This is a genomic window from Gordonia sp. KTR9 (genome assembly GCF_000143885.2).
GTDB lineage: Bacteria > Actinomycetota > Actinomycetes > Mycobacteriales > Mycobacteriaceae > Gordonia.
The window spans coordinates 3448920-3506590 of the sequence record NC_018581.1 but is presented as its reverse complement, the minus strand read 5'-3'; the positions used below and the strand labels follow the sequence as shown (position 1 = coordinate 3506590).

Here is a 57671-nt window from a genome sequence, read left to right as displayed (position 1 = left end):
AGCAGGCGCTTGGAGTCGCGGGCGATGACCTTGTCGAGGATGTCGCCGGCCAGAACCGCCCGTACCTCGGACAGCATGTTCGCGTGGGTGAGCTCGCAGCCCTTCGGGCGTCCGGTGGTGCCCGAGGTGTAGATCAGGGTCGCCGGGTCGGCGGCCTTGACGGTGGCCCGGCGGGCTGCGACCTCGTCGTCGTGGACGTCGGCGCCCGCCGCGACGAGCTCGTCGACGGCCCCCGGCGCGCCGGTGCGGTCGATCTGGAAGACGGTGACCGGCGCGGTGAGGGAATCGATGGACTCGAACTCGGCGCGATGTCCGTCGTCCTCGAGGACGATCGCCACGGCACCGGAATCCTGCATGATCCACTCGATCTGACCCGCGGAGGAGGAGTCGTAGATCGGAACAGTGATCGCGCCGGCCGACCAGATCGCGAAGTCGAACAGGTTCCACTCGAGGCGGGTGCGCGACAGCAGCGCCACCCGGTCGCCGGGATTGACGCCGGATGCGATCAGCCCCTTGGCGATCGCGGAGATCCGGGAGGCGGCGTCGGCGGCAGTCACCGGTTCCCACCGGTCGCCCTGCTTGTGGCGGAACACGATGTGCTGCGGTGACCGCTCCGCCAGGCCGAAGATGATGTTCGTGCAGTTCTCGTCGTCGGCGATCGAGAACTTCGCGGGCACGCTGTACTCACCCATCGTGGTTACCCTCCAGTAGACATCAGTGACCGAATCGTATCCCCGCTGCTGAACGGGACTGATCGCGACGTCGGTTTCGGGTGCACTACCCTGCGTCGACGCGAGTATGTGAAGCTAGTGGGCGTGACGAGCATCCAGGTGGCCGACGAGGTCTTCGTCGCCGCGGCACCGCCGTCGGCAGCCGCCGTGATCGGCGACCCCGCCAACTGGCGCAAATGGTGGCCGGACCTCCGTCTGGCGGTCACCGAGGACCGGGGCGAGCAGGGCGTGCGCTGGCGGGTCGAGGGTCCGGTGTCGGGGACGATGGAGATCTGGAACGAGGCGGTCCTCGACGGCTTCGTCCTTCATTATTTTCTCCACGCCGAGCCCACCGGCCCGCTGCCCGAGGACGCGCGAGCCCGGGCCGACGTGCTGGCCGAGGTGAACAAGCAGCGTCGGGTGACGGGCAAGGACGTCTCCTTCGAGGTCAAGAGACTGCTGGAGGACGGCCGTGTCATCGGTGGGCCGGCGGCCGGGCACGAGGCCGCCGCACCAGGACGAGACGCGTCCGCGGCCGGGACACGGTGATGGCCGACCACACCGAACGCGACATCGTCATCGGCGCCGACGCCGACGCCATCCTCGCCGTCATCGCCGACTTCGAGCACTATCCCGAGTGGGTGACCGCGGCTCGCGAGGTCGAGGTGCTGCGCACCGATGAGTCCGGCCGCGCCACCGAGGTCCGGTTCATGCTCGACGCCGGAGTCCTGCAGGACACGTATGTGCTTGCCTACGAATGGGATCCGAACACCACAGCGGTCTCGTGGCGCCTGGTGTCGAGTGATCTGCAGAAGGATCAGCGCGGGCGTTACGTACTCACTCAACAGGTTCCGGGATCGACGAAGGTGACCTATGAACTCATGGTCGACCTGCAGGTGCCGATGATCGGACAGCTGAAACGGCGCGCCGAGAAGGCCATCACCGATGCTGCGCTGAACGACCTCAAGAAGAGGGTCGAAGGCTGATCGATCTCACACCCATCCACGTGGTGCTCGGTCCGGGGGGCTCTGGTGTCTCCGCGATCGCAGCCGCCGGCGCGACCCAGCGCCCCGTCGCGAACCGGGCGGCGCGACCCTCGCCCCGATCGGGCCTCGCCGCCGCCGAATCCGACACCCTCCTCATCACCGTCGACCGCTGGTCGCCGGTGCACGAGTGGGCACGGGTGTATCGCCGGCCCGGGGAGCCCGTCGTGGTCTCCAAGTACCTCCACCTGCTGAGCCTGGACCGGCTGGACCTCACCGAACGCACGTGGTCGGCTTTCGTCGACGTCCTCGAGCACACGGTGAGCCGCAGCAAGACGATGTTGCCCGGGGTCGGCGCGCTGGCCGGGATCGACGCCGCCGAGCTCACCTCGCTGCCGGGGATCGACGACTTCCTCCTGCTGCGGCGTATCCGGGACGAGGCGGTCAGCGGCCGGTGGCAGCGGATCGTCGTCGACTGTTCCGGGTGTGGTGACCCACTGCAATTCCTGCGCGGCGGAGCGGTTCTCAGCCAAGCGCTGAATCGGTTCTGGCCGCGGCACCGCCGTCTCGCGATGGCCGCCGAACGTCCGGTGGTCGCCCAGCTGACGGCCGCCGTCGACGCCATCGACCGCGATTGCCTCGACATCGCCGAACTGTTCGCCGACCCCCACGCGGTGGCGGTGCACCTCGTGCTCGCCGCCGACGACCGGAGCCGGCGACTGACCGGTCATCACCTCGCCGCCGCCGACCTCATGGGGCTGCCCCTGGCCTCGGTCCAGGTCAACGGTGGCGTCGGCGCCGAGCCCGTGGCCGAGATCGCCGAGATGGTGCAGGCCGAACTCGCGGCTGCCGACGGCTCCCCATCCGTCCGCGTCCAGGTCGTCGAGAAGTCGGCCGACACGATCGATCGCATGGCCCGGCTCCGCAAGCTCGCGGTGTCGCTGCCGGCGCCGCACGGCATGCCGCGGGGGTCGGCCGCGGCCGAGGTCGAGGCGGGGCAGGGACGCGTGGGCGGCGGACCGGCCGGCCCGGTGTATCGGCTGTCGTGGCCGCAGCGCCTACCCGATCCGGATTCGCTGGCCCTCGGGCGCAGCGGAGACGACCTGCTGGTGACGATCGCGGGTTTCCGCCACCCGGTGCGCCTGCCGTCGGTGCTGCGGCGATGCACGGTGGTCGACGCCGACTGGGACGGAACGAACCTGGGCATCGGGTTCGTCCCCGATCCGTCGGTCTGGCCCCGGCCCCAGAACTGATCCGGTCACTCTCGGCGCGGAACGGCGATGGTGGAATGGATCCGCCCGAGCGGGGTACGTTCGCCAGACCGCACCGAGTGACCCGGCACGGTACGGTGCCGGTGATCCGGACGACAGACATGCGGGTGGGTGTACCCGCGGGGCCAGGAGAAGGGGAGAGTTCGCGATGGGCACGGACGACGAGACGTTCCGCCAGGCCGGTGAGGGGTCTGCGCACGAGCGTCGAGACGAATCCGCCGACCCGGTGCGTGACCTGCTGCTCGGACTGGCCACCCAGATCGACCACCTGGCCGCGCTCTTCGCGCCTGCCCCGCAGACGGCCGCCCCCGGCGGTGGGACTGCGGCCGGGACCCGGCCCGGTTTCGCGGCCTTCGCCGACGGTGGCCCGCTCGGACACGCTCTCGCCGAGGCATCGGGGGAGATCACCTCGCTGCTCGCGGAGATCGGCGACCTCGTCGCCCGGCTGATCGCGGCGGTGATCGCCGTGCTCGAGGCCGTCGCCGAGGCGCTGCGATCCTCACCCACCGCGTCGGCGGCGCCACGCCAGTACGAGCCGATCGCGGTGCGATTCAACGCCCCGGCAGGTCGCGACGCCGCGGCGCCGCATCCTGGTGACACACCGCGACGGGCCACGCCGCCCCCCGAACCCGGTCCCGGGCAGGAGAACTGATGGGCGATCTGACGATCGGCATCGACATCGGCGGCACCAGCGTGCGCGCGTCGGTGGTCGACGACCGCGGGACGATGCTCGACACGCTCCGTGCGCAGACCCCGCCCACCGCGGCCGCGCTCGAACACTGCCTGGACCGGCTCGTCGGCGAGCTGACCTCCCGGTGGGACGCGAAGGCCGTCGGGCTCGCGATCGCCGGTTTCCTCACCACCGACCGCCGGATCGTCCGGTTCGCGCCGCACCTGCCCTGGCGTGAGGCGCCGGTGGCCGAGGAGATGACCCGGCGCGTGGGCATCCCGGTCTACGCCGAACACGACGCCAATGCCGCCGCGGTGGCCGAATGGCGATTCGGCGCGGCTGCGCGCGGTCACAACACCGTCGTCCTTGCGATCGGTACCGGAATCGGTGCGGGATTCGTCATCGACGGGGAGATCTACCGCGGAAGTTACGGGGTGGCACCGGAACTCGGACATCTGACGATCGTCCCGGACGGGCGTGCCTGCGCCTGCGGCAAACGCGGCTGCTGGGAGCGGTACTGCAGCGGGACCGCATTGGTGGACACCGTCGTGGAGTTGCTGGCCGACGGCGACTGGGGACGCAGTCAACTCGCGGCGGACGTCGCGGCCGATCCCGGGTCGCTGACCGGCCGGCGGGTCGCCCGGGCCGCCGCCGACGGGGACGCGGTGGCGCTGGCGGCGTTCGGACGGTTCGCGACGTCGCTGGGCCAGGGGCTCGCGATGATCGCCGACATCTTCGACCCCGACCTCATCGTGCTGGCCGGCGGTGTCGGCGCGGCGTCGGGTCTGTTCCTCGACGAGGCCCGGGAACACTACGCCCGGCAGGTCACCGGCGCCGGGCACCGCCAGCTCGCTCGCATCCGCGGTACCCAACTCGGCGAGACGGCCGGCGTCGTCGGCGCGGCAGAGGTTGCGCGCCAGGCGATCCGGGCGACCGCCCGCTCCCTCGCCGAACCCGGCCCCGAGTCGCGTCCGGTCTCCGGGCTCTGAGCTTGCCGGCGAGGCCACGGCCGGTCCCGGCCGGGCGGTAGAGTTCGACGCGGGTAAGGTCTTGGCGTCGGGCCACCCGTCGGTTCCGCGGTCTCCGCGGGTCGATCGGCCGGCGGATGGTCATCGGGTCGGTGTGCGCGGCGAGGAGAATCTCATGTGGTACTGGGCGTTCAAGTACATCTTCATCGGCCCGGTCCTGCGGGTCCTCGGCCGGCCGTCCATCGAAGGGCACGAGAACATCCCGACCGACGGTCCGGCGATCCTGGCCAGCAATCACCTCGCGGTGATGGACAGCTTCTTCCTCCCGCTGATGGTCAACCGACGGATCTACTTCCTCGCGAAGAGCGAGTACTTCACCGGCACCGGACTCAAGGGGAGATTCCAGCGCTGGTTCTTCACCGCCGTCGGACAGATTCCGATCGACCGATCCGGAGCGCAGGCGGCTGAGGGCGCACTCACCGCGGCACGCCGCCAGCTCGACAAGGGCAAGCTGATGGGGATGTATCCCGAGGGCACCCGATCGCCCGACGGACGCCTCTACAAGGGAAAGACCGGGCTCGCCCGGCTGGCCATGGACACCGGGGTTCCGGTCATTCCCGTCGCGATGATCGACACCCACAAGTTCAACCCGCCCGGCAGTGTCCTCCCGCGACCCACCCGGGTGGCGGTCCGCATCGGCAAGCCCCTGGACTTCTCGAGGTACGAGGGCATGGAGGGCAACCGCTTCATCGAACGAGCGGTCACCGACGAGATCATGTACGAGCTGATGCAGCTGTCGGGTCAGCAGTATGTCGACGTCTACGCCGCGAGCCTCAAGAACCAGGCACCGCCGGTCGATCCGCCGGCGGCCGACGCCGCCGCCTGAGGCGCACCCGACGCCGGGCCGCCGCGGATCAGCCGGTGTCGCCCACGGGGGTGCCGTCGAGGACGGCGCACAACTCCGGAATCCAGTCGCGATCGGCCGGGACGATCTCGGCGACGTCGAAGAGTCGTAGTTCGTCGGCGGAGAACCACCGCACGTCGAGGTGTTCGAGCGCCGTCGGCGTCCCCGAACGCAGCCGTGCCACATAGGCGTGCAGGGTCAGGTCACCGGGCAGCGCCACAGGGGAGCCCACCCCCTCCGCCGGTTCGACCTCGGCGCCGAGTTCCTCGCGGATCTCCCGGACCAGCGCCGCCGCATGCGTTTCCCCCGACTCCACGCGGCCGCCGGGTAGTTCCCAGCGACCGGCGAGTTCGGCCGGGCGCGACCGCTGCGCGAGGAGCAACCGGCCGTCGACGATGATCGCCGCGGCGACCACGTCGAGCGGTCGGGTGCCCGCGGTGTCGTCGCGCGCGGCGCGAGTCGCGATCATCCAGGCGAAGGTGACGAAGGTGGCGACCGGCCACGCGGCCCCGAAGATCGCCTCGAGTGCGGCCGGGGGATGAGGACCGTACTCGATGGTGACGCGCAGCAGCCACGGGATGCCGAGTCCGGCGACCGCCACCCACATCGCGAGCACGACCCGCGCACCCCGACGCCGCGATCCGGCGCCGTGGACGAGCCAGATCGCCAGCGGGATGACCCACACCCAGTGATGCACCCACGAGATCGGCGACATCAGCAGCCCGAAGAACTGCACGACGAGCAGGATGCCCAGCGCGTCGGACACCGACCGCCAGGCGAACACGGCCACCACGAGCGCGATCAGGACGCCGACCATCCAGATCCAGCCCGTCCCCACGTCGAAGCCGACGAAGCGGGACAGGGTGCCGCGCAGGCTCTGGTTGATCACCGCCTCGACCGGACCGATGCGCTCGGCGTCGCCGAAGAGGGTTCCGTAATAGGTGCGGGTGATGTCCGGGAAGAGCAGCAGGCACCCGAGGACCGTGAACACGAACGCGCCCGCGGCGGCCACCGCACCCAGGGGCTTGCGGGCGGCCAGATACCAGAGACCGGTGATCGCCGGGGTCAGCTTGATGCCCGCCATCAGACCGATGAGCGCGCCGCCGGCCAGCACCCCGCGATCGCTGCGCGCCCACGACACCGCCAGCAGGGTGCCCAGCATCAGGAAGACGTTGATCTGGCCGTAGTCCAGGGTGACCCGCACCGGCTCGCACCAGATCGCGGGCGCGGTCCACAACGCGGCCATGGCGTAGACGTCGGTGGTCGATCCGCACAGGCGCAACGCGAGCACGATGCAGGCGTACAACGCGCCGAAGGTCGCGAGCTGCCAGCCGATCGCCACCAGGTCCCACGGCACGAGTGACAGCGGGTACAGCACGACGGCCGCGAACGGGGGATAGGTGAAGGGCAGCGCGAAGTCGGTCTCACCGGCGTAGGTGAAGACATAGAGCGACCCGTCGGCGAGACCCGCCGAACCGTCGCGGTAAACGTGCAGGTCCACGAAGTTCCTGCCGTTCACGGTCAGCGTGTCCCAGACGAGCCGCGCGATGATCGACGCCGCCAGGAGAGCGGTCGCCAGCACAGACCTGGAGCGCACGAAATACCAGGGTAGACAGCCGGAGGGCGGTATGGCGAAACGGTGCGCGGTGCGCGGGTCGGCGCGAGGGTGTGTGAATCTTGACCCATGCGCTTCTTCTACGACTCGGAGTTCATCGAGGACGGCACCACCATCGAGCTGGTCTCGATCGGGGTCGTCGGTGAGGACGGTCGCGAGTTCTATGCGGTGTCGACCGAATTCGACCCCGGCCGCGCCGGGGACTGGGTGCGGGCCAACGTGTTGCCGAAGCTGCCGTCGCCGTCGTCGTCCGCGTGGCGGGACCGGCGCCGGATCCGTGAGGATCTGCTCGAGTTCCTCACCGCCGACGGCACCGACATCGAGCTGTGGGCCTGGGTGGGCGCCTACGACCACGTCGTGCTCTGCCAGTTGTGGGGTCCGATGACCGCGCTACCGCGTGAGATCCCGCGGTTCACCCGCGAACTTCGCCAGCACTGGGAGGCAGCGGGCCGGCCGCCGCTTCCGCCCACGCCGTCGGACGCACACGACGCGCTGAGCGACGCCCGGCACAACCTGCGCCGCTGGGAGGCGATCGAGAAAACCCGCGTCTGACCCGCGAACGGGTCGTGCGCCCCGCCTCCATTACCCTGGACGGGTGGTGAACTGGACCGTAGACGTGCCGATCGACGAGCTCCCCGAGCTTCCTCCGCTCCCGGGTGATCTCCAATCGCGTTTCGACGACGCGCTCAGCCGCCCGGCGGTGCAACAGCCGAGCTGGCCGGCCGACGAGGCGCGCAAGATGCGAACCGTGCTCGAGTCGGTTCCGCCGATCTGCATGCCCGCCGAGGTCCAGACACTCGCCGCGCAGCTGGCCGACGTCGCCGAGGGGCGTGCGTTCCTCCTCCAGGGCGGTGACTGCGCGGAGACCTTCGCCGACAACACCGAGCCGCACATCAAGGGCAACATCCGGACGCTGCTCCAGATGGCCGTCGTGCTCACCTACGGCGCCAGCATGCCGGTGGTGAAGGTCGCGCGGATCGCGGGCCAGTACGCCAAGCCGCGATCGTCCGACACCGACGCGCTGGGTCTGCCCTCCTACCGCGGGGACATGGTCAACGGATTCCCGGCCGACGCGGCGGTACGCGCGCACGATCCGTCGCGACTGGTGCGTGCCTATGCGAACGCGGCCGCCGCGATGAACCTGGTCCGCGCCCTGACCCAGGCCGAGGCGGATCTGAGCCGGGTCCACGACTGGAATCGTGAATTCGTCCGCACGTCGCCGGCCGGCGCGCGCTACGAGGCGCTCGCGTCCGAGATCGACCGCGGTCTGCGGTTCATGGACGCGTGCGGCGTCACCGACTCGAACCTGAACTCCGCCTCCATCTTCGCCTCGCACGAGGCACTCGTCCTCGACTACGAGCGCGCCATGCTGCGTCTGGCCGACGACCCCGACGGTCCGGGCAAGGTGCTCTACGATCTGTCGGCCCACTTCCTGTGGATCGGTGAGCGGACCCGTCAGCTCGACGGTGCGCACATCGCGTTCGCCGAGCTCGTCAGCAACCCGATCGGGGTGAAGATCGGGCCGACGACGACCCCCGAGCAAGCCGTCGAGTACGTCGAACGTCTCGATCCCCACAACGTGCCGGGTCGACTCACGCTCGTCGCGCGGATGGGCAACGGCAAGGTCCGGGACGTGCTGCCGGCGATCGTCGGCGCCGTCGAGGCGACCGGGCACAAGGTCATCTGGCAGTGCGATCCGATGCACGGCAACACGCACGAGGCGTCGACCGGGTTCAAGACCCGGCACTTCGACCGCATCGTCGACGAGGTGCAGGGCTTCTTCGAGGTCCATCGCGCGCTGGGCAGCCATCCCGGCGGCGTCCACGTCGAACTGACCGGCGAGGACGTCACCGAGTGTCTCGGTGGCGCACAGGAGATCTCGGATCTCGACCTCGGCGGCCGCTACGAGACCGCCTGCGATCCCCGGCTGAACACCCAGCAGTCGCTCGAACTGGCCTTCCTCGTCGCGGAGATGCTGCGCGGCTGAACCTCGCTTCGGTCCGGGCCCGCGACCGGCGGGTCAGGCGGCGTAGAGCAGTGGGTCAGCCGATGGCCAGGAACGTGCTGCCGACCCAGAATCCGACGGCGCCGAGCCCGGCGGTCAGCAGCAGCACGACGACGATCCACAGCACCGCTCCCAGGCGGCTGCCGCCGACGAGTTCGGGCTCCACGACCTCGGGCCGGCTGCGGCGACTCACCGGACGAGACGGCGGTGCGAGGTCGTCGCGGTCCGCCGCCGGTTGCTCGACCGGGGTGTCGGCGGTCGCCGGCCGCACCGGCTCGGACGCCGGGGTGTGCGGACCGGGTACCGACTGCACCCGTGTGCCGTGCCCGGCGGGATCGTGGCCTCGGTAGCGGGACATCGTCTGTCGTTCGGCCGACCGGCGCGGGGCCGGCACCGTGAACGGCGGGAGATCGAGTTCGTCGGCGACCGTGAGCAGCGCCCGCTGCATGTCGAAGCCGTCCACGTACCGGTCGGCGGGGTTGCGTTCGGTTGCGCGCAGCACGATCTCGTCGAACTCCTCGGGCACCCCGGCGATCACGTCACCGGGCGCCGGGACGTCGAAACTGAGGCGCTGGTAGGCGAGTGCGAGCGGCGAGTCGCCGGAGAAAGGTGTTCTGCCCGTGAGGAGTTCGAACATCATCACGCCCATGGAGTAGACGTCGCTGCGGGCATCGGCGTGGGTGGACTCGACCTGTTCGGGGGAGAGGTAGGCGGCGGTCCCGAGGATCACGCTCGCCGAGGTGACCCCCGCCTCGGCGACCGCCCGCACCAGTCCGAAGTCGGCGACCTTGACCTCGCCCTCGTCGGAGATGAGCACATTCTCCGGTTTCACGTCGCGATGGACCAGGCCCGCGGCGTGTGCGGTGCCGAGCCCGCCCAGTACCGGCGCGGCCACCGCGACGACGGCATGGGGCGGCATCGGGCCGCGTTCACGCAACAGTTCTCGCAGACTGCCCCCGTCGACCAGTTCCATCACCAGGAACGCGATGCCGTTGTCGATGCCCTGGTCGTACACGGCGACGAGCCCCGGATGCTTCAGACCGGCGACCGCGCGTGCCTCGAACTCGAAGCGGCGCAAGAACTGTGGGTCGCCGGAGTACCGGGAGTCCATCACCTTCACCGCCACGTCGCGTCCCAGCCGCAGGTCGACCGCGAGATAGACCGCCGACATGCCGCCGCGCGCGATGGGCGCGTCGATCCGGTACCGGTCCTCAAGGACCGCCCCCAGCATGGCGTCGACGGGAGAGTTCACGGTGTACGAATCTACCTGCCGCCCGGGACGGTCGGGGGCAGGCAACGCGGTGCACGTCACGCCGCAGGTTTCACCCGACCCCGATGACCCGCTAGGCTTTCGGCGTGGGTTCCCTACCTCTCTCGCCCGACAAGCTGCCCGCCGATCTCGAGGTGCTGTCGGTCGACGACGTCGCCGACCGGCTACACGTGTCGACAAACCGGGTCCGGACACTCATCCGCGATCACCACCTGCTCGCCGTGTCCCGCAACGGTCATCCGGTGATCCCGGCGGTGTTCTTCGACGACGACGGGGTCGTCAAGCACTTCTACGGTCTGGTCGAGGTGCTCCTCGACGGCGGATTCACCCGCGACGAGGCGATGTCGTGGCTGTTCACCGAGCACGACGACCTCGGCCTCCATCCCGCCGCGGCGCTGCACACCCACTCCGCGCGTGAGGTCATCCGGAGGGCCCAGGCTCAGGCCTTCTGACCTGTCCCGTCCCGCACCGTGTGCCCGTTCGCGCCCGATGCGTCCGGCGGCCCACCGCTCACCCCGGCCCATCGCCCGAACCGGCTCAGCCGCAACGGGTCCCGATGGGACAGCGACCAGGCCGCGAGTCCCGCGAGTGCTGCTGCCAGCGCCACCTCGACCGGCTTGTAGAAGACGATCGCGTCGTCGGGCTGGAAGACGATCAGCAGGAACGTCGAAGCTCCTACGACCGTCGCCCGCACCCACACGGGCAGGTCGAAGGCCACCACGATCACCAGCACCCACGTGTAATACCAGGGCAGAGTCGACGGTTCGAGCAGCAGTACGGCCAGCATCGCCCAGGCCATTCCGGCCACCGCATCGCGGACGTCGTGCCGGTGCCGCCACCACACCGCGACGAGTGTCACCGCGAGGACGACCGAACCGATCGCCCGCGTGACCTCGAGGACCGGTTGCAGGTTGAGCGCGACGAACGGTGCGGCGACCAGGGTCACGAGATGGGCGGCGAGGGTCGGGATGGTGAACCAGTTGATGATGACGTCGGCCCACCCCAGGCCGGTGAGCCAGCCGAGTCCCAGACCGATCGCCAGGGTCCACACCCCGAACACCGCCACCGCGATCCCGACGATCGACACGAACACCGTCACGACGTCGCGGGGCGTCACGGGCCGACGAGAGCGGATGTGCGACAGCCAGATCCACAGGACGAACGGCAACGCGATCCCGGCGGTGATCTTGATCGACACGGCGAGCGCCAGGACCGACGTGCCCAGCACGTGCCGGCCGTCGACCACAAGGACGATCCCGGTGACGAGGACGCCCATCATCAGCAGCTCGACGTGCGGCCCGGCCACGAGGTGGATCAGCACCATCGGGTTGAACAGCACCAGCCAGAGTCCGGCCTGGGGGGAGGCCCCGAACCGTTCGGCCAGTCGCGGGATCGCCCACAGCGACAAGAAGAGTCCGGGCAGCAGCACGAGCCGGATGGCCAGGACGCCCAGGATCACGTGATCGCCGGTGATCTCGGTGACCACGCGCAGCATCCCCATGAAGAACGGGCCGTACGGGGCGGTCGTCGTGGCCCAGACCTGCGCCATACTGTCCACGAGTGGACCGGGAACATGAGCGGGACCGTCGGCGTAGGGGTCGAAACCGGCACCGAACACGGCGCCCTGCGCCAGATAGGCGTAGACGTCGCGGGAGTACACCGGCACCGCCACGAGCAGCGGGGCGGCCCACACCAGCACCCACCGGCGCAGCACCCGGGTCGTCGGCACGGCGTCCGTCGTGTCTGCGACGGGGTCCGGATCGGCGGCGCGCTTCGCTTCGATGATCCGACGACCCATCCGGACCCAGCCGAACACCATCAGGAACACGCCCAGCCAGAACAGGGTGCCGAAGACGTTCTTTCCGTGTCCGTAGGTGATCCAGCTCAGGCCCAGGTCGGAGAGGAGGGCGGAGTTGCGCGGCGGGTCGCCGACGCCGAAGCTGCCGAGACAGACGAGCACAGACCCGATCGCACCGAGGACGAGATCGCCCCGGCCGGCGCCACCGGCGGCGGCGCGCGTCACGGGAGCGTTCACGCCTCGCGGTGCGCGACGCGATGCGCGACCGCGATCAGCTCGGCCCTGATGTCCTCGCCGATGTCGGCGGCGTCGAGGGCGGTCAACGCCGACCGCAACAGCTCGTCGATCGAGTTCTCCACCTCGTCCACCGCGCCGACCTCGACGAAAATGGCTCGCGCGGAGTCCAATTCGTCGGCCTCCAGGGAGCGCCCGAGATAGGAACGCAGGCGGGCGCCGAGGTCGGGGTCGGCTGCATCGGCTCGCTGCAGTGCGGTCGCCAGCAGCGCCGTGCGCTTGCCGGAGACCAGGTCGTCGCCGGACGGTTTCCCGGTCCGATCCGGATCGCCGAAGACGCCGAGCAGATCGTCGCGGAGCTGAAACGCGACCCCGAGATCGTGCCCGATCGAACGCAGGCTCGACACGAGCTGTTCGGACGCACCCGCCATCCGTGCACCCAGTTCGAGTGGTCGCGCGACGGTGTAGGCAGCCGTCTTGAACTCCATCACCCGGTACGCGGCCTCGGTCGAGTCGTCGCCGCCGGCCTCGTTCACGATGTCGAGGAACTGGCCGCCGAGCACCTCGGTCCGCATCGCCGCCCACGTCGCGCCTACGTCGACGGGCAACCGACGATGGACGCCGGTCTCGGTCGAAACCCCCGGCCGGTGCCCGTGGACCAGGTCGTCCGCCCACGCGAGCGCGAAGTCGCCGGCGAGGATCGCGGCCGCGACCCCGTGCGCGCCGGGGTCCCCGGCCCACGCGGCGTCCGCGTGGCGCGACTCGAACTCCCGGTGCAGCGTCGGATGCCCGCGCCGGGTGTCGGACCGGTCGATGATGTCGTCGTGGATGAGCGCGCAGGCCTGCACGAGTTCGAGTGCCGCGCAGACCCGCAGTGCGTCACGCGGGCCGGGTGAGTCGTCCCCGACGGGGGTGCGGTCCGACGACGATGTCCCGCAGCGCCATCCGGCGAAGACGAAGACCGGCCGGATGCGCTTGCCGCCGCGCAGGACGAACTCCCGGATCAGTTCGGCGGCCTCGCCGACCACCGGCGCGATCGCGGCGGTGGCGGGGACCGCGTCGGCGAAGAAAGCACGTAATTCGGCCTCGACGGCGCCCGGGACCGCATCGAGCGAGGTGGGCGTGGGGATCGTGGAGGTCACCCTGCCAGGCTATGCGACCAGCTCCGTACACTGTGCGAGTGACCCCAACCGCTCCCGCACCCTCGATCGTCGAACGCCTGTCCGCTCCACACCGCGGTCCGGTCCCGTTCTCCGTCGAGTTCTTCCCCCCGCGTGACGCCGAGGCCGAGTCCCGGCTCTGGCGCGCGGTGCGCATCTTCGAGCGGTTGTCCCCGGCATTCGTCTCGATGACCTACGGCGCCGGCGGTTCCACCCGAGACCGCACCGTGCGTATCACCGGCGAGCTCGCCGCGCAGACCACGCTGCTGCCGGTGGCCCATCTGACCGCGGTCAACCACAGCGTTGCGGAACTTCGGGCGCTGGTCGGCGCCTACGCCGACCAGGGCATCACCAACATCCTCGCGCTTCGCGGCGACCCGCCCGGTGACCCGCTCGGCGAGTGGGTCGCCCATCCCGACGGCGTCGAGTATGCCGAGCAGCTCGTCCGGCTCATCGACACGCTGGGCGACTTCCACGTGGGAGTGGCGTCGTTCCCGGAGACCCATCACCGGTCGCCCGACATCGATCACGACACCCGCACGCTCGTCGACAAGCTACGAGCCGGAGCCGAGTACTCCATCACCCAGATGTTCTTCGACGTCGAGCACTACCTGCGACTCCGTGACCGCGTCGCGGCCGCCGATCCCGAGCAGGGAAGCAAGCCGATCATCCCCGGCATCATGCCGGTGACCTCGCTGGCCACCGTGCGACGGATGGTCGAGCTGTCGGGTTCGGTGATCCCGCCCGACGTCGAGGAACGCTTCGCCAAGGCCGCGGGCAACGGCGCCGAAGAGGACCGCGCGTCGGTCCGCGCCGTCGGCATCGACTTCGCCACCGAGATGGCGCAGCGCCTCATCGCCGAAGGTGCGCCCTGCCTGCATTTCTGCAGCCTCAACTTCGCCAAGGCCACGACAGAGGTACTGGGCCGCCTCGGCGTGGACGTCGACGCCGCGTTGCACGTTTCGGCCTGATCGGGAGGACCCGTCCCGCCGCGCCGGCTTCGACGCGGCCGCCCGGGATCACTTGTCGGCGGGCGGTGCCGTCCGGTCCGGTGCCGACGTTCCCGAGGCCGGACCCGACGCGGGATCGGCGGCAGCGGCGAGTCCCTCGCCCGAGATCGTCGACGGAGCTGTCGTCGTCGGGACCGGACGTCCGGGGCGTGGTCCGCGGTAGCGCTTGGTGTAGGCGATCCGGACGATCACCAGGACGACCACGACGCACAACAGCGCGACGAACCACGACCAGCTGCTGACCGCGGCGGTCGCCGGATCCGGATAGGTGGCGTCGGCGCTGAAGTCCGACGGCTCGCCCGGTGCGGGTGTCCAGGTCACGGTCGATTCGCCGACCTGCTCGCCGTTCGTCGCGGTCACCGGCCCGCCGAAGGTGACGGTCAGCTGAACATAGTCGCGGTTCGGCACGAGCTCGGTCAGGTCGGTGTCACCGCGGAAACGCACCACCTCACCGCTGCGTTTGGCGGTGAGGTCCATCGTCAGCGAGGTGTCGCCGTAGGCATCGGCCACGATGTCGCCGAGCTGGGCGAATTGTCCCGCGGTGAGATCGCTGAACGTTGCCCGCGCGCCCACTCGGGTGGCGGGATCGTCCTCGTCGGGGTTCCCCTCCGCGCCGGCGTCGTCGTTCCCGGCGGTCTCGGAGGGGGAGGGGGATTCCGGTTCGGCCGTGTCCTCGGGTCCGGCGCCGGGAGTCGACGACGGGTCGTCGGGTCGCTCGGGCGCCTGCCGGTAGTCGGTCACCGAGACCTGCCCGACCATCGACTCGGGCAGATCGAACTGCGGTGTCCCGCGCGGATTGTCCGGGGTGGTCGCCACGACCACGCTCCCCGAGTAGCGGTCGCCGACCGTCGTCGACCGCTCGAGACAACCGGCCATCAGGGGGGACAGGGCGACGAGGGCGACGGCCACCGCGGACGGCAGCAGTCGCCGGGCACGGCGGGACCCGGGCGCACCCGGTACGGGATTCGACGAACGCACGGTGCTCATCGTGCCAGACCCCGCCCGGAGCGCGGGTCACCGATCGCGCCGCGCCGCGTCGGGCCTCCGGCCCGGAAACCACCCCGGCGATACGCCCCGCACGAGCGCAGCGGTGTCATATCGTTGTCGGCGGTCTCGCGTAGGGCACTTACCCGGGGCGCTTGTCCGGGGCGCTTTTCGGATCGGATGGTCGGAGACTTTAGGACCGACGGCCGAACCCCCGTCGCCCGCGTCGCAGGACCGCGTGGGCGGCGATGTACCCGCTGGCGCCGGTGACACCTCCACCGGGGTGTGTCGACGCGCCGGCGAGGAACAGGCCGTCGGCACCGGGGACGCGGTGGCCCGAGAGGTCGGGGGTCGGGCGCCACATGAACATCTGGTCGATGGACATCTCGACGTGCATGATGTTGCCGCCGATCAGACCCAGTTCGTCGGCGAGGTCTCTCGGCGTCTGGATGTACCGGTGCGCGATCGACTCGGCGAAACCGGGTGCGTGGCGGTCGACCTCGTCGCAGACCGCCTTCGCGGCGCGGTCGGCCGCGGCGGGCCAGTCGCCCTCGGCCAGCCGGTACGGATGCCACTGTGCCCAGAGATTGATGACGGAGCGGCCCGGCGGTGCGAGCGTCGGGTCGATCGCCGAATAGCTCATCGCGACCACGGCCGGACGCGGCGGGAGCTCGCCCACCGACGCCGCAGCGTGGGCCCTGGTGAGGTGGGCGCGGTCGGTGACCAGCAGTCCGAGAGCAGAATGGACACCGTGCTCGGGCAGGTCGCCGGGCAGATCCCGGTAGTCGGGCAGGCTCGTCGTCCCGAGCCGCACGGCCATCCCGATTCCGCTGCCCACGACGATGGAGCGTCGCCACCGGTCGATGATGCCGGCGTCGTAACCGCCGGCGGCGAGCAGATCCAGAGTGGTCAGCACGTGGCAGGCGCTGATGACGGTCCCGGTGCAGCGGGATTCGCCGCTGCGGGTGACCACTCGCCAGTGGTCACCGCAACGGGCGACGGAGACCGCGGGGTCGCCGCACGAGACGACGCCGCCGTCCGCGCCGATCCGATGGACGAGCGCATCGGTGAGGGCGCCGCTGCCCCCGATCGCGCGACCGGGCGGAATCCGGTGCATGAGTGCGGCGAAGCCGATCATCGGTGCGGTGCCCGGCGCGCTCATGGGCGGACCCGACTGGGCGCCGAACCACGCGAGTCCGGCCTTGAGCTGCTCGGAGTCGAAGTACTCGTCGAGCAGGGAATCGCCCGAGGCCATCAGTTCGGCGGTGAGGTTGAGCACCCGGCCGCCCCGCCGGCCGAAGATCCCGGTGCGCGCCGTGGTGGCGGTGCCGCCGAGGCCGCCGAAGGCACGGCCGAATCTGCCCAGCGTCGCGGGTTGGTAGAACGCGTCCATGACCGCCCGCGCACGCGGCGTCCACGTCGCGACGAACCGCCGGTAGGCTGCGGCATCGGCTGCGCCACAGGCATTCTCGATCGACGCGCAGGTTGCGTCGAGGTCACTCCGGAAGATGATCGGCGGGGCCGTCTCGGTCGCCGGGACGAATGCCCACGGATCGCAGTCGACGTATCGCAGGCCGTGCGCGGCCAGGTCGAGATCGTCGAGGACGGGGGAGTGCCGGATCATCAGGTGCGACGACGACCCGCGGTCGACCCGGTGCCCGGGGAACCGTTCGACGGTCGAGACGGCGCCGCCGGGGATCTCGTCCCGCTCGAGGACCTCCACTTCCCGCCCGGCCTGCGCCAGATAGGCCGCGGCGATCAGACCGTTGTGGCCCCCGCCGATGACGACGGCGTCGCGCCGCATGCCGTGCATCGCTAGCTCCCGGTTCCGGTGCGTCGGGCCGTGGCCGGTGGCTGCAGCTCCAGCGGGAGCGGGCGTCCGAGGAAAGCGAACGGACGTGGGTCACCGGTGAAGGTGAAGTGACGCAGGACGTCGGTGAATCCCATCCGCCGGTACAGCGACCATGCGCGGTTGTCCTCGGCGGGGATCTCCGGTGTCGAGAGCAGGACGTGGCGCTCGGGGCGGTCGGCGAGGAGCCGGGCGAGCAGCCATTGTCCGATCCCTCGTCCCTGGGCGGTCGGATGCACGTGTAGCTCGGTGAGTTCGAAGTAGTCGCGGGCGATCACTTCGATCGTCTCGGGCGGCCGGCCCGTCTGGCGGAGGCCGAGCCGCAGCTGCTGATTCCACCACTGGCCCGTCGCGCCGGTGTAGCCGTAGGCGATCCCGACGAGCAGGTCGTCGGGTCCGAAGCCGACCGGCGGACCGACCCGACGTCGCGCGGCCGGCATGGTCCGCGCCTCGTACGGGCTCACGGTCTCGACCGCGCCCACCGCACGCCATCCGGGCCGGGCCATGTGCTCGCGCCACAGCCCGGCGCGGTGGATCTCGGTGCCGCGCGGATAGTTCATCGCGGTCACGTAGATCTCCAGTGCGGGCTCGAGCCAGGCCCGGGCGTCCTGGCCGGTCAGGCTCACCAGACGGATCGTCAACGGACTCCCGTTCTCTGCGTCGTCATCCTGTGGGGCGTCGTCGACCCGCGTACGCCGGTCGCCGGCGCGGGGGCGGCGGCGCCGTCCTCTCCCGGGCATCGCATGGCGGGCCACTTCCGGGAATTGTCCTATCGATGATGCACACTCGGCAGGAATCGGGTCGCAGGTGGTGGCGTTGTACTTCGCGGCGGCGGTTTCGGGTCACAGATGTCTTGAACACCGACGCCGGGCTAGCTATATTGAACTTGTCGAACGGATGTTCGATGAATGTGCCTCCGCAAGCTGTTCGCGCACATCCACGACACGGTCCGGCGGTGGACGAGGGAAGCGTCTGCCGCCGGACACAAACATCACGCACGAGGAGGAGAACGCCATGGCCAGGCATCGCAGCGCCACAGCTCTCACCCACGCGGTACCCGTCGATCCGGTGATGGTCGGCCGCGCCCGCGACCTCCTCGAGCGTGCGCACCTGCTCCTCGACAACGCTGACGGCGTCGAAGACGGCGCCGAACGTTTCCGTCAGCTCTATCTGGTGGCCCTCCGCGCATCGGGTGCGGCCCTCGCCGTCCATGAGCCGGTGGGGACCATCCGGCGCAAGACGTCGAACGCCTGGACCCGCATCGGCGTGGTCGCACCAGAGCTGGCGCCGATCGCCGCCCGGTTCGCCTCGCTCTCCCCGGTTCGGATGAAGATCGAGTCCGGGATCATCCGCACGGTCGATCCCGACAGTGTGGCGGGGATGCGACTGCTCGTACTCGATTTCCTCCGACAGGTCGAGACGATGGTCATCGCCTACGAGCAAGGAAAACTCGGTTCCGAGGCCCTTCAGATCGGGGCGACGGCGTGAATCCGGCCACACTTGGTCGTCTATCGCACCGGCCGGTCATCCGCAACGGCGAGTAATGGTGGTCGCGGTCGATTTCACCTCGTATCATGGGACGATATAGGCGCAGACGCCTTTCCGGTCGCGGGTGACCTTCGTCGGCGTCACGGATCAGTAGAAGGAGGGTCGGTGCCACTTTCGGAGCACGAGCAACGCATGCTCGAACAAATCGAGAGCGCGCTGTACGCGGAAGACCCCAAGTTTGCGTCCAGTGTCAAGCGTCGACGTCTTGGGAGGTCGAGCGGTCGTCGTCGCCTGCAGGCGGCAGCGGTCTTCGTCGTCGGCCTGGTGATGCTGGTCGGCGGACTCATCGTCGACATCACCATCGGCGGGTTTCCGATAGTGAGCCTGCTGGGCTTCCTGGTGATGTTCGGGGCCGGCCTCTTCGCTCTCTGGGGGGACAGCGGCACCGCAGACTCCGGTTCGTCGGCGCCCAGGGCCGGGAAGAAGCAATCCGGGCCGTCGGGCGGCGGCAAGCGGAAGCTGTCGGAACGCATGGAAGAGCGATTCAATCGCAGGTTCGAGCAGGAGTGATCCGCTGATCTCGACTCCGCGTTCGTCGATCGGCTGACCGACCCCGGTTACAACCGCGTCGCCACCGCGCCAACCGCATACGACAAGGGCCGCGTACCCCACGGGTACGCGGCTCTTTCATGCTTCCGTTCACCGCCTGGGCACCGGACGGATCACGCGGCGCACAGTCGACGGATCCGGACGCCCAGTCGACGGATTCGGGCGCACGGTCGACGGTCCCCACGACGCCCCACCGGCGTTCCCCACTTCTCCCCACACGCGCGCCCCACTATGCCCCACCTTCGCATTTGTCCCGGTCATTCCAGCCCCTCTGGTAACGCCAGACGCCCCTTGTCACGGGTACGAGCGCAGAATTCCGCCGGCGACGCGCCGCGACACGTGCTTCACTTGCCGCGTTTCACTGCTCTGAACTGCGAATTTGTTGAGCGTGGGGGAATCGGGGGGTGCTGGGGGTGGAAAGTGGTGGAAAGTGGGGTACTGTGGCATCACTGGGTGAAGCGGTCCACCACAGCGCAGGAAGCGCAGATCCCGGTGGGCAGGAGGTGTCGACGTGTCCGTGCGATTCGTCGGTACCTACACGCCCAAATTGGATGACAAAGGGCGGCTCACGTTGCCCGCCAAGTTCCGCGATGCACTGGCAGGAGGGGTAGTGGTCACCAAAGGCCAAGATCACAGCTTGTCGGTGTACCGGACCGAGGAGTTCGATGCGATAGCGGCACGGATCGTCGAGGCGTCCCGAAACGACCCCGATCTGCGTGCGTTTCAGCGAACGTTCTTCGCCGGTTCGGAAGAGCAGCGACCGGACGGTCAGGGCAGGATCAGCCTGTCCGCCGACCATCGCGTATACGCGGGACTGTCGAAGGAGTGCGTGGTGTTCGGCAGCTTCGATCACCTCGAGATCTGGGATTCGGCCGCGTGGAACGAATACCAGACCCGGCACGAGGAGAACTTCTCGGCCGCAAACTCCGCGGCACTGAACGCGGTCCTGTAGCCGGACACCTGCGCCGGTTGCCGACAAGAGACAGACCGAAGAGACACAGACCGAAGAGACAGCAACCGATGGGCGAGTTCGGTGCCCAGAGGCTTCGGGTGGCACGAGGCCCCGGCCCGGTGGCGACCCTGGCGTACTTCCCCAACGCCAGGTGCGTGATCGGGTCGGGACCCCGCTCCATCCGACCGCCTGCTCTCGCCGACCCGAAGCAACCGCCCACCGCCGATACCGCACACATGCCGATGGGGGGTCTTCATCATGGTCGATGCAGGTGACGAACCGCGCCGGTCCGGCGAGTTCGGGCACGTACCGGTGATGGGCGCTCGCATCGTCGAACTGCTTTCCCCGGCCCTGGATTCCGACGATCCGCGGATCTTCCTCGACGCCACCCTCGGCGCCGGCGGACACAGTCAGCTCGTTCTCGAGTCGTTTCCGAACGTCCGGGTGGTCGGCATCGACCGGGACGCCTCGGCGCTCGAGATCGCTCGTGAGCGACTGAGCCCCTACGCCGACCGGATCTCGCTGCACCAGGCGACGTTTCACGAGATCCGCGAAGTGATGGACGCGGCGGGAGAATCGGCTCTCGACGCCGCGCTGTTCGATCTCGGCGTGTCCTCGATGCAGCTGGACCAGGCCGGACGCGGATTCGCCTATGCGGTGGACGCGCCGCTGGACATGCGGATGAACGCCGACGATCCGCTCACCGCCGCCGACGTGCTCAACACGTACTCGCACGGCGAATTGGCCCGTGTCCTCTCCGATTACGGGGAGGAGCGCTTCGCCGGGCGGATCGCATCGGCGGTGCTGCGGGAGCGTGACAAGGAGCCGTTCACGACCAGTGCGCGTCTCGTCGAATTGCTCTACGACGCGATCCCCGCCGCCACCAGGCGGACCGGCGGACATCCGGCGAAGCGGACCTTCCAGGCGTTGCGCATCGAGGTCAACCACGAATTGGACGTCCTGCGTGAGGCATTGCCCGCGGCGCTGGACTCGCTCGTGGTCGGCGGTCGGGTCACCGTGATGAGTTATCAGTCGCTGGAGGACCGGATCGTCAAGCGCGAGTTCGCCACGCGCACGTCATCGACGTCGCCTCCCGGGCTGCCGGTCGAATTGCCCGGTACCGCACCAGAATTCCGTCTCGTCACCCGCGGCGCCGAACGGCCGGACGAGAACGAACTGGCCACCAACCCGCGCTCGGCGCCGGTTCGTGTCCGCGCGATCGAACGAGTCGAGAAGAAGGGCTGAGCATGACCATCCTGCACGAGGCCCCGTCGCGTGCCGACGACGACCGCGACTCCCGACGGTCACGCCGGACCCGCATCGAGTCCGAGCGGGCGACCCGGTCGCGCGCCGCCCAACGCGCACTCGACCGGCGCCACCGCCGCACCGCGGCAGGTCGTGCCGCACCGTCGCGTCGTACCGGCGGTGGACTGTCGATGACCGGGGTGTCCCTGCGAGAGCGATTGCAGCACACCCCCTTCGTCGTACCGGTCATCGCTCTGCTGGTGCTCGGCCTCGGCCTCAGCCTGTGGCTGTCGACCAAGGCGGCGCAGGACTCCTACAAGCTGGGAATCGAGCGCACACAGAATCAGTCCCTCATCGATCAACGCGACGCCCTCAAGCGCACCTATGAATCCGGCAATTCGGCGCCCGAATTGTCCGACAAGGCAGCGCGTCTCGGCATGATCCCGGCCGACAACCCCGCCCGCATGATCGTCGACGACCCTCGGCGGCCGCGAGTGGTGGGCAAGCCGGTACCGGCCTCCGGCCGGCCGATGGGGAGTCTGAACCCCGACACCGCACCGGATCCCGCGGACCAGGTCGACCCGAGCCGGGTCGATGACTCGATCGGTCTGGGTGGACGGTCGGGTTCGGACGGGCCAGACGCGGGTCCGACGACCACCCCGCAGCCCACACCATCGCAACCGACCGGCGGACAACCGGCGCCGTCGCAACCCGCACCGTCGCAAACCGCCCCGCCCGGCGCGAATCCGCTGCCGTCCGGGACCGATTCGGTGCCGGAGGGAACGAGCGTGGTTCCGCCGGCCGCGTCGTCGACGCCGACTCCCGCGCCGAATGTGGTGCCCGCCCCGTGAGTTCATCGGCGGCCCGGCACGCAACGTGCGCCGGGTCTCCGGCGTCATCTCCAACCCGCCGGGGTCAAATCCGGTGTAACCACGTTGAAGCGGTGAACAATTGACGACCATGACACGTGCGACCTTCGAGCGGCTCGGCGCGGGGCCGGCACGACCGGGACGCCGCCCCGGGCGGCGGCCCGCCGCGGGGTCGGGGGGACCGAAGCGTCCGGGGACCGGCGGACGGAACGGCCGGGGACCGCAGACCTTCGTGTTCCGTGCGCGCGCGGCGGGAGTACTGGTACTGCTCGTGGTTCTCGCGGTCGCGGTCAAGATGATCGTCGTGCACACCGTGCAGGCCGGGGCGATCTCCGCCGAAGCCGCGCAGCAGCGCGAGTACACCCAGGTGCTCACCGCCAAACGCGGAGCGATCCTCGACCGCAACGGGCGGCCGCTCGCCTACACCGACGAAGCCAGATCGTTGACGTTCCTGCCCAAGGCCGTTCGCAAGACGATCGACGAAGAGCATCGCAAGAATCCGGCTCTGCCGGACGTCGAGACCAGGCTCAAGGAGATCGCGAAGGGGGTGTCGGTGGCCCTGGGCGGGTCGATCAGCGAAGCGGATCTGCTCGAGAAGGTCACCGGCGAGGACACTTTCGTGTACCTGGCCCGCTCGGTGAGCCCCGATGTCGCGTCACGGATCACTGAGGAGTTCCCCGAGGTCGGCGCGGACCCGCAGAGCATCCGTCTCTACCCCGGGGGGTCGCTGGCCGCGAACGTGGTCGGTGACGTGAACTACGACGGCAACGGCCTCATCGGGCTCGAGGCGTCGCTGGACTCGATCCTGTCCGGAACCGACGGTTCGCGGACCTACGACCGCGGATCGGACGGCGCGATCATCCCCGGCAGCATGCGCAACGTGCATCCGGCGCTCAACGGTGCGACGGTGCGGCTCACCCTCGACTCCGACATCCAGTGGTTCGTCCAGAGTCAGATCATGAAGGCCAAGCAGGCATCTGGTGCGCAGGGTGCGTCGGCGGTCGTACTGGACGCGAGGACCGGCGAGGTGCTGGCGATGGCGAACGACGGGACCTTCAACGCGTCGATCCCGCTGTCCGAGCAGCCCGATGCCGACTTGGGCAACCCCGCCGTCACGTCCCCCTTCGAGCCGGGCTCGGTCAACAAGCTGATCGCTGCCGCGGCGGCCGTCGAATACGGGATCACCCGGCCGGAGACGGTTCATCGGGTACCCGGGAGCATCCAGATGGCCGGTGTGACCGTGCGCGATGCGTGGCCGCACGGGGTCGAGCCGTACACCACCACGGGGATCTTCGGTAAGTCGTCGAACGTCGGCACCCTGATGCTCGCGCAGCGGATCGGTGAGGAGCGCTTCGCCGACATGGTCAAGAGGTTCGGTCTCGGACAGCGGACCGGGGTGGGACTGCCGGCGGAGAGCGCGGGGGAGGTCCCGGCCCTGAGTCAGTGGTCGGGCGGTTCGTTCGCCAACCTGCCCATCGGGCAAGGGCTTTCGATGTCGCTGTTGCAGATGACCGCCATGTACCAGGCGATCGCCAACGACGGGCTGCGTATCCCGCCGCGGATTCTGTCCTCCGAACAGCGCGACGGGTCGACACCCGACCAGCGGGCGCGGCCCCAGCCGGTCCGGGTCGTGAGCGAGTCCACCGCGCGCACCGTGCGGGACATGTTCCGGTCGGTGGTGCAGGACGATCCGACGGGTGAACAGCAGGGCACCGGCACCAAGGCGGCCGTCGACGGCTATCAGGTGAGCGGCAAGACCGGCACCGCGCAGCAGGTCGATCCGGCGTGCGGCTGCTACTCGAACTCGCGCTACAACATCACGTTCGCGGGCATCGCCCCGGCCGACAACCCGCGCTACGTCGTCGGGATCATGCTCGACAACCCCCGGCGTAGTTCCGACGGGTCGGGCGGTCAGTCGGCCGCTCCGCTGTTCTCGACCATCACCTCGTGGATGCTCCAGCGCGCCCAGGTGCCGCTGTCGGCGCCGACACCGCGACTGACCCTGACCGCGCGGTAGTCCGGCGGCGTCCGCCGCCGACCGGTCGGGCGATCCGGACACGTGTGGCCGCGGGCGCACCGTGTGCCGGGACCGTCCGGGCGGGTCGGTATCGTGAGTGCGATTCCGTGCCCCCGGAGAGGGCCGACGCATCGTGCGGCCCGCCCCATCCGATGTCGCACCACCGACCCCGGCACCGATCCGTCACGCCCGACCAGCACCGGCGAGCACACCCGCTCGCGCAGCGCAGAACCGCGAGAGAAGAACCGAGGAGGCGAGGAGCACCGATGGCGTCTCGTCGACGATCACAAGACCCGCGTGGTGGACCCATCCGTCCCAGCGAGGTCACGCCGACACTTGTGTCCGTGCTGTCCACCGCCACCGGGGCCAGGCTCGACCTCGTCGGCGGCGCCGACGCCGAGTCGACCGTGACCGGGGTGACGCTGCGTGCCCAGGAGGTCCGGCCCGGTGATCTGTTCGCCGCGCTGCCCGGGTCGAGCACGCATGGCGCGCGATTCGCCGACCAGGCCGTGGCGGCCGGTGCGTCGGCCATCCTCACCGATCCCGCCGGCCGGGCCGAGCTCGCCCGCGTGCTGCCGCCGGAGACCGCCGTCGCGGTCCTCATCCATCCCGCGCCGCGCACGGTCCTCGGCAACGTCAGTGCGCGCGTCTACGGCAACCCGTCGCAGCGGCTCAAGCTGATCGGTGTCACCGGCACGTCGGGTAAGACCACCACGTCCTACCTCGTCGAGGCCGCCCTGCTGGCCGCCGGCCACTCCGTCGGACTGATCGGCACCGTCGAGACGCGCGTGAACGGCGTCGCCCAGCCGAGTTCGCTGACCACCCCGGAGGCGCCGACCCTGCAGGCCCTGCTCGCGGCGATGCTCGAGGACGGCGTCGACATCGTGGTCATGGAGGTGTCGAGTCACGCGCTGGCGCTCGGCCGAGTCGACGGTGCGCATTTCGCGATCGGCGCGTTCACCAACCTCTCGCAGGACCATCTCGACTTCCACCAGACGATGCGCGCCTACTTCGACGCCAAGGCGCAGCTGTTCGTCCCGTCCGCCCCCACCCATGCCGTCCGGGCGGTCGTCTGCGTCGACGACGAGTGGGGTCGACGGATGGCCGAGCTCGCCCGGCGGCCGGGAGAGTCCGCCCATCTGCAGCCGGTCACGGTGTCCACCGGGCCGACGCCGGCCCACTGGCACGCCGGTGAGTCGTCGCTCGATCCCGACGGTTCGTCACGCACACCGTTCTCCGAGCCGGACGGAACCCACGAGCTCCGCATCCCGCTGCCCGGCCGGTACAACGTGGCCAACGGTCTGCTCGCCGTCGCCGTCGCGCACGCCGCGGGGGTGTCGGTGCCGACGGCGCTCGAGGCGGTGGCGTCGGTGAGCGTGCCGGGACGGTTGCAGCGCATCGACCGCGGGCAGCCCTTCCTGGCCCTGGTCGACTACGCGCACAAACCGGGAGCGGTCGACGCGGTGCTGACGACGCTGCGCGGGCAGTCGACCGGACGGGTCGCCATCGTCATCGGTGCCGGCGGCGACCGGGACACCGGGAAACGTCCGCTGATGGGGGAGGCCGCCGCGCGCGGCGCCGAACTCGTCGTCGTCACCGACGACAACCCCCGCACCGAAGATCCGGGCGCGATCCGCGCCGAGGTGCTCGCCGGGGCGTACGCCGTGCCGGTGACCGAGCGACCCCGTGACGCCGAACCCGTCCGGGAGATCGGCGATCGCGCCGCGGCCGTCGAGGCGGCGATCGCGTGGGCGCAGCCCGGTGACATCGTGCTGGTCGCCGGCAAGGGACACGAAGCAGGTCAGGAGATCAACGGCGTGAAGCATCCGTTCGACGACCGCGAGGTCGTCGCCCGTGCGCTGGAGTCCCGCGCGGCGACATCGCGGGCGACGGGGACCACCCGCGGCCCCGACGCGGCGGCCGAGGAGCGGTGATGACGACGCCATCGGTCACGGTCATCCGTGGCAACCCGCCGGTCTCGGTCGACGACGCCCGCCTGCTGCTCCGGCGCCTCGCCGAGTCCGCCGGCGCGGGGCGTACCTGGGCGGTCATCGCCGAACTCGCCTCACCGGCGGGCCTCACCGAGAACCAGCGGGTCGTCGAACACGATCTGCTGGGTCGCCTGGCGGTCCGGCTGGCCGTCGACAAGACTCTCTGCGTGGGTGACTCACGATCGGTTCACGCCCTCCATCAGGGCGCGGTCATGGAGGGTTCCTGGGGTGACGAGGCGCGCATCGTCGCGACCGCCGACGAGGCCGCGGGTCTCGCCGACATCGACCAGGACTGGCGTCCCGCCGCCGGTGACGTGATCCTGCTGGCGACGGCGACCGCCGACCTCGATGCGGTCATCGCCGCGTGGTCGGAGCGCGGGGGATGGCGGGTCGTCGACGCGACGACCGGCGAGGAGGCGGCACCGTGACCCGCGGGGCGGGGACGAGCAGGTCGGCGACACCACACCGGCTCGGGGCACAGGACAGGTTCGGGGAGACGATCGTGGTCGAGGACAGAATTCCGGTCGGGTACGGAGAGGATGCGGGGGCAACGCGGTGACACAGATACTCCTCGCGGGCGCGATCGCGATCGCGGTGTCGATCCTGCTGACGCCGGTCCTCATCAAGGTGTTCTCCCGGCAGGGATTCGGGCAGGAGATCCGGGTCGAGGGTCCGAAGAGTCACCAGACCAAGCGCGGAACCCCGTCGATGGGCGGTGTCGCGATCCTCGCCGCGCTGTGGGCGGGTTACTTCGGTGCCCATCTCGTCGGGGTCTTCACCGACGCCGGGAACGGGCCGACCGCCTCCGGCCTGCTCGTCCTCGGACTGGCGACCGCGTTGGGCGTCGTCGGCTTCCTCGACGACATCATCAAGATCCGCAAGCACCGCAACCTGGGTCTGAACAAGACCGCGAAATCGATCGGTCAGTTCGTCGCGGCCATCCTCTTCGGCATCCTGGTGCTGCAGTTCCGCAACGACTACGGCTACACGCCCGCGAGCACCAACCTGTCCTACGTTCGCGACATCGACGCGATCACGCTCGGCTCGGTGGTCTTCGTGGTGTTCTGCTGGCTCGTGGTGGCGGCGTGGTCGAATGCGGTGAACTTCACCGACGGACTCGACGGCCTGGCCGCCGGGTCGATGGCGATGGTCCTGGGCTCCTATGTCCTGGTCACCTTCTTCCAGTTCGTCAACGCCTGCGCGGGTGGCGCCAAGCCGCCCAGCGAGATCACCACCGGCTGCTATCAGGTGCGCGACCCGCTCGACCTCGCGCTGATCGCGGTGGCCGGCGGCGGGGCGTGCCTCGGCTTCCTCTGGTGGAACGCCGCACCCGCCAAGATCTTCATGGGTGACACCGGCTCGCTCGCCCTCGGCGGGATGCTCGCGGGCCTGTCGATCACCACGCGCACCGAGCTGCTCGCGGTCGTCATCGGCGCGCTGTTCGTCGCCGAGATCATGTCGGTGGTGATCCAGATCGCCTTCTTCCGGACCACCGGGCGACGCGTGTTCCGGATGGCGCCTTTCCACCACCACTTCGAACTCGGTGGCTGGGCCGAGACCACGGTGATCATCAGGTTCTGGTTGCTCACTGCCATCGCCTGTGCCCTCGGGCTGTCCCTGTTCTACGGCGAGTTCCTGACCACCAATGCCTGATCGCCCGGTGCCGGATCCGAACCCGCTCGGACCCGACGCACGCGACCTGGCCGGCCGGACCGTCGTGGTCGGCGGTGCCGGGACCGCCGGCCTGTCGGCCACCCGGTTCCTGGTGACGCTCGGCGCCGATGTGCTGCTCGCCGACGACCGCTTCGCCGCCCGCGAGGCGTCCCCGGCCGATCGGGAGGCGGCGACGGCCGCGGTCGCCGGGGTGGCGGAACTGGTGTCGCGCGGCGTCGAGGCGATCGCCGTGTCGGATCTGCTCGCCGATCCCGCTCGGCTCGCTGGGGCCGCGGTGGTCATCGTGTCGCCCGGCTTCGCGCCGACCCACCATCTGGTCCGGGCGGCGGCCGACGTCGGCGTCCCGGTCTGGGGCGAGGTCGAACTGGCCTGGCGCGTCGACGCGGCGGGTCTGCTGGGCGAACCACGCACCTGGCTCGTGGTGACCGGGACCAACGGCAAGACGACGACCACCTCGATGCTGGCCGGGATCGTCGAGGCCTCCGGTCGTGCGGGCGCTGCCTGCGGCAACATCGGTCTCCCGGTTCTCGACGCGATGCAGGCCGAGCCGCGGGTGGACGTGCTGTGTGCCGAGTTGTCCTCGTTCCAGCTGCACTGGGCGCCGTCGATCCGTCCGCATGCCGGGGTCGTGCTCAACGTCGCCGAGGACCACCTCGACTGGCACGGTACGTTCGAGGCGTATGCGCTCGCCAAGGCGGGTGCGCTGCGCGGCGCGGTGAGTGTCGTCGGCCTCGACGACCCGGTCGCGTCCGGGCTGCCCGCCACGGGTCGACGCATCGGTTTCACGCTCGGCGAGCCTCGGCCCGGCCAGCTCGGCGTCGTGGACGGGCAGCTGACCGACCGCGCCTTCGACGCCGGCCACCTGTTCGACGCCGATGCGGTGCGGCCGGCCGGCCCGTCGGGTGTCGCCGACGCGCTGGCCGCGTCGGCGCTGGCGCTCGCGGTCGGCATCGGACCCGACGCGGTGCGGGCCGGCCTGACGGCCTTCCGGCCGGCCGGCCACCGCGGTGAGGTCGTCGCGTCCCGGGACGGTGTCGCCTTCGTCGACGACTCGAAGGCCACCAATCCGCACGCCGCACAAGCCGCCGTGGCCGCCTTCGACCGGGTCGTCCTGATCGCAGGCGGCCTGCTGAAGGGTGCGTCGATGGACGAGATGCTCTCGGCGGTGGGTGCTCGGCTGGTCGGCGTGGTCGCCATCGGGCGCGACCGCGACCTTGTGATCGAGGCGATCGCGCGACACGCCCCAGAAGTCCCAACAGTCACAGTATTCACAGGAGACGATGGCACGGTGAACGTGCATCGTCCGGGACAGGCCGGTCCCCACACCTCAGCGGTTGATCTCCCGGGTACGGGCTCCTCGGCATCGGTGGCGGTCATGGACCGGGCCGTCGAGGAGGCCTGGGCGCTCGCCGTCGCGAGCTCACCCGCCCCCGACGCCGTGCTGCTCGCCCCCGCGGCGGCCTCGCTGGACATGTTCGCCGGTTACGGAGCGCGCGGCGACGCCTTCGCCGCCGCCGCATGCCGGATCGCCGGCTCTTCCACCGCCGGACGGTGAGTCGGATGAGCAGCCGGACCCCGGCCGCGGACAACGACCCCGACGATGCCGACGGCGTCACCGGCGTCGAGGACACCGAGGCCGGCACCGACACCGACACCGGCACGAAGGCCGAACGGCGGGGAACCAAGCGCGCGGCCGGCACCGCGTCGGCGACCGGTGACGCCTCGAGCCGATCGGCGGGTGCCGCGGGTGCTGCGGCCGCCGCGTCGGTCCCGGCGATCGTCGCAGAGGCGATCCGCAATCTGCTGGCCCGACCGCTCGCGTCGTATCAGCTCATCCTCACGATGTCGTTCCTGCTCACCACATTCGGTCTGGTGATGGTGCTCTCGGCGTCGTCGGTCGAGGGCTACTCCAAAGAGGGGTCGGCGTACGGTCTGTTCGCCACCCAGGTGATCTTCGCGTTGCTGGGACTCGTGGTGTTCTATCTGATGCTGCGCGTCCCGGTGCGGCTCCTCCGGCGGTTCGCCGCCCCCGCCATGTTCGTCGCGGTGGTGTTGCTGGCCCTGGTCCTCATCCCCGGCGTCGGCACGCTCAGTCAGGGCGCGCGGCGCTGGTTCGTCATCTACGGGCTGTCGGTGCAGCCGTCCGAGCTGGTCAAGGTCGCGCTGTGCATCTGGGGTGCGCACCTGCTGGCCTCCCGGCGGCGGGACAACGCCTCGCTGCGTGAGTTGTTGGTTCCGCTCGTTCCGGTGGCCATGCTCGTGTGCCTGCTCATCATCCTCGAACCGAACCTCTCGACGACGATCACCATCGCGATCATCGTCGGCGCGCTGCTGTGGTTCGCGGGTCTGCCGATCAAGGTGTTCGCGTCGTTCGCGGTGTCCGGCATCGTGCTGGCCGTGATCCTCGCCCTCGCCGAGGGCTATCGGTCCCAGCGCGTGATGAGCTTTCTCGGCAACGTCGACGACCCGCAGGGCGCGGGTTATCAGGCGCGCCAGGCGACCTACGCGCTGGCGAACGGCGGGGTCTTCGGTGTGGGACTCGGCCAGTCGAGTGCCAAGTGGAATTATCTGCCGAACGCGCACAACGACTTCATCTTCGCGATCATCGGCGAGGAACTCGGGCTGCTCGGCGGCCTCATGGTGGTGTTCCTCTTCGTCGTCCTCGCCTACATCGGCTTCCGCATCGCGCACCGCTCGACCGATCCGTTCCTGCGCCTGATGTCGGCGACCATCACGGTGCTCATCATCGCGCAGGCCTTCATCAACATCGGGTACGTCATCGGATTGCTTCCGGTGACCGGAATCCAGCTGCCGCTGGTCTCGGCGGGCGGCACGTCGACGCTGACGGTCCTCGCGATGCTCGGGCTGCTCGCCAACGCGGCCAGACACGAACCCGAGGCGGTGGCGACCCTCACCGGCGGATCACCGAGCCGCGTCGCACGGTGGCTGCGTCTCCCGACGCCGGTTGCCTACCGGCAGACGCGTGCGGAGTCGCTGCGCGACCGACTGGACCAGCGACGCACGGGAGGCCCGCGTGCGGCCGCCGGCGCCGGTCACAGTGCTCGAGGACCGGTGACGCGTCGCCGGCCACCGAGCGGACGGGCGCCATCGGCGGACGCCGGTCGCGGCCGACGACGTTTCCCGCTGCCCTGGAAACGGGCCGCGAAGACGACGCAGTCCCCGCCCGGCGATCGCCGTCACGGCCGGTCGTTCCCGCGCGCTGGCGGCGGCAGCACCGGGGGCGCCCGATCGACGGCCGCCGGACGCGGCGGTGGCGCGGGACGTGCCCGACCTGGGCCGTCTCCGCGGGGCGGCGTGGACTACGGTGTCGGGTATCGGGGGAGTGCCCGCGCCGGGAGCGGAGCGAGCGGGCGGAGTGAGTACCGCGGGCGGAGTGAGTACCGCGGGCGGAGTGACTACCGCGGCGCGAGCGGACGAGGCGCGGGTCGCTGGTGACACGGCGGCGCGGACATGCGACTGCCGCCGGAGACCCGCCGGACGCGGGTCCCGCGCAGATGTGATCAAAGGCTGAATGGAGTGACGACGCCGGTGAGTTCGGGTGCAGTACACGCTGATACGACAGGGCGGCCGAACGGCCGTCCGCTGTCGGTGGTCGTCGCCGGCGGCGGCACGGCCGGTCACATCGAACCCGCCCTCGCCGTCGCCGACGCGGTCAGCCGACTCGACCCGACCGCCCGCATCACCGCGCTGGGCACCAGCCGGGGCCTCGAAGTCGATCTCGTTCCGGAACGCGGATACGACCTGAAGCTGATCCCGCCGGTTCCGTTGCCGCGCAAACCCGGCCTCGATCTGGCCCGTACCCCCGGCCGCCTGCTCGGTTCGGTGGCCGCCACCCGCAAGGTGCTCGACGAGGTCGACGCCGACGTGGTCATCGGCTTCGGTGGTTACGTGTCCGTGCCCGCATACCTGGCGGCGCAGATGCACCTGCGCCGGCGCAATCGGATCCCGATCGTCATCCACGAGGCCAATGCCTCGGCCGGCATCGCCAACAAGGTCGGTGCCCGGTTCGCCGACCGCGTCCTGGCCGCCGTCGACGGTTCGGGTCTCGACGCGACGGTCGTGGGGATCCCCGTCCGTGGCGTGCTCGCCGAACTCGACCGGCCGGCGCTGCGCGCCAAGGCACGCCATTACTTCGGACTCGACGACGATGCGCCGACGCTGCTCGTCTTCGGCGGCTCGCAGGGGGCGCAACGACTCAACGACGCGGTGTCCGGCGCTGCGGAGACGCTGGGCAGGTCCGGCATCGGCGTGCTGCACGCCTATGGCCCCAAGAACTCGATCGACCCCGCGGTCGTCGACGACGCGCCGCCCTACCGCGCCGTCGGATATCTCAAGCGCATGGATCTCGCGTACGCCGCCGCCGATCTGGTGATGTGTCGCTCGGGTGCGATGACGGTCGCCGAGGTGTCGGCGACCGGGTTGCCCGCGATCTACGTCCCGCTGCCGCACGGGAACGGTGAACAGCGACTGAACGCACTGCCCGTCGTGGAGGCCGGCGGGGGACTGCTCGTCGACGACTCGACGGTGGATGCCGACTGGGTCGCCCGCGAAGTGCCCGCGCTGCTCAAGGATTCGGCGCGGCTGCAACAGATGTCGGTCGCCGCCGCGGGTACCGGACACCGGGACGCCGCGTCGGCGGTGGCCACCGCCGCGATCGAACTCGCGCGGAATTTCCGTGCCGGTCGCCGTCGGGGCGGGAGGTCGTCCCGTGAGCGATGAGACGACGGACGACCAGACAGCGAACGACGAGACAGCGAACGACGAGACAGTGAGCGTCGAGACGGTGAGCGACGAGACGGCGTCGGCGTCGGGGGCGCTGCCGGATCAGCTGAGACGTGTGCACATGGTCGGCATCGGCGGCGCCGGGATGTCGGGACTGGCACGCATCCTGCTGGCCCGCGGTGGTCAGGTCTCGGGGTCGGACGCCAAGAACAGTCGCGGCATCCTCGAACTCCGCACCCGTGGAGCCCGGGTCCAGGTCGGACACGACCCGTCGGCGCTCGACCAGATCCCCGGTGGCCCGTCGGTCGTGGTGACCACGCACGCCGCGATCCCGAAGACCAATCCCGAACTCGTCGCGGCACGCTCGCGCGGCATCCCGGTGCTCCTGCGTCCGCGCGTGCTGGCCCAGCTGATGGCGGGCTGTCGCAGCCTGTTGATCGCGGGTACCCATGGCAAGACGTCCACGACCTCGATGGCCGTCGTCGCGCTGCAACACGCCGGAACCGACCCGTCGTTCGCGATCGGCGGCGAGTTGAACGAATCGGGGACCAACGCCCATCACGGTGGTGATCCGGTCTTCGTCGCCGAGGCCGACGAGAGCGACGGCTCGCTGCTCGAGTACACGCCCGACGTCGTGGCGGTCACCAACATCGATGCCGACCATCTCGACTTCTTCGGTTCGATCGAGGCCTATGTCGAGGTGTTCGACCGATTCGCCGCGCGGATCACGACAGGCGGTTCGCTCATCGTGTGCCTCGACGACCCGGGGTCGGCGGCCCTGGCCGGCCGCGTCGCCGAGTCGCTCACCGCGCGCGGGGTGGAGGTCCTCGGATACGGACGCGGGACGCATGCCGCGCTGGCGCCGACCGTCCCCAACGTCGCGACCATGCTGGCGTGGGAACCGCGCGGGTCCGGGGGATCGGCAACGGTCCGTTTCACCTCCCCGCTCCGCCCGGATGTCGAGGACCGCCGGCTGCTCCTTCCGCTTCCCGGAGAGCACATGGCGCTCAACGCGATCGCCGCGGTGATCGGCGCGGCTCGCGTCGGCGCACCGGCCGCCGACGCGGGGTCCGGTGCCCCGGGCCGGTTCGACGGCATCCTCGCCGGGATCGGCTCGTTCGGTGGCGTCCACCGGCGTTTCGAGTTCCGCGGACAGCGCGGCGGTGTCGAGGTCATCGACGACTACGCCCATCATCCGACCGAGGTGCGCGCCGTGCTGTCGGCGGCGCGGGACATGGTCTCCGCGCGCGGCGGGCCGGACGGCTCGCGCGGGCGTGTCATCGCCGTGTTCCAGCCGCACCTCTACTCGCGCACCGTCGAGTTCGCCGACGAGTTCGCCGCGGCCCTCGACCTCGCCGACGCGGTCGTCGTCGCCGACGTCTACGGAGCCCGCGAGGCCCCGATCCCCGGGGTCAGCGGGCGGACGATCTCGGACAAGCTGACGGTACCGGGCATCTTCGCCCCGGACCTGTCACGTCTGTCCGCGCAGGTCGCCCGGCTGGCACGCTCCGGCGACGTCGTCCTGACCCTGGGCGCGGGTGACATCACCATGCAGGGACCGGAGATCCTCGCCGCGCTCGAATCGGCGTCGGCGTCCGACGCCGCCACCGAGACGGATGCGGCCGGATCTGCCGTCGGCGGCCCGGGGGAGTCCGACGACCGGACGGGGCGGGTGTCGTGATCCGGTGGCCGGAGCGCCGCCGGTCCCGCATGGTCCTCGGCACGCTCATGGTCGTCGCGGTAGGGGTCGGGCTGGTCCTGATCGCCTACCTCACTCCGCTGATGTCGGTGCGCGGCACCGACGTCCGCGACAACGGGTCGATCCCCGCGGACGAGATCCTGCGGGTCGCGGCCGTGCCGTCGGGCACCCCGCTGTTGCAGGTCGACACCCGGGCGGTGGCGCAACGCGTCGCCACGATCCCGTCGGTCGAATCGGCGCGGGTGCAGCGGAGTTATCCGTCGTCGCTGACCATCACCGTCGTCGAGCGGGTGCCGGTGGTGATCGTGAACAACGGCGACGACGTCCACGTGCTCGACAGGTCCGGGGTCGCGTTCCTCGACTTCGACCGCACCCAGGGGGTCCCGCCCGAGGTCCTCAAGCTCCCGGTGCTCGACACCCCGAATCCGGGGCCGGCGGACCCGACCACCAAGGAGACCATCGCGGCGGTGGCAGGGCTGCCCGAATCGTTGGCGCGGCAGGTCATCCGGGTCACCGCGACCTCACCGGTCGACATCGAGTTCACCCTGTCGGAGAAGCGGACGGTGGTGTGGGGGGACAGCGACCGCGGTGCCGAGAAGGCCCGCACTCTCACGCATCTGCTCACCCGCAAGGCGACGATGTACAACGTGTCGAGCCCCGAGTTCCCGGCCTATCGCTGATCTCGCGGCGGTCCCGGTCGTCCCGGGTTCGCGTCCGTGGGCGGTGCGGAGCTAAGCCGCGGGAGCCGAATGTTCCCGAATACCGACGAAAAGCCGGGATTTCCGGCGGAATTCGGGTGCGACTTGCCGACACGCCGAGGGCGGATCTGGATACCTGGGCCCTCGATGCCTAGCGTCATGACCACAACGAGTTACTTGACATAACTCTAAATCTATGGTTCAGGTTTAGGGTTTGTCGCGAGCGGACCGTGGACCAGCAGGTCCACACAGACGAATCACCACGAGATCGACCCACACAAGGAAGGCGAGCGCATGACGCCACCGCACAACTACCTGGCCGTCATCAAGGTCGTCGGCATCGGCGGTGGCGGCGTGAATGCCGTCAACCGGATGATCGAACAGGGACTCAAGGGAGTCGAGTTCATCGCGATCAACACCGACGCGCAGGCGCTACTGATGAGCGATGCCGACGTCAAGCTCGACGTCGGCCGCGACTCGACCCGCGGTCTCGGCGCGGGCGCCGATCCCGAGGTCGGCCGCCGCGCCGCCGAGGATGCACGCGACGAGATCGAAGAACTGCTCAAGGGCGCCGACATGGTGTTCGTCACCGCGGGTGAGGGCGGCGGCACCGGTACCGGCGGTGCGCCGGTCGTCGCGCAGATCGCGCGGAAGCTCGGTGCGCTGACCGTCGGCGTGGTCACCCGTCCGTTCTCCTTCGAGGGCAAGCGTCGTGGCGGACAGGCCGAGGCGGGCATCACCGCCCTGCGCGAATCGTGCGACACCCTCATCGTCATCCCGAACGACCGTCTGCTGCAGCTCGGTGACGCGCAGGTCAGCCTGATGGACGCGTTCCGCAGTGCCGACGAGGTGCTCCTCAACGGCGTGCAGGGCATCACCGACCTCATCACCACCCCTGGGCTGATCAACGTCGACTTCGCCGATGTGAAGGGCGTCATGAGCGACGCCGGTAGCGCGCTGATGGGCATCGGTTCGGCCCGCGGTGAGGAGCGTGCGCGCAAGGCCGCGGAGTCCGCGATCAACTCGCCGCTGCTGGAGGCCTCGATGGAGGGCGCCCGGGGCGTGCTGATCTCGATCGCCGGCGGCAGCGACCTCGGCCTGTTCGAGATCCACAACGCCGCGACCCAGGTGCAGGAGGCCGCCCACGAGGACGCCAACATCATCTTCGGCACGGTGATCGACGACAACCTGGGCGACGAGGTGCGGGTCACCGTCATCGCGGCCGGATTCGACGGCGGTACGCCCAAGAAGCGTTCCGATGTGCCGTCGGCCGCGGGACGCACCGCGGTCGGGCAGGGCCAGGCCGGCGCCGTGACGTCGCCGCCGAAGAACGATCCGCTCTTCGGGGACATGCCGAAGGGCGCGGGTGATCCGTTCGAGCAGGAGCCGGAACCGCCCCGCCGCAACACCGTTCGGCTGGACGACGACGACGTCGACGTGCCGTCGTTCATGAAGCGCTGAGTCCGCGGATGCGGGTGCGGCGTGTCATCACCACCCGTGCCGGCGGGGTCTCGGTGTCACCGTACGAGTCGTTCAATCTCGGTGATCACGTCGGAGACGATCCGGAAGCGGTGGCGGCCAACAGGATTCGACTGGCCGAGCAGATCGGGGTGGACAGTGGCTCGGTGGTGTGGATGGAGCAGATCCACAGTCGCAACGTCACCGTGGTCGACGGGCCGGTCGCCGAGCCGGTGCCGGCCACCGATGCACTGGTCACCACCACGCCCGGCCTCGCCCTCGCGGTGTTGTCGGCCGACTGCGTCCCGGTGCTCCTGAGCGACGACGAGGCCGGCGTGATCGCGGGAGTCCATGCGGGACGGGTCGGCGCCCGGATCGGCATCGTGCCCGCCACTCTGCGCGCGATGGTCGAACTCGGCGCCCGCGTCGAGTCCATCGGAGCCTTTCTCGGACCGGCGGCGAGCGGTGACCACTACGAGGTCCCGCCGGCGATGCAGGCCGACGTCGAAAAGCATCTGCCCGGCAGTGCTGTTCGGACGAAGAAGGGCACCACCGGTCTCGACCTCCGCGCCGGTCTGCGACGCCAGCTGCTCGACGCGGGGGTCGGGGGAGTGGCGGTCGATCCGCGCTGCACCATCTCGGACCCGAGTCTCTTCAGCCATCGCCGCGGCGCGCCCACCGGACGCCTCGCGTCGGTCATCTGGATGGACCCGAACCCGGACTCCGACGAGACGAACGACGATCGTCCCGGCGAGCGGGGCCCGCTCGGGGAATGACCCCAGAGGCGAGAAGGATGGGGACATGACCGGGTCATCTGATACGCGCACCGTCGAACTGGGGGACCGGCTGGCGGCCGTACGCCGCCGCCTCGAGGCCGCGGTCGAGGCCGCCCAGCGTCCGGCCGGATCGTGCGAACTCCTCGTGGTGACGAAGTTCTTTCCCGCGGACGACGTCCGCAGGCTGCTCCAGCTCGGGGAACGTGCCTTCGGGGAGTCGCGCGAGCCCGAAGCGGGACGGAAGGTGGCCGACGTGCTCGGCGACTGGGAGTCGCCGGACCCCGGCGACGTCCCCGTCTTCGACATGATCGGCTCGGTGCAGTCCAAGAAGGCACGGTCGGTTGCGCGGTGGGCGCGCACGGTGCACTCGGTCGACCGTCCGAAGGTCGTCGAGGCCCTCGACCGCGCCGCCGCCGCCGCGCTGGACGACGGCGACCGGGCCGACCCGCTGGGCATTTTGCTCCAGGTCAGCCTCGACGGCGATCCGCACCGCGGCGGCGTCGTCGAGGACGACCTGACACGTCTGGCCGAGCAGGTCGTCGACGCGGAGCCGCTCCGGCTGCGCGGGCTCATGGTCATCGCGCCGCTACACGGCGAGCCCGAGCACTGGATGGCCGAGACGGCGCGGATCCACGCCGCGTTCCGGGGTCGGTTCGACGACGCCGCGGAACTGTCCGCGGGCATGTCCGGTGACATGGAAGCGGCGATTGCCGCGGGCTCGACATGCGTGCGTGTCGGAACCGCGATCATGGGCGAGCGGCCGCTAGTCTCTCAGTAATCACATTGGTAACACCAGAACCAAGTGACTCAAGAACCGCAAAGAACTCACTGACCACAGATGCACCACCCGGCACGGCAGAAACCGGCGTCGCACTACCAGAGAGGCCGTCAATGACCACGATGCAGAAGTTCAAGGCTTACTTCGGCATGGTGCCGCCCAGCGAATACGAGGACGACTACCTCGAGGAGTCGGCCCCGCCGCTGCGTGAGCGGTCTCGTGAGCGTGCCTACCGCGACGACTACTACGGGGACTCGTCCTACGATCCCGGCTACGAGCCGTCGTTCCGTGATGCCGGCTACCGCGAGGAAATGGCATACCGCGACGAGCTGGCCGACCGCCACTACGACGCCGGCTTCGACCTCGCCGCGGAGTACGCCTACGCCGCCCCGCGCGCGGCCGGCGACGGCCCGATGCGGGCGCCCGCTCGTCTCGAACCCCTGCAGCGCTCGTCGAGCGCGTCCCTGCGCGCCGCCACCGCACCGCGTTCGATGGGTGCCGACCCACGCGTCGAGCTCGAGCGCGTCTTCGCCGACAGCCCCCTGCAGAAGATCACGACCCTCCGACCGTCGGACTACGGCGAGGCGCGGACCATCGGCGAGCGGTTCCGCGACGGCAACCCGGTCATCATGGATCTCGTCGACATGAGCAACGACGACGCCAAGCGCCTCGTCGACTTCGCCGCCGGCCTCGCGTTCGCCCTGCGCGGGTCGTTCGACAAGGTCGCCACGAAGGTCTTCCTGCTGTCGCCCGCCGACGTCGACGTGTCGCCGGAAGACCGCCGCAAGATCGCCGAGACGGGCTTCTACAACCACGCCTGACCGGCGACGGGTACCTCGGTTCGCCGTCGCCCGTCATGTTCAGGCACTCTTGACGCGTGGCTGCGATTCTGTTGAGCGTCTTGTACTACATCCTGCTGATCTTCTGGTTGCTCCTCCTCGGCCGGCTGGTCGTCGAACTGGTCCGCACCTTCGCTCGCGAATGGCGTCCGACCGGCGCGGCGGTCGTCGTCATCGAGATGGTCTTCACCGTGACCGATCCCCCGATCAAGGCCCTGCGTCGCGTCCTCCCGCCGATTCCACTCGGTCCCATCCGGCTGGACCTGTCGTTGATGATCGTGATGCTCGTCGTGATCATCGGCATGAACATCGTGAACGGTCTGCGCGCCGACGCACTGGCCGATTCGCTGGCGATCGCCGCACATCTCATCCGATCCTGATCTCGTCCCGTCCTATCCACACTGCGACGGTCACCGGGGCTCGTCGCCCGCGAGTGGCGCCCCGGTCCGGCGGCGGGTACCCCGCGTTACCGAGATGGTCTACCGTTGTAAGTCATCTTCGGATGACTGTTTCATTTCAACAGCGCATCGCAGAGATGCAACCAACGGTTCGCGTGTGACAGGATTGGACGCCAGTTACAATTTTTGACTGGTATGAATAGTTAGTGACAACCTGTATTGGTCGAACGACTCACCGTCGCGCGATCCGGGTTGGACGGCCCGCCAACTGAACACAAGTTCACCACCAGACACGAGGGGAACCGACATGCGGCTGACTCCAGCTGATGTGCACAACGTCGCGTTCAGCAAACCGCCCATCGGTAAGCGCGGTTACAACGAGGATGAGGTCGATCAGTTCCTCGACTTCGTCGAAGCCGAGCTCGCCCGGCTGATCGAGGAGAACACCGACCTCAAGCAGCGCGTCGAGGAGCTCGAGGGTGAGCTCGCCGACGCCCGCTCCGGTGCCGGCTCGTCGGCGGACGACCGAACGCAGATGTTCGCCAAGCCCGCGGCGGCACCCGAGCCTCCCGCCCCGGCCCCGACGCCGGCCCCGACGCCGGCCCCGCAGCCGACCAACGACGATGCGAACGTGCGCGCGGCGCGCGTGCTGGCCCTGGCCCAGGACACCGCGGACCGTCTGACCGGGAGCGCCCGCGCGGACGCCGACGCGATGCTGTCCGATGCTCAGACCCGCGCCGACACGCTGGTCTCCGAGGCGCAGACCAAGTCCGACGCCATGCTCGCCGATGCCCGCCAGCGGTCGGAGGCCATCCTCGCCGACGCGCAGACGCGGTCGGAGGCGCAGCTGCGCCAGGCGCAGGAACGTGCGGACGCGCTGCAGAGCGACGCCGAGCGCAAGCACAGCGAGATCATGGGCACCATCAACCAGCAGCGGGGCGTTCTCGAGGGCCGGATCGAACAGCTCAAGACCTTCGAGCGCGAGTACCGCACGCGTCTGAAGACCTACCTCGAATCGCAGCTCGAAGAACTCCAGCAGCGCGGCAGTGCGGCTCCCGTCGAGGGTGGCCGGCCCGATCAATCGTTCTCCAACGATCCGGGTAATGGTGGATTCAGCAGCTACTCACCCAGCTGACCTGGGCGAACCGGTGCGCACTAGGCTGGTGATGTGCTGACCTTGGCCCTGGCCGCGACCCTTCTGGGGTTCGTGCTGCTCATCCTCGGCCTCATCACCGGGACCGTGTGGCTCGCGGTGGCCTGCATCGTGGTCTGTCTCGTCGGCCTCGGTTTCCTGCTGGTGGATGTGTTCGCCGGTCGTAAGGGCGATGCGGGCCGGTCACTCGAGGACATGGTCCCGGGTGCCGGTCGTGACACGCCCGACGAAGGTTCGGCGAAAGCCGCCTCCCAGGACTCCTCGGTCCGAGCCGAGAACGGGTCGGCCGAGGGCTCTGCCGATGCGCCCACCCGCCGGTACTCCGTGCCCGACCCCGCCGCATCGGACGATTCCGAGACCGTGGCGTACCGGCCCGGCTCGTTCGAGCCGGGGATGGCGGCGCCGGAGGGTTCCGCGCCCCCGAATCGCCCCGCCCCCGAACGTCGCGAGGGCAACCTGGAGGACTATCTGCGCTCGGTCGGCGTAGACGCCCCGAGTGCGGGCGCCCCGACACACAGCGGAGCCCCTGAAGGTGTCGCAGCCCCGGGTGGACGCCCCGATCCGCGGGGCCGGCCCACTCCGCAGCCCTACGGTTCTCCACCACCCGGCGGGGTTCCGCAACGGCAGCATCCCGGAGTCGATCAGCCTGCGTGGACGCAGCAGCGTCGCGCGCCGGGACAGTTCGGGCCGCCGCCCGACCCCCGAGAATCCGGCCAGTCGCAGTCGCCACGTCAGCCCGGTCGACCGGCGGTGTCGGGACAACGCCCGCCGGCCGCGCCGTCACCGGGTCGAGGCCCGTTCGATCCGGCGCAGTCAGGGTGGGTCGGAGAGGACGTGCCCGGCGGTGACGCCGCCGGACCGGACGACTGGGCAACTTCTTCCGAACACCCCGACGATTCCGCGTCGCGCCGTCGGCGAGCGGATTTCGATCCGCTTGATCCGAATTGGCACCCACCGCCCGACTGATCGGTCGGGTTGCGCATCCCGGTGCTCGGGTAACCCCCTGGCTCCATCGGACGGGTCGTCGCTACACTGGTTGACGCGTTGATCCGGCCATCACCGGGGAGCACCCGGAAGAACAGGCCCTCGGGTCCTCAGTAGAACCGGGCGGGCGCGGCCCGTCACAGCCGCAGGATCGTCCGGTCACCCACCGTGGCGGTTCGTCGAGTGGCGCCGGATCCCCGGCGCAAGCGGGGTGGTACCGCGCAGTCCTCCGGAATGCGTCCCCGTGCCGATGAGACATCACCAGGCACGAGGAGACCAGCGTGAGCGACGCGACCGACCCCACCCAGAACGCACGGGTGTACCCGAAGGTCGACATGACCGGGGGCACCGGGCGCAGCGCCCCCGACTTCCCGTCCGTGGAACAGCGGGTGCTGCAGTACTGGGACTCTGATTCGACCTTCGCCGCGTCGATCGAGAATCGAGCCGACGCCGAGGAATTCGTCTTCTACGACGGCCCGCCGTTCGCGAACGGACTGCCGCACTACGGTCATCTGCTGACCGGGTACGTCAAGGATCTGGTGCCGCGGTACCAGACCATGCGCGGCAAGAAGGTGGACCGTCGATTCGGCTGGGACACACACGGTCTGCCCGCCGAACTGGAGGCCGAACGCCAGCTCGGGATCACCGACAAGTCGGAGATCGAGAAGATGGGCATGGCCAAGTTCAACGAGTACTGCCGTGACTCGGTGCTGCGGTACACCGGGGAGTGGCGTGACTACGTGACCCGGCAGGCCCGCTGGGTCGACTTCGACAACGACTACAAGACCCTCGATCTCGACTTCATGGAGTCGGTGATGTGGGCGTTCAAGGCGCTCTACGACAAGGGGCTCATCTACCAGGGTTATCGGGTGCTGCCGTACAGCTGGTACGAGCAGACGCCGCTGTCGAACCAGGAGTCCAAGCTCGATGACGCCTACCGGATGCGGCAGGACCCGGCGGTCACCGTCACGATGCCGCTCTCGGTGCCCGACGGTCCGCTCTCGACGCTGGACGGTGTCAACGCGCTCATCTGGACGACGACGCCGTGGACCCTGCCGTCCAACCTCGCCATCGCCGTCAACCCCGACGTCACGTACGTGCACGTCAGGGCCGGTGACGGTCAGGAGTATCTTCTCGCTGAGGCGCTGCTCGGGGCGTACGCGAAGGAGATCGTCGACCCGGAGGTGCTCGGCACCCACCGCGGCGTGGAACTGAAGGACCTGTCCTACACACCGCCCTTCGATTTCTTTGCCGGACACCCGAACTCGCACCGGGTGCTGCTGGGCGACTACGTGACCACCGACAGCGGCACTGGAATCGTCCATCTCGCACCGGCTTTCGGTGAGGAGGACATGGACCTCGCGACCGCCAACGGCATCGAGGTGGTGCAGCCGCTCGATCCGGGCGGACGTTTCACCGCGCAGGTCCAGCCCTACGAGGGGTTGATGGTCTTCGACGCCAACCCGGTGATCATCAAGGATCTCAAAGAAACCGGGCGCATCCTCCGCCACGAGACCATCGAGCACTCCTACCCGCACTCGTGGCGGTCGGGCCAGCCGCTCATCTACATGGCGGTGCCGTCCTGGTTCGTCGCGGTGACGCAGTTCCGCGACCGCATGGTCGAGCTGAACAAGCAGATCGTCTGGGTGCCCGAACACATCCGGGACGGACAGTTCGGCAAGTGGCTCGAGGGCGCGCGGGACTGGAACATCAGCCGCAACCGTTACTGGGGTGCGCCCCTTCCGGTGTGGGTCTCGGACGACCCCGAGTTCCCGCGTATCGACGTCTACGGTTCGCTCGACGACCTCGAACGCGACTTCGGGGTACGGCCGGACAATCTGCACCGCCCGTTCATCGACGAGCTCACCCGCCCGAATCCCGATGACCCGAGCGGGAAGTCGACGATGCGGCGCGTGCCCGAGGTCCTCGACTGCTGGTTCGAATCGGGCTCGATGCCCTTTGCGCAGGTGCACTATCCCTTCGAGAACCGCGACTGGTTCGACGGGGGAGACTCCGCCCATGCCCCGGCACACAATCCGGGCGACTTCATCGTCGAGTACAACGGCCAGACCCGCGGCTGGTTCTACACGCTCCACGTCCTGGCCACCGCCCTGTTCGACCGCCCGGCGTTCAAGACGGTCGCCGCGCACGGGATCGTGCTCGGTGACGACGGCCAGAAGATGTCCAAGTCGAAGCGCAATTACCCCGACGTGAACGAGGTCTTCGACCGCGACGGTTCGGATGCGATGAGGTGGTTCCTCATGGCCTCGCCGATCCTGCGCGGAGGCAACCTCGTCGTGACGGAGCGAGGCATCCGCGAGGGGGTCCGTCAGGCGCTCCTGCCACTGTGGAACGCCTACAGCTTCCTGCAGCTGTATGCCGAGCGGCCGGCGACCTGGCGGACGAACTCGGAGCATGTGCTGGATCGCTACATCCTGGCGAAGCTGGCGACGACCCGTGACTCGATGACCGAGGCCCTCGACATCTACGACATCGCGGGGGCGTGCGACGCCTTCCGCGAGTTCGTCGAGTCGCTCACCAACTGGTACGTGCGACGTTCGCGGGCGCGCTTCTGGGCCGGTCAGGACGAGGACACCGACGCGTTCGACACCCTGTACACCGTGCTCGAGGTGGCCTGCCGGCTCGCCTCGCCGTTGCTCCCGCTGGCGACCGAGGCCATCTGGCGCGGTCTCACCGGCGAGCGCTCGGTGCACCTGACGGACTGGCCGACGAGCGACGAGCTCCCGGCCGATGCCGACCTGGTCACCGCGATGGACCAGGTCCAGGCGGTGTGCTCGACGGCGTCGAGTGTCCGCAAGGCCAACAGGCTGCGGGTGCGACTGCCGCTGCCGGGCCTGACGGTCGCCTCGCCCACAGCGGGGTCGCTGGAGCCGTTCGTCGACCTGATCAAGGACGAGATGAACGTCAAGACCGTGACTCTCGCCGCCGACGCCAGTGAGTACGGACGCTACGAGATCGCGGTCAACGCCCGCGCCGCCGGACCGCGCCTCGGCAAGGACGTGCAGCGCGCGATCAAGGCGGTGAAGTCGGGGAACTGGACGGTGGGCGACGGTGCCGACGGGTCCGAGGTGGTGGTCGCCGACGGCGTCGAGCTACGCGAGGGCGAGTTCACCCGCCGCCTGGTGGCCGTCGAACCCGATTCCACCGCGGAGCTGCCGGGTGGGAACGGTCTGGTCGTCCTGGACACGACGGTCACGCCCGAACTCGAGGCCGAGGGCTGGGCCAAGGACCGGGTCCGCGAGCTGCAGGACGCCCGCCGCACTCTGGGACTCGACGTCTCCGACCGGATCGCGGTGCGCTTCGTCGTGCCCGCCGAGCGTCTCGAGTGGGCGCGGACGCACGCCGACCTGATCGCCGGCGAGGTGCTCGCGGTGCGATTCGATGTCACCGGCGACGGTGACGCGGGCAGCATCGAGCTCGGTGACGGCGTGACGGCCGACGTCACGAAGGCGGGCTGACGGGTCCGCCGCGCGCTGGCCTCGACGATCGCGTGACCGCGCCGGGAACGGGACGAGATCTCGCTTTCGGCCATGCGATGTCGAGATGTCGCTGTACGGTGTGGACCGTTGCCTCGCGGCGCCACCGCGGTCCCCATCGCAGTGGCGGCGAACCGATCCGTTGGCGTCGGTCCGGTTGCCGCGGCGCGTTCCCCGGTCATCGATGAGAGGTTCAGCACCACACATGAGCGGCACCGACGCGGAGCGGCGGGTCGCTCGTCCCGACCCGCTGCGGCCACTGCTGTTCACCGTGGCCTACGAGATCCTGGGTTCGGCCACCACGGCCGATGCCATCGTCGACCGGGATCTCCGGTGCGAGCCGGCGGTGTCCACGCCTCGCGATGACCGGCGCTCCCGGATCGGAGCAGTGGCCCGGCAGTCGCTCGACGCCCTGCAGTCGCGCCAGAGTGCGGAGGGGCAGTACGTGGGACCGTGGCTGCCCGAACCGATCCGGCTGGACGGCGACGACCTGACGGGCGACCCGATTCTCGCCGAGTCGATCGCCACGGCCACCCTGGTCCTCCTCGAATCCCTTGCGCCCGTCGACCGTACGGTGCACGTGTTGGGTGATGTGTTCGGCGTCGGCGCTGCGGAGATCGGGACGATCCTGTCGCGGCCCGCGGGTGAGATACAGCAGGCCGCGCTTCGCGCCCGATCCCACGTCGAGGCGCACCGTCCCGCGTTCGAGCCGGTGGACAGCGCTCGCACCGTGGAGTTCGTCGACGAGTTCCTGGCCATCGCCGAATCGGGTGACCTCGGCACCCTGATGACTGTGCTCGCGCCGGAGGTGGTGTTCACCGCTGACAGCGACGGCAAGGTGGTCGCGGTCCGCCAACCGGTCCACGGCGCTCGCGATGTGGCACGCGCGATGTCGGGGTTCGCGCGGATCGGTGGGGTCTTCGAGGACTATCGCGCTGAGGCGTCGGTGTTCAACAGTCAGCCGGGGATCGCGGTCTACTACGACGGTCGGTTGCAGACCGTGTTGACGCTGCGCCTGGCCGGGGGTCTCGTCGACCACGTCTACGTGATGCGCAACCCCGACAAGCTCGTCGGGGTGGAGCGTCTCCGGTCCGTGGCCCGGTGAGATCTCAGGCGAAGAGCGTCGACAACGTCAGGTCGATCTGGGAGCGGAAGAGCGCTTCGGGGTGTGCGAAGGTGTCGGTCCCGTACTGGCCGAAGGTCTCCAGGCTGATCGCGCCGACGAGCACCGCCCACAGCGTGGTGGCCGCGGCGAGGACCGCGGCCGGCGTGTCGAGGTCGAACTCGTCCCGGATGGCCGCCATGTCCGCGGAGACCTCCGCTGTCGGGGCGGGCAGATCGGGACGCAACAGTCCTTCGTGATGGGCGGCGGCGCACTCGCGGAGGAGCCGGACGGGGACACGTGTGCCGGGGCCGATGGTCCGCTCGCCGGGGGCGGAGTAGCCGGGCACCGGACTTCCGTAGATCAGGGCCCATCGGGCGGGGTCGGCCAGCGCCCAGTTCCTCGCCGCGGCGGCCGCGGCGGCCAGCCGGTCGCGCCGGTGGGAGGCATCGACGGCGTCGGCCGCCGCATCGACCGCATCCGCGACGTCGGTGTAGGCCTCGACGAGGAGCATGGTCAGCAATTCGTCGCGGCTCGGGACGTAGCGGTACACCGCCGAGGAGACGATCCCGAGGTCGCGCGCGATCGCGCGCAGTGAGAGCCCGGCCGCCCCGTAGGTGGTCAGGTGTTCTCGTCCCAGCCGACGGATCTCGTCGGTCATCATCGCGCGGTTCTCCGCGCGGTTCCGTCCGGTGGCCATGCCGACGATCCTGCCACAAAACGAGAGCGGTGCTCTTGATTTTGCGCGGCCACGCCCGCATACTTGCAACGAGAGCACTGCTCTCGAATGTCACAACACCTCGACGAAAGGCCGGCCGTGACCGCGACTTCCCACTACAGGGCCCCGAGCGGATTCGATGCCGCGTTCAACCGCGTGGTCCGCTGGCTCGCCGACCGTGGGGTCAATCTGGCCGGGGCGCAGACGCTCACCGTCGTCGGTCGGCGGACCGGCACGCCACAGCGGGTGCCCGTCAACGTGCTGCGACTCGACGGGGCGGAGTATCTCGTCGCCGTCCGCGGCGAGACGCAGTGGGTGCGGAACGCGCGCGCGGCCGGGACCGTCGAACTGCGCCGTGGGCGTCGCCGCACCGTGGTCACGCTCACCGAACTCGACCCCGGGCGTCGCCCGCCGGTCATCCGGGACTACCTGCGACGCTGGGGTTGGGAGGTCGCCCGATTCCTGCCCGCGGGTCTCGAGGTCACCTCGTCGGACGAGGAACTCGCCGCGCACGCCGCCCTGATCCCCGTCTTCACCGTCACCCCAGCTCACTAGACTCGGTGAGGTGTCACGTCTCGAGTCCGATCCGCCGCAACCGGGCGGTGCGGTGTCGGGACACCCCCTGGCTGCGGTGTCGGGCCAGGGATCGGAGCGGAGTCCGCGCTGGGTGATGCACCTCGACATGGACGCGTTCTTCGCCTCCGTCGAGCAGCTCACCCGGCCGACGCTGCGCGGCCGTCCCGTCCTCGTCGGCGGGTCCGGCGGACGCGGGGTGGTCGCCGGGGCCAGCTACGAGGCCCGCGTGTTCGGAGCCGGCTCGGCGATGCCGATGCACCAGGCGCGCCGGCTCATCGGACCCACCGGTGTGGTGATCCCGCCGCGCGGATCGGTGTACAGCGTGGTCAGCAAACGTGTCTTCGCCATTGTGCGCGACGAGGTTCCGATCATCGAGACGCTGTCGTTCGACGAGGCGTTCGGCGAACCGGCGGAGCTCGCGGGCGCGACCGTCGACGAGGCCCGCGATTTCGCCGAGAGGCTCCGCTCCCGAATACGCAGGGAGGTCGGACTCGCCGCGTCTGTCGGACTCGGCAGTGGCAAGCAACTGGCGAAGATCGCCTCGGGGATGGCCAAACCCGATGGGGTGATGGTGATCCCGCCGTCCGGTCAGCTGGACTTCCTGCATTCGCTCCCGGTTCGCAAGTTGTGGGGCATCGGACCGGTGTCGGGCGATCGGCTGGCGCGCCTGGGAATCGCGACCATCGGTGACCTCGCGGCGATGTCGCCGGTCGAGGTGGCCTCCGTGCTCGGCGGCACCGTCGGACCCGCCCTGCATCGTCTCGCCCACGGCATCGACGACCGTCCCGTCGCCGAACGCGCCTCCGCGAAGCAGATCAGCGCCGAGTCGACCTTCGCCGAGGACATCGTCGAACTCGACGCGCTCCGTCCCGCCATCCGCAAAGCCGCGACCGACGCTCACCGCCGGCTGCGGGCAGACGGTCGGGGTGCGCGCACCGTCGTGCTGAAACTGAAGAGATCCGACATGTCGATCCTGACGCGCTCGGCGACGACCGCCGCGGCCACCACCGACTTCGACGACCTCGAGCGGACGGCGCAGCGACTCGCGCTCGATCCGCGGTCGATCGGGGCCATTCGCCTTGTCGGCGTGAGCTTCTCGGGACTGACCGCGGTACAGCAGTATGCCCTGTTCGACGACGTCGGTGGGGAGGATGTGAGCGATGTCCAGACCACCCACCACGACACCGCCGACGGTGTGACGGACACCGGTGACGGGGTCGCGGTGCCGGTGCAGGTGGACGCGGCCGACGCGGCGCCGACCGAGCCGCGAGCCGACGGTGCCGTCGTGCCGCCCGCCGACCAGACGACGGATGCGTCCTCCGCACTCCCGCGGTTCGCGCCGGGTGGCAGTTCGATGCCCGCCGGACGCTTCGGGCCCGGGGCCGATGTGACCCATCCCGACCACGGGCACGGCTGGGTCCAGGGCAGCGGGCACGGCGTCGTCACCGTCCGGTTCGAGACACGGACGAGCGGGCCCGGACGCACGCGTACCTTCGCGGTCGACGACCCCGACCTCCGTCCGGCGGATCCGCTCGACAGCCTCGAATGGGATCTTCCCGACCGCGACTGACCGGCGATCCGCGCGCGACGGGCCCGGCCGTGTTCCTCAGTGGTGTTGTGCGAGAAAGTAATCTGTGATCGCGCCGTGGTCGTGACCGGAGGTCAGCAGGGCGATCAGGGCCATGCGCGCCTGCGGGGCGCGCAACCAGGGGGACACGATCGCCCCGGCCCGACCCAGATCGACGGCGCCGCCGCCTCCGCCGTAGGTCGCCGACACCTCGCCGTACGGGACACGGCTCGTCACGACGACGGTCACCCCGCGCTGCACGGCGAGTGCCACCTCCGCGGTGATGTCGGGGTGCGTGTTCCCGGAACCGGTGGCCGCCAGGACCAGACCCGCGGCGTTCTGGGCGACGGACGCGGCGATGAGGCCCGGCGACACGCCCGGATACAGGGTGAAGGCGTCGACCCGTGCCGCCCGCCCCGGCGGCACCGGTCCGGTCAGCACCCGTCGCGGCACCGGCGGGCCGTCCGCGCGATCGACACCCCACACGGTGTCGAAGGCGGCGAGGTCGGTGGTGGAGACCTTGAACAGGCCGCAGGCAGGGAGAAGCCGGCCGCCCATCGCCACGAGCACCCCACGACCGCGGGCGGCCGGGTCGTCGATCGCGGCCAGCGCGGCGGTGAGATTCGACGGACCGTCGGCCGCCGGGGAGTCCGAGGGCAGCATGGCGCCGGTGAACACGACCGGCCGTTCGTCGGCCGCGTACAGGTCGGCGAGGAAGGCCGTCTCCTCCATCGTGTCGGTCCCGTGAGTGACCACCACGCCGCGGACGGCGGGGTCGGCGAGCGCGTCGGCGATCGCGCGGACCACGGCGAACTGGTCGGCGACGGTCATCGCCGAGCTGTCCACCGACATCAGATCGACGGTACGGATCGCCGGCCCGGTGGCGGGCGTCCCGGTGGAGGTGAGGAGATCGGCGGACCCGAGTGCGGGGACCGCGCCGTCGGCGGTGGTGTGGGCGGCGATGGTGCCTCCGGTGCTGATCAGCACGATGGCGGAGGTGCCGGGGGGAGGGGTGCCTGTCATGGTGCCCAAGGGTCACCGGAACCCGGCCGGGCCGTCAAGCGTTGCCGGCTCGGCGACGCCCCCGCGGGCCGGATCGTCGTCGCGTGTCGACGGCACCGGGGACCCCCGGTCCTCGTTGTTTGGCATAGTGGTGTGGGCCGTCGCCGGGTCGTACCCGGCAGACACGTCCGGCATCGCGGTACGAGAGCGCCCACCGGCGCACCCCATGCCCGAGATCACAGTGAGGGAGATCGTTGAAGTATCGGAAATTTCTTGGCGCGACCATGATCGCGGCAGCGTTGATGACCACCGTCGCGGCCTGCGGGGGCGACGACGCCGACGCGCCGCCCGCACCGACGCTCACCAGCACCGACACCGCCGCTGCCGGCGGGGATGGCTCCGAGATCACCGACGGCAGCAACCCGCCGTCGATCGCAGCCCTCAACGAGCTGGTCGACAAGGCGGTCGACCCGAACATCCCGCGGGCGGAGAAGGTCGAGCTCGTCGAGGGCTCGGAGAAGGACCCGGCGATCTTCGACGAACTGGTCAAGGCGCGTGCCGAGAACTCCGACGTCGACTGGGTCCTGGTCAACCCCGTGATCAGCGCCGGCCCCAACAAGGCGCGCGTCAAGGTCCGGATCGAGACCGCGGGCAACCCGCCGACCAACGCCGAGTCGACCATCGTCTACGACGACGGACGCTGGAAGCTCTCGAACGAGACCGTGTGCAACCTGCTCGGCCTGTATCAGGTCGAGAGCGCCATGTGCGCGCCCGCGAGCTGACCACCATCCGCCTCGCCACCGAGTAGGCGGCGTCGGCGACGGGGCCTTCCGGCCCTCTCTCGCACAGCAAGATCCGCGGCCCCGGGTCGCCGACCGATGTCGGCGGCCCGGGGCCGTCGGCGTTCAGCGCCAGGCCACCGACAGCCCGGTCTGCTGCAACAGCGGACGGCCCGGGTCCGCTCCGACCAGCTCTCGGGCCCCGCGGTAGGTGGCCTCGCCGGCCACCGGCAGCCCGCGCGTCAGATCGATGGTGACCGTCCCCTCGCCGGAGTAGCTGTAGCGGCTGATGGTGAGACTGTCACCGCCGCCGGGGATCGCGAACACCGAGTTCACCGGGGTCTCCTCGGCTGTGTAGTCGATGGTGAGCCGGTTGCCGTCCCATGCGGTGAGTCGTGCCTCGATCGTCTGGGTGACGGTCGCGGCGGACGCGATGACCCGTTCGCTCCGCCACGTCGCGCCCACCGCGACCGGCTCGGTCGGCAGGACCACCGCAGTGTTGAACGCCGAGACCAGCGCCTGCTCGACCGCAAGACGCGCCTCACCCCCCGCCGACTCCGGCGGTGCGATCCGCAGGGACACCGGCGCGTACCCCGGGCCGAGCGTGAGCCCCGCCTTCGCGCCGGCCACCGCCGCCAACGCATCGTTCAGCGTCGGGTCCGGTGACGTGACGGTGCCGAGTTCGAGTTCGAGGTCGGCGACATCGGTACAGCCGAAGCGCGCCGCGAGGGGCATTTCGACGGTCTGGGCGTCCGCGCTGCCCGGTGATGCGACCTCCGACGTCGTCACCAGCGTCACCGACTGGGCGGCCGTGACGTCCGGTGCGGTCGTGGGCACCCGGCGCTCACCGGCGCCCGCGTCGACGATCGTCACCGTCGCCGGCGCGATCGGGACCGGCGCCGCACCGGCCGCACGGGACGGCGAGTCGGCGCTACAGCCCGCCGGCGTGCTCGACGCCGCGGCCCCGGCGGTCTCGTCGGCGTCCGACGAGCACCCTGCGACCAGTACCGACAACGCGGTGGCCGCCGCGATCGACGAGACGACGGACCGGAGGCGACGGGGATGCGGGGACACGGGTAGCCAGGGTATTCGACGAGTCGTGGACAATGATCCTGTGGATGACCAACCCCTGACGGATCGAGAGCACGTGGACCCGCACGGAAGTGTCGAACCCGGGGCAGACCGCGGACCCGACGACGACACGTCCGTACGCGGGAACGGCCGCCGGCTGCCGACGGTGACCATCGCGGTGCTCGGCGTCGCACTCCTCATCCTGGGCCTGGACCAGCTGACGAAGACGATCGCGGTCGCCACGCTGGATCCGGCGCGCCCGGTGGAGATCATCGGCGACTTCGTGACCCTGCGTCTCATCCGCAACAGCGGGGCGGCCTTCTCGCTCGCGACCGGGTACACCTGGGTGCTCTCGATCATCGCCCTCGTGGTCGTCCTCGTGATCATCCGCTACAGCAGCCGACTGCGGTCCTGGTGGTGGGTGGCCGGTCTGGCACTCGTGCTCGGCGGCGCCATCGGGAATCTGATGGACCGCATCTTCCGGGCACCGCAACCCTTCCAGGGACACGTGGTCGACTTCGTGTCCGTGGGATGGTGGCCGGTGTTCAACGTCGCCGACTCCGCCGTGGTGTGCGGCGCGATCCTGCTCGTCGTGCTCTCGGCGCTCGGCTTCGACTATGACGGCAGCCGTACCGGGTGGGCCGCACGGCACGACCGGCGCGATCCCGCCGACACCGAGGACGGCGCTCATGCGTGAATCGCGTTTCCTACCGGTGCCCGACGGTCTCGACGGGATGCGGGTGGACGCCGGCGTCTCGCGGATGCTCGGGCTGTCGCGCACCGTCGTCGCCACCCTCGCCGAGGACGGCGACGTGATCGTCGACGGCGTGGCGGTGGGGAAGTCCCACAAGCTCGCCGCGGGCACGATGCTGCACGTGACTCTGCCCGAGCCGGCGGAACCGCTGCGTATCGAGCCGACGCCGGTGGAGGACCTCGAGGTCATCTACCACGACTCCGACATCGTCGTCGTCGACAAGCCGGTGGGGGTGGCCGCTCATCCGTCCGTCGGCTGGAGCGGGCCGACGGTCATCGGGGCGCTCGCGGCAGCGGGTTTCCGGATCTCGACCTCGGGCGCCCACGAACGCCAGGGCATCGTCCACCGTCTGGACGTCGGTACCTCGGGAGTCATGGTCGTCGCGGTGTCCGAGCGGGCGTACACGCTGCTCAAGCGTGCGTTCAAACAGCGGACCGTGGACAAGGGCTACCACGCCCTGGTCCAGGGGCACCTCGACCCGCCGTCGGGGACGATCGACGCCCCGATCGGCCGTCACCGCGGCAACGACTGGAAGTTCGCGGTCACCGCGAACGGCAAACCGAGCGTCACCCACTACGACACCCTGGAGATGTTCGCGTCGGCGTCGCTGCTCGACGTGCACCTCGAAACGGGTCGTACGCACCAGATCCGGGTTCACTTCTCGGCCCTGCATCATCCGTGTTGCGGTGATCCGACGTACGGTGCCGATCCGGTCCTGGCCAAGAAGCTGGGTCTCGAACGTCAGTGGCTGCACGCGCGGTCGCTGGGGTTCGCCCATCCCGCCGACGGCCGGCAGGTGGAGTTCACCTCGTCGTACCCGGAGGACCTGCAGCACGCGCTCGACGTCCTGCGGTCGACCTGATCTGCCACGAGCCGACCAGGCCGTTCGATCGGCCGCTTGTGGGCGACATCCCCGCCGAACTCGCCTAGATTGAGGGGGTGCTCGAGCCGGGAACACTCGTGGCCGGGTACCGCGTCGACCGGGTACTCGGGAGCGGAGGCATGGGCGCCGTCTTCCTCGCCCGGCACCCCGAACTGCCCCGGTACGACGCCCTGAAGGTGCTCAAGGCCTCGGCCGGACTCACCGACAGCAATTTCCGTCGGCGGTTCCTGCGCGAGGCGGAGGTCGCGGCCACGCTCGACCACCCCAACATCGTCACCGTCTTCAACCGCGGACGCGCCAGTGTGCCGATCCCGTCGAGGTCGGACGCCTCGACGTCGTCGTCCTCGAATCCTGTTGCGTCGAATCCCGTTGCGTCGGAACGCGGGGAGGCCGACCTACTGTGGATCGCCATGCAGTACGTCCCGGGGACCGATTGTGCGCGAGAACTCGCCGGACGCGGTCGGTTCGCCCCGCGGCGCGTGGTGCACATCGTGTCGGAGGTGGCGCGGGGGATCGACCACGCCAATCGGCGCGGACTCCTCCATCGCGATGTGAAGCCCGCCAACATCCTGCTCGCCGAGGTCGACGAGGACTCGTCGTTCGACGAGCAGCGGGTCCTGCTGACGGATTTCGGGGTCGCCAAGCTCTCCGACGAGACCGAGGCGCTCACCTCGGTCGGCACGGTCCTCGCCACGCTGTCCTACGCCTCGCCCGAGCAGCTGACGGGTCGTCGACTCGACGGCCGGACCGATCAGTACTCGCTGGCGGCCACCGCGTTTCACCTGCTGACCGGGCGCGTGCCCTTCGATGATCGCGACAACGGCGCGGTCATCGGGGCTCACCTGAAAGAGCCGGTGCCGCGGGTGTCCGACCTCGTACCCGGGCTCCCGGCCGAGGCCGACTCCGTCATCGCCCGGGCGATGGCGAAGACGCCCGACGACCGCTTCGCCAGCTGTCGGGAGTTCGCCGACGCCCTGGCGAGGAGCCTGCGGAGCGTGCGGCCTAGGTCGGTCGCCGACCTCGATGCGGAGACGATCCGGGGGATTCCCGGTCAGGTGGCCGGCCGCGCCGCTCCCGGCCCGCGGCCCGCGCCGGAGATGCCCGTACGGCCCGGTCGGCCGACCCCGCCGCCCGCCGGACGTCCCCCGGCCGGCGACCGGGCGCCCACCGAACGTCGCCCGCCCCGGCCCGGTCGCCCCGCGAATCCGGACCCGGCACACCAGGCGACGCAGCGAGCGACCCCGGCGCGGGCGACGCCGCCGGGCAGGCCCTCGGATCGGGGTGCGGCTCGTTCGGACCGGGCGGTGCAGCCGGGACCGGGGTCGCGGCCGACGACCGGCGCCGATCCGGCGGTGTGGCAGCATCCGCCGTCGAACCCCTTCCGGCAGAGCAACGACCACCTGCGGCCCGACGGCACCCCGCCGGCGCAGCCCGGTGCGCCGCGCGGTCCGGGCCTCGCGGCCCAGCCGGGTGCGCTCCGTGGCCCGGTACCCCGGGGCCCCGCCGGGCCGGTCGGTTCGCCCGGATCGGGACGTCCCGCGGCCAACCGGCTGCCCGTGGCGCTGGCGATCATCGCGGTGGTGTTGCTCATCGCGATCGTCGTCGTGTTCCTGGCGCTGTGAACCGGTGGCCGGCGCCGCCGTGGTACCACAGTTGTCCCATGCGTCACGACCCGGAGTGGCACCCCGGAGGTGTCGGTACACGCGCCTAGAGTGGACCCGGAATCGGACCCGGCACACCGAGCGTCATCGGAGACCCTCCCGTGCCCGACGGCCACCGATCGAACCGACATCTGACGACTGAACCGACATCTACAGACTGATCTCGACAGAAGAGGCGCCGTGACGGACTCGTTTGTACACCTGCACAACCACACCGAGTACTCCATGCTCGACGGTGCGGCGAAGGTGTCCCCGTTGTTCGCCGAGGCCAGACGCCTGGGGATGACCGCGATCGGTATGACCGACCACGGGAACATGTTCGGCGCCAGCGAGTTCTACAACACCGCGGTCAAGAACGACATCAAGCCGATCATCGGCATCGAGGCCTACATCGCACCCGGTTCGCGCTTCGACACCAAACGAATCCAGTGGGGTACGCGCGAGCAGAAGAGCGACGACGTCTCCGGCTCGGGTGCGTACACGCACATGACCATGGTCGCGGAGAACGCGACCGGCCTGCGCAACCTGTTCAAGCTGTCGTCGCTGGCGTCGATCGAGGGGCAACTCGGCAAGTGGTCGCGGATGGACGTGGACCTGATCGCCGAGCACGCCGAGGGGATCATCGCGACCACGGGGTGCCCGTCCGGTGAGGTGCAGACGCGTCTGCGGCTCGGCCACGATCGCGAGGCACTCGAGGCCGCGGCGAAGTGGCAGGAGATCTTCGGCAAGGACAACTTCTACCTCGAGTTGATGGAGCATGGACTCGAGATCGAGCGGCGCGTGCGCGACGGTCTGCTCGAGATCGGCCGCAAGCTGGGCATCAAGCCGATCGTCACCAACGACTGCCACTACGTGACCAAGGAGCACGCCGCCGCGCACGAGGCGCTGCTGTGCGTGCAGACCGGCAAGACCCTCTCCGACCCGACCCGGTTCAAGTTCGACGGCGACGGTTACTACCTGAAGTCCGCGGCCGAGATGCGCGAGCAGTGGGATTCGATCGTGCCGGGGGCGTGTGACAACACCCTCGAGATCGGCGAGCGCGTCCAGTCCTACAAAGAGGTCTTCACCCACCGCGACCGGATGCCGGTCTTCCCGGTGCCCGACGGCGAGACCCAGCAGACCTTCCTGCGCAAGGAGGTCGCGAAGGGCCTCGCGGAGCGTCGCTTCGCCGGCACCGAGGTGCCCGAGGAATACCTGCGCCGCGCCAACTACGAGCTCGACGTCATCATCCAGATGGGGTTCCCGGCCTACTTCCTCGTCGTCGGCGACCTCATCCGCCACGCTCTCGAGGTCGGCATCCGGGTGGGGCCGGGCCGTGGCTCGGCGGCCGGCTCCCTCGTGGCCTGGGCGCTGGGCATCACCAACATCGACCCGATCCCGCATGGGCTGCTCTTCGAGCGATTCCTCAACCCCGAGCGCGTGTCGATGCCCGACATCGACATCGACTTCGACGATCGTCGTCGAGGCGAGATGGTGCGGTACGCGACCGACCGGTGGGGCAGCGACAAGGTGGCCCAGGTCATCACCTTCGGAACCATCAAGACGAAGGCCGCGATCAAGGACTCGGCGCGCGTCCAGTTCGGTCAGCCCGGGTTCGCCATCGCCGACCGCATCACCAAGGCTCTCCCGCCGCCCATCATGGCCAAGGACATCCCGGTCTGGGGCATCACCGATCCTGAACACGAGCGGTTCGGCGAGGCCGCCGAGGTCCGGACGCTGATCGAGACCGACCCGGACGTCAAGAAGATCTACGACACCGCGATCGGGCTCGAGGGACTGATCCGCAACGCGGGCGTGCACGCCTGTGCGGTGATCATGTCGTCAGAACCCCTCACCGACGCGATCCCGGTGTGGAAGCGTGCGCAGGACGGCGCGATCATCACCGGCTGGGACTATCCGTCGTGTGAGGCCATCGGCCTGCTCAAGATGGATTTCCTCGGGCTGCGCAACCTCACCGTCATCGGTGACGCCCTGGAGAACATCAAACTGAACCGGGGCATCGACCTCGACCTCGACGCACTTCCGCTCGAGGACCCCAAGACCTACGAGTTGCTCGCGCGCGGTGACACCCTGGGCGTGTTCCAGCTCGACGGCGCGGCCATGCGCGACCTGCTGAAGATGATGCAGCCCACCGGGTTCGAGGACATCGTCGCAGTTCTCGCGCTGTACCGTCCGGGTCCGATGGGTGTGAACGCCCACACCGACTACGCCAAGCGCAAGAACGGTCTGCAGGACATCCGGCCGATCCATCCGGAGCTG

General features: G+C 69.9%; 51 protein-coding genes (2 of these 51 cut by a window edge). 40 read left to right on the top strand and 11 right to left on the bottom strand.

Annotation, left to right across the window (positions count from 1 at the left end):
• Positions 1-692: the 5' end (the start) of an AMP-dependent synthetase/ligase gene (locus KTR9_RS16470; protein WP_014927316.1), read on the bottom strand. Its footprint begins 1117 nt before the window's first position; the window shows 692 of its 1809 coding nt (coding positions 1-692); its start codon is at positions 690-692; its stop codon lies beyond the left edge, outside the window.
• 108 nt (positions 693-800) lie between these two features.
• On the opposite strand from KTR9_RS16470, the gene KTR9_RS16465 reads away from it, so the two are divergent.
• The 6 genes from KTR9_RS16465 to KTR9_RS16440 all read left to right on the top strand — a co-directional run bounded on the left by KTR9_RS16465 (position 801) and on the right by KTR9_RS16440 (position 5488).
• The gene (locus KTR9_RS16465) at positions 801-1259 is read left to right on the top strand and encodes a hypothetical protein (protein ID WP_044506925.1); all 459 of its coding nucleotides are present in this window, start codon (positions 801-803) and stop codon (positions 1257-1259) included.
• The gene (locus KTR9_RS16460; RefSeq protein ID WP_014927314.1) at positions 1259-1696 is read left to right on the top strand and encodes an SRPBCC family protein; all 438 of its coding nucleotides are present in this window, start codon (positions 1259-1261) and stop codon (positions 1694-1696) included. Before KTR9_RS16465 ends, KTR9_RS16460 begins: the two co-directional genes overlap by 1 nt.
• 20 nt (positions 1697-1716) lie before the next feature.
• The gene (locus KTR9_RS16455; RefSeq protein WP_014927313.1) at positions 1717-2946 is read left to right on the top strand and encodes an ArsA family ATPase; all 1230 of its coding nucleotides are present in this window, start codon (positions 1717-1719) and stop codon (positions 2944-2946) included.
• A 166-nt stretch (positions 2947-3112) separates the two neighbouring features.
• On the top strand, positions 3113-3616 hold the full coding sequence (locus KTR9_RS16450) for a hypothetical protein (protein WP_044506922.1): 504 nt from the start codon (positions 3113-3115) through the stop codon (positions 3614-3616).
• Positions 3616-4623, top strand: coding sequence for an ROK family protein (locus KTR9_RS16445; RefSeq protein ID WP_010843640.1), 1008 nt, complete (start codon positions 3616-3618; stop codon positions 4621-4623). The genes KTR9_RS16450 and KTR9_RS16445 overlap by 1 nt, the downstream gene beginning before the upstream one ends.
• A 154-nt stretch (positions 4624-4777) precedes the next feature.
• Positions 4778-5488 (top strand): lysophospholipid acyltransferase family protein, encoded by a 711-nt coding sequence (locus KTR9_RS16440; protein ID WP_014927312.1) that lies wholly within the window; start codon positions 4778-4780, stop codon positions 5486-5488.
• 28 nt (positions 5489-5516) lie between these two features.
• Here KTR9_RS16440 and KTR9_RS16435 read toward each other — a convergent pair whose 3' ends face one another.
• Positions 5517-7088, bottom strand: coding sequence for a mannosyltransferase (locus KTR9_RS16435; protein WP_044506920.1), 1572 nt, complete (start codon positions 7086-7088; stop codon positions 5517-5519).
• Positions 7089-7190: 102 nt separating this feature from the next.
• Between KTR9_RS16435 and KTR9_RS16430 the strand changes: the two genes are divergently transcribed.
• Both KTR9_RS16430 and KTR9_RS16425 read left to right on the top strand, forming a co-directional pair.
• Positions 7191-7673, top strand: a complete 483-nt coding sequence (locus tag KTR9_RS16430) for a polyadenylate-specific 3'-exoribonuclease AS (RefSeq protein ID WP_010843643.1) — start codon at positions 7191-7193, stop codon at positions 7671-7673.
• Between the two features lie 43 nt (positions 7674-7716).
• Positions 7717-9108 (top strand): class II 3-deoxy-7-phosphoheptulonate synthase, encoded by a 1392-nt coding sequence (locus tag KTR9_RS16425; RefSeq protein WP_014927310.1) that lies wholly within the window; start codon positions 7717-7719, stop codon positions 9106-9108.
• A 55-nt stretch (positions 9109-9163) separates the two neighbouring features.
• Here KTR9_RS16425 and KTR9_RS16420 read toward each other — a convergent pair whose 3' ends face one another.
• Entirely contained in the window at positions 9164-10378 is a 1215-nt protein-coding gene (locus KTR9_RS16420; protein WP_014927309.1) for a protein kinase domain-containing protein, read from the bottom strand.
• 104 nt (positions 10379-10482) lie between these two features.
• Between KTR9_RS16420 and KTR9_RS16415 the strand changes: the two genes are divergently transcribed.
• Positions 10483-10848, top strand: coding sequence for an Rv2175c family DNA-binding protein (locus tag KTR9_RS16415; RefSeq protein ID WP_010843646.1), 366 nt, complete (start codon positions 10483-10485; stop codon positions 10846-10848).
• Here the strand turns inward: KTR9_RS16415 and KTR9_RS16410 are convergent.
• Entirely contained in the window at positions 10836-12419 is a 1584-nt protein-coding gene (locus tag KTR9_RS16410) for an alpha-(1->6)-mannopyranosyltransferase A (RefSeq protein ID WP_014927307.1), read from the bottom strand. The genes KTR9_RS16415 and KTR9_RS16410 overlap by 13 nt on opposite strands.
• Positions 12420-12427: 8 nt before the next feature.
• Entirely contained in the window at positions 12428-13570 is a 1143-nt protein-coding gene (locus KTR9_RS16405) for a polyprenyl synthetase family protein (RefSeq protein ID WP_014927306.1), read from the bottom strand.
• 11 nt (positions 13571-13581) lie between these two features.
• On the opposite strand from KTR9_RS16405, the gene KTR9_RS16400 reads away from it, so the two are divergent.
• Entirely contained in the window at positions 13582-14559 is a 978-nt protein-coding gene (locus KTR9_RS16400) for a methylenetetrahydrofolate reductase (RefSeq protein WP_014927305.1), read from the top strand.
• A 48-nt stretch (positions 14560-14607) separates the two neighbouring features.
• Here KTR9_RS16400 and KTR9_RS16395 read toward each other — a convergent pair whose 3' ends face one another.
• The 3 genes from KTR9_RS16395 to KTR9_RS16385 form a co-directional block, all read right to left on the bottom strand.
• Positions 14608-15585, bottom strand: coding sequence for an LppM family (lipo)protein (locus tag KTR9_RS16395; RefSeq protein ID WP_014927304.1), 978 nt, complete (start codon positions 15583-15585; stop codon positions 14608-14610).
• A 190-nt stretch (positions 15586-15775) separates the two neighbouring features.
• Positions 15776-17395 (bottom strand): phytoene desaturase family protein, encoded by a 1620-nt coding sequence (locus tag KTR9_RS16390; RefSeq protein WP_014927303.1) that lies wholly within the window; start codon positions 17393-17395, stop codon positions 15776-15778.
• 2 nt (positions 17396-17397) lie between these two features.
• Complete coding sequence (locus KTR9_RS16385) at positions 17398-18072, bottom strand: GNAT family N-acetyltransferase (protein ID WP_014927302.1); 675 nt, start codon at positions 18070-18072, stop codon at positions 17398-17400.
• Between the two features lie 373 nt (positions 18073-18445).
• Between KTR9_RS16385 and KTR9_RS16380 the strand changes: the two genes are divergently transcribed.
• The 23 genes from KTR9_RS16380 (at position 18446) to KTR9_RS16265 (ending at position 46404) form a co-directional block, all read left to right on the top strand.
• Positions 18446-18919, top strand: coding sequence for an SAV_6107 family HEPN domain-containing protein (locus KTR9_RS16380; RefSeq protein WP_010843653.1), 474 nt, complete (start codon positions 18446-18448; stop codon positions 18917-18919).
• Between the two features lie 165 nt (positions 18920-19084).
• Positions 19085-19489: a DUF3040 domain-containing protein gene (locus tag KTR9_RS16375; RefSeq protein WP_014927300.1), complete on the top strand. Its 405-nt coding sequence runs from the start codon at positions 19085-19087 to the stop codon at positions 19487-19489.
• Between the two features lie 550 nt (positions 19490-20039).
• Positions 20040-20480: a division/cell wall cluster transcriptional repressor MraZ gene (mraZ, locus tag KTR9_RS16370; protein WP_010843655.1), complete on the top strand. Its 441-nt coding sequence runs from the start codon at positions 20040-20042 to the stop codon at positions 20478-20480.
• A gap of 258 nt (positions 20481-20738) precedes the next feature.
• On the top strand, positions 20739-21725 hold the full coding sequence (gene rsmH, locus KTR9_RS16365) for a 16S rRNA (cytosine(1402)-N(4))-methyltransferase RsmH (protein ID WP_014927299.1): 987 nt from the start codon (positions 20739-20741) through the stop codon (positions 21723-21725).
• A 2-nt stretch (positions 21726-21727) separates the two neighbouring features.
• On the top strand, positions 21728-22576 hold the full coding sequence (locus KTR9_RS16360) for a hypothetical protein (protein WP_014927298.1): 849 nt from the start codon (positions 21728-21730) through the stop codon (positions 22574-22576).
• Positions 22577-22685: 109 nt separating this feature from the next.
• Positions 22686-24611 carry a peptidoglycan D,D-transpeptidase FtsI family protein gene (locus KTR9_RS16355; protein WP_044506917.1) on the top strand — a complete coding sequence of 642 codons (1926 nt, stop codon included), beginning with the start codon at positions 22686-22688 and terminating at the stop codon, positions 24609-24611.
• A 266-nt stretch (positions 24612-24877) separates the two neighbouring features.
• Complete coding sequence (locus KTR9_RS16350) at positions 24878-26545, top strand: UDP-N-acetylmuramoyl-L-alanyl-D-glutamate--2,6-diaminopimelate ligase (RefSeq protein WP_014927296.1); 1668 nt, start codon at positions 24878-24880, stop codon at positions 26543-26545.
• Positions 26545-27030: a hypothetical protein gene (locus tag KTR9_RS16345; RefSeq protein ID WP_044506915.1), complete on the top strand. Its 486-nt coding sequence runs from the start codon at positions 26545-26547 to the stop codon at positions 27028-27030. The genes KTR9_RS16350 and KTR9_RS16345 overlap by 1 nt, the downstream gene beginning before the upstream one ends.
• Before the next feature lie 127 nt (positions 27031-27157).
• Positions 27158-28255 carry a phospho-N-acetylmuramoyl-pentapeptide-transferase gene (mraY, locus tag KTR9_RS16340; protein WP_010843661.1) on the top strand — a complete coding sequence of 366 codons (1098 nt, stop codon included), beginning with the start codon at positions 27158-27160 and terminating at the stop codon, positions 28253-28255.
• Positions 28248-29831: a UDP-N-acetylmuramoyl-L-alanine--D-glutamate ligase gene (murD, locus tag KTR9_RS16335; protein ID WP_014927294.1), complete on the top strand. Its 1584-nt coding sequence runs from the start codon at positions 28248-28250 to the stop codon at positions 29829-29831. The genes mraY and murD overlap by 8 nt, the downstream gene beginning before the upstream one ends.
• A 5-nt stretch (positions 29832-29836) precedes the next feature.
• Positions 29837-31732: a putative lipid II flippase FtsW gene (gene ftsW / locus KTR9_RS16330; protein WP_014927293.1), complete on the top strand. Its 1896-nt coding sequence runs from the start codon at positions 29837-29839 to the stop codon at positions 31730-31732.
• A gap of 153 nt (positions 31733-31885) precedes the next feature.
• Entirely contained in the window at positions 31886-33016 is a 1131-nt protein-coding gene (murG, locus tag KTR9_RS16325) for an undecaprenyldiphospho-muramoylpentapeptide beta-N-acetylglucosaminyltransferase (protein ID WP_044506913.1), read from the top strand.
• Positions 33017-33080: 64 nt separating this feature from the next.
• Positions 33081-34700, top strand: coding sequence for a UDP-N-acetylmuramate--L-alanine ligase (gene murC, locus KTR9_RS16320; RefSeq protein WP_044508019.1), 1620 nt, complete (start codon positions 33081-33083; stop codon positions 34698-34700).
• Complete coding sequence (locus KTR9_RS16315; protein ID WP_014927290.1) at positions 34697-35398, top strand: cell division protein FtsQ/DivIB; 702 nt, start codon at positions 34697-34699, stop codon at positions 35396-35398. Before murC ends, KTR9_RS16315 begins: the two co-directional genes overlap by 4 nt.
• 312 nt (positions 35399-35710) lie before the next feature.
• Positions 35711-36877: a cell division protein FtsZ gene (gene ftsZ / locus KTR9_RS16310; protein ID WP_014927289.1), complete on the top strand. Its 1167-nt coding sequence runs from the start codon at positions 35711-35713 to the stop codon at positions 36875-36877.
• Between the two features lie 8 nt (positions 36878-36885).
• Positions 36886-37650 carry a peptidoglycan editing factor PgeF gene (gene pgeF / locus KTR9_RS16305; protein ID WP_014927288.1) on the top strand — a complete coding sequence of 255 codons (765 nt, stop codon included), beginning with the start codon at positions 36886-36888 and terminating at the stop codon, positions 37648-37650.
• 25 nt (positions 37651-37675) lie between these two features.
• Positions 37676-38428 (top strand): YggS family pyridoxal phosphate-dependent enzyme, encoded by a 753-nt coding sequence (locus KTR9_RS16300; RefSeq protein ID WP_014927287.1) that lies wholly within the window; start codon positions 37676-37678, stop codon positions 38426-38428.
• Positions 38429-38541: 113 nt separating this feature from the next.
• Positions 38542-39249, top strand: coding sequence for a cell division protein SepF (locus KTR9_RS16295; RefSeq protein ID WP_010843670.1), 708 nt, complete (start codon positions 38542-38544; stop codon positions 39247-39249).
• A gap of 56 nt (positions 39250-39305) precedes the next feature.
• A complete protein-coding gene (locus tag KTR9_RS16290) occupies positions 39306-39647 on the top strand; it encodes a YggT family protein (RefSeq protein WP_014927286.1) in 342 nt (113 codons plus the stop codon).
• Between the two features lie 325 nt (positions 39648-39972).
• Entirely contained in the window at positions 39973-40800 is an 828-nt protein-coding gene (gene wag31, locus KTR9_RS16285) for a DivIVA-like cell division protein Wag31 (RefSeq protein ID WP_014927285.1), read from the top strand.
• A 33-nt stretch (positions 40801-40833) separates the two neighbouring features.
• Positions 40834-41784 carry a hypothetical protein gene (locus KTR9_RS16280; RefSeq protein ID WP_044506911.1) on the top strand — a complete coding sequence of 317 codons (951 nt, stop codon included), beginning with the start codon at positions 40834-40836 and terminating at the stop codon, positions 41782-41784.
• A 353-nt stretch (positions 41785-42137) separates the two neighbouring features.
• The gene (gene ileS, locus KTR9_RS16270) at positions 42138-45281 is read left to right on the top strand and encodes an isoleucine--tRNA ligase (RefSeq protein WP_443134923.1); all 3144 of its coding nucleotides are present in this window, start codon (positions 42138-42140) and stop codon (positions 45279-45281) included.
• 223 nt (positions 45282-45504) lie between these two features.
• Complete coding sequence (locus KTR9_RS16265; protein ID WP_014927282.1) at positions 45505-46404, top strand: RNA polymerase sigma24 factor; 900 nt, start codon at positions 45505-45507, stop codon at positions 46402-46404.
• Between the two features lie 4 nt (positions 46405-46408).
• Here the strand turns inward: KTR9_RS16265 and KTR9_RS16260 are convergent, their stop codons facing one another.
• Positions 46409-47101 carry a TetR/AcrR family transcriptional regulator gene (locus KTR9_RS16260; RefSeq protein WP_014927281.1) on the bottom strand — a complete coding sequence of 231 codons (693 nt, stop codon included), beginning with the start codon at positions 47099-47101 and terminating at the stop codon, positions 46409-46411.
• Between the two features lie 117 nt (positions 47102-47218).
• Between KTR9_RS16260 and KTR9_RS16255 the strand changes: the two genes are divergently transcribed.
• Positions 47219-47674, top strand: a complete 456-nt coding sequence (locus KTR9_RS16255; protein ID WP_010843677.1) for a nitroreductase family deazaflavin-dependent oxidoreductase — start codon at positions 47219-47221, stop codon at positions 47672-47674.
• A 115-nt stretch (positions 47675-47789) separates the two neighbouring features.
• Entirely contained in the window at positions 47790-49265 is a 1476-nt protein-coding gene (locus KTR9_RS16250) for a DNA polymerase IV (RefSeq protein ID WP_148281296.1), read from the top strand.
• A gap of 36 nt (positions 49266-49301) precedes the next feature.
• Here KTR9_RS16250 and KTR9_RS16245 read toward each other — a convergent pair whose 3' ends face one another.
• The gene (locus tag KTR9_RS16245) at positions 49302-50285 is read right to left on the bottom strand and encodes an asparaginase (RefSeq protein WP_010843679.1); all 984 of its coding nucleotides are present in this window, start codon (positions 50283-50285) and stop codon (positions 49302-49304) included.
• A 281-nt stretch (positions 50286-50566) separates the two neighbouring features.
• Here KTR9_RS16245 and KTR9_RS16235 point away from each other — a divergent pair, with 281 nt between their 5' ends.
• Positions 50567-51046 (top strand): hypothetical protein, encoded by a 480-nt coding sequence (locus KTR9_RS16235; protein ID WP_193363197.1) that lies wholly within the window; start codon positions 50567-50569, stop codon positions 51044-51046.
• A 123-nt stretch (positions 51047-51169) separates the two neighbouring features.
• On the opposite strand, the gene KTR9_RS16230 is transcribed toward KTR9_RS16235, so the two are convergent.
• Entirely contained in the window at positions 51170-52117 is a 948-nt protein-coding gene (locus KTR9_RS16230; protein ID WP_010843682.1) for a hypothetical protein, read from the bottom strand.
• Between the two features lie 40 nt (positions 52118-52157).
• Between KTR9_RS16230 and lspA the strand changes: the two genes are divergently transcribed.
• The 4 genes from lspA to dnaE all read left to right on the top strand — a co-directional run.
• Positions 52158-52811 (top strand): signal peptidase II, encoded by a 654-nt coding sequence (gene lspA / locus KTR9_RS16225; protein ID WP_238553895.1) that lies wholly within the window; start codon positions 52158-52160, stop codon positions 52809-52811.
• Positions 52804-53730 (top strand): RluA family pseudouridine synthase, encoded by a 927-nt coding sequence (locus tag KTR9_RS16220; RefSeq protein WP_014927278.1) that lies wholly within the window; start codon positions 52804-52806, stop codon positions 53728-53730. The genes lspA and KTR9_RS16220 overlap by 8 nt, the downstream gene beginning before the upstream one ends.
• Positions 53731-53807: 77 nt before the next feature.
• The gene (locus KTR9_RS16215) at positions 53808-55373 is read left to right on the top strand and encodes a serine/threonine-protein kinase (protein WP_014927277.1); all 1566 of its coding nucleotides are present in this window, start codon (positions 53808-53810) and stop codon (positions 55371-55373) included.
• 219 nt (positions 55374-55592) lie between these two features.
• A protein-coding gene (dnaE, locus tag KTR9_RS16210; protein WP_014927276.1) for a DNA polymerase III subunit alpha crosses the window boundary here: on the top strand, positions 55593-57671 show its 5' portion. It continues 1464 nt past the right edge of the window; 2079 of the gene's 3543 nt are visible here — the first part of the coding sequence; the start codon lies at positions 55593-55595; the stop codon falls past the right edge of the window.

Coding starts and splice junctions, on each gene's coding strand:
- KTR9_RS16460 (WP_014927314.1), top strand. CDS start 1,259: ATGGCCGACCACACCGAACGCGACATCGTCATCGGCGCCGACGCCGAC.
- KTR9_RS16450 (WP_044506922.1), top strand. CDS start 3,113: ATGGGCACGGACGACGAGACGTTCCGCCAGGCCGGTGAGGGGTCTGCG.
- KTR9_RS16445 (WP_010843640.1), top strand. CDS start 3,616: ATGGGCGATCTGACGATCGGCATCGACATCGGCGGCACCAGCGTGCGC.
- KTR9_RS16440 (WP_014927312.1), top strand. CDS start 4,778: ATGTGGTACTGGGCGTTCAAGTACATCTTCATCGGCCCGGTCCTGCGG.
- KTR9_RS16430 (WP_010843643.1), top strand. CDS start 7,191: ATGCGCTTCTTCTACGACTCGGAGTTCATCGAGGACGGCACCACCATC.
- KTR9_RS16400 (WP_014927305.1), top strand. CDS start 13,582: ATGCGACCAGCTCCGTACACTGTGCGAGTGACCCCAACCGCTCCCGCA.
- KTR9_RS16395 (WP_014927304.1), bottom strand. CDS start 15,585: ATGAGCACCGTGCGTTCGTCGAATCCCGTACCGGGTGCGCCCGGGTCC.
- KTR9_RS16390 (WP_014927303.1), bottom strand. CDS start 17,395: ATGCACGGCATGCGGCGCGACGCCGTCGTCATCGGCGGGGGCCACAAC.
- KTR9_RS16380 (WP_010843653.1), top strand. CDS start 18,446: ATGGCCAGGCATCGCAGCGCCACAGCTCTCACCCACGCGGTACCCGTC.
- rsmH (WP_014927299.1), top strand. CDS start 20,739: ATGGTCGATGCAGGTGACGAACCGCGCCGGTCCGGCGAGTTCGGGCAC.
- KTR9_RS16360 (WP_014927298.1), top strand. CDS start 21,728: ATGACCATCCTGCACGAGGCCCCGTCGCGTGCCGACGACGACCGCGAC.
- KTR9_RS16355 (WP_044506917.1), top strand. CDS start 22,686: ATGACACGTGCGACCTTCGAGCGGCTCGGCGCGGGGCCGGCACGACCG.
- KTR9_RS16350 (WP_014927296.1), top strand. CDS start 24,878: ATGGCGTCTCGTCGACGATCACAAGACCCGCGTGGTGGACCCATCCGT.
- KTR9_RS16345 (WP_044506915.1), top strand. CDS start 26,545: ATGACGACGCCATCGGTCACGGTCATCCGTGGCAACCCGCCGGTCTCG.
- murD (WP_014927294.1), top strand. CDS start 28,248: ATGCCTGATCGCCCGGTGCCGGATCCGAACCCGCTCGGACCCGACGCA.
- ftsW (WP_014927293.1), top strand. CDS start 29,837: ATGAGCAGCCGGACCCCGGCCGCGGACAACGACCCCGACGATGCCGAC.
- ftsZ (WP_014927289.1), top strand. CDS start 35,711: ATGACGCCACCGCACAACTACCTGGCCGTCATCAAGGTCGTCGGCATC.
- pgeF (WP_014927288.1), top strand. CDS start 36,886: ATGCGGGTGCGGCGTGTCATCACCACCCGTGCCGGCGGGGTCTCGGTG.
- KTR9_RS16300 (WP_014927287.1), top strand. CDS start 37,676: ATGACCGGGTCATCTGATACGCGCACCGTCGAACTGGGGGACCGGCTG.
- KTR9_RS16295 (WP_010843670.1), top strand. CDS start 38,542: ATGACCACGATGCAGAAGTTCAAGGCTTACTTCGGCATGGTGCCGCCC.
- wag31 (WP_014927285.1), top strand. CDS start 39,973: ATGCGGCTGACTCCAGCTGATGTGCACAACGTCGCGTTCAGCAAACCG.
- ileS (WP_443134923.1), top strand. CDS start 42,138: ATGACCGGGGGCACCGGGCGCAGCGCCCCCGACTTCCCGTCCGTGGAA.
- KTR9_RS16265 (WP_014927282.1), top strand. CDS start 45,505: ATGAGCGGCACCGACGCGGAGCGGCGGGTCGCTCGTCCCGACCCGCTG.
- KTR9_RS16260 (WP_014927281.1), bottom strand. CDS start 47,101: ATGGCCACCGGACGGAACCGCGCGGAGAACCGCGCGATGATGACCGAC.
- KTR9_RS16250 (WP_148281296.1), top strand. CDS start 47,790: ATGCACCTCGACATGGACGCGTTCTTCGCCTCCGTCGAGCAGCTCACC.
- KTR9_RS16245 (WP_010843679.1), bottom strand. CDS start 50,285: ATGACAGGCACCCCTCCCCCCGGCACCTCCGCCATCGTGCTGATCAGC.
- KTR9_RS16235 (WP_193363197.1), top strand. CDS start 50,567: ATGACCACCGTCGCGGCCTGCGGGGGCGACGACGCCGACGCGCCGCCC.
- KTR9_RS16220 (WP_014927278.1), top strand. CDS start 52,804: ATGCGTGAATCGCGTTTCCTACCGGTGCCCGACGGTCTCGACGGGATG.